Annotated in this window: 35 protein-coding genes and 3 pseudogenes; 28 read left to right on the forward strand and 10 right to left on the reverse strand. The window is 38.5% G+C overall.

Translation table 11 applies throughout. The features are described from left to right. Nucleotides 1-101: 101 nt before the first annotated feature. Nucleotides 102-1,421, reverse strand: coding sequence for a hypothetical protein (locus ACHFIZ_RS16720; protein ID WP_410887921.1), 1,320 nt, complete (start codon nucleotides 1,419-1,421; stop codon nucleotides 102-104). 62 nt (nucleotides 1,422-1,483) lie between these two features. Here ACHFIZ_RS16720 and ACHFIZ_RS16725 point away from each other — a divergent pair, with 62 nt between their 5' ends. Then, nucleotides 1,484-3,283 carry a hypothetical protein gene (locus tag ACHFIZ_RS16725; RefSeq protein ID WP_410887923.1) on the forward strand — a complete coding sequence of 600 codons (1,800 nt, stop codon included), beginning with the start codon at nucleotides 1,484-1,486 and terminating at the stop codon, nucleotides 3,281-3,283. Between the two features lie 178 nt (nucleotides 3,284-3,461). On the opposite strand, the gene ACHFIZ_RS16730 is transcribed toward ACHFIZ_RS16725, so the two are convergent. Beyond that, entirely contained in the window at nucleotides 3,462-4,244 is a 783-nt protein-coding gene (locus ACHFIZ_RS16730; protein WP_410887925.1) for a hypothetical protein, read from the reverse strand. Nucleotides 4,245-4,476: 232 nt separating this feature from the next. On the opposite strand from ACHFIZ_RS16730, the gene ACHFIZ_RS16735 reads away from it, so the two are divergent. Continuing rightward, nucleotides 4,477-4,803, forward strand: coding sequence for a hypothetical protein (locus tag ACHFIZ_RS16735; RefSeq protein ID WP_410887927.1), 327 nt, complete (start codon nucleotides 4,477-4,479; stop codon nucleotides 4,801-4,803). A 303-nt stretch (nucleotides 4,804-5,106) separates the two neighbouring features. Here the strand turns inward: ACHFIZ_RS16735 and ACHFIZ_RS16740 are convergent, their stop codons facing one another. Beyond that, nucleotides 5,107-5,646 carry an ORF6N domain-containing protein gene (locus ACHFIZ_RS16740; protein ID WP_410887929.1) on the reverse strand — a complete coding sequence of 180 codons (540 nt, stop codon included), beginning with the start codon at nucleotides 5,644-5,646 and terminating at the stop codon, nucleotides 5,107-5,109. Nucleotides 5,647-5,700: 54 nt separating this feature from the next. Continuing rightward, nucleotides 5,701-6,921, reverse strand: a complete 1,221-nt coding sequence (locus tag ACHFIZ_RS16745; RefSeq protein WP_410887931.1) for a site-specific integrase — start codon at nucleotides 6,919-6,921, stop codon at nucleotides 5,701-5,703. 724 nt (nucleotides 6,922-7,645) lie between these two features. Here ACHFIZ_RS16745 and ACHFIZ_RS16750 point away from each other — a divergent pair. From ACHFIZ_RS16750 to ACHFIZ_RS16830, 17 genes and pseudogenes are all read left to right on the forward strand, one after another. Then, entirely contained in the window at nucleotides 7,646-8,062 is a 417-nt protein-coding gene (locus ACHFIZ_RS16750) for a hypothetical protein (protein ID WP_410887932.1), read from the forward strand. Between the two features lie 106 nt (nucleotides 8,063-8,168). After that, entirely contained in the window at nucleotides 8,169-8,657 is a 489-nt protein-coding gene (locus tag ACHFIZ_RS16755; RefSeq protein WP_410887934.1) for a DUF3347 domain-containing protein, read from the forward strand. A gap of 247 nt (nucleotides 8,658-8,904) precedes the next feature. Further along, nucleotides 8,905-9,390 (forward strand): annotated as a pseudogene (locus tag ACHFIZ_RS16760) (DUF3347 domain-containing protein). A 5-nt stretch (nucleotides 9,391-9,395) separates the two neighbouring features. Then, the gene (locus ACHFIZ_RS16765) at nucleotides 9,396-9,863 is read left to right on the forward strand and encodes a heme-binding domain-containing protein (RefSeq protein ID WP_410887936.1); all 468 of its coding nucleotides are present in this window, start codon (nucleotides 9,396-9,398) and stop codon (nucleotides 9,861-9,863) included. A 21-nt stretch (nucleotides 9,864-9,884) separates the two neighbouring features. Continuing rightward, nucleotides 9,885-11,429, forward strand: coding sequence for a multicopper oxidase domain-containing protein (locus ACHFIZ_RS16770; RefSeq protein WP_410887938.1), 1,545 nt, complete (start codon nucleotides 9,885-9,887; stop codon nucleotides 11,427-11,429). A 7-nt stretch (nucleotides 11,430-11,436) separates the two neighbouring features. Beyond that, on the forward strand, nucleotides 11,437-12,504 hold the full coding sequence (locus ACHFIZ_RS16775; protein ID WP_410887940.1) for a multicopper oxidase domain-containing protein: 1,068 nt from the start codon (nucleotides 11,437-11,439) through the stop codon (nucleotides 12,502-12,504). A gap of 751 nt (nucleotides 12,505-13,255) precedes the next feature. Further along, the gene (locus tag ACHFIZ_RS16780) at nucleotides 13,256-13,468 is read left to right on the forward strand and encodes an SHOCT domain-containing protein (RefSeq protein ID WP_410887942.1); all 213 of its coding nucleotides are present in this window, start codon (nucleotides 13,256-13,258) and stop codon (nucleotides 13,466-13,468) included. A gap of 113 nt (nucleotides 13,469-13,581) precedes the next feature. Next, nucleotides 13,582-14,043: a hypothetical protein gene (locus tag ACHFIZ_RS16785; RefSeq protein WP_410887944.1), complete on the forward strand. Its 462-nt coding sequence runs from the start codon at nucleotides 13,582-13,584 to the stop codon at nucleotides 14,041-14,043. Nucleotides 14,044-14,483: 440 nt separating this feature from the next. Continuing rightward, on the forward strand, nucleotides 14,484-14,780 hold the full coding sequence (locus tag ACHFIZ_RS16790) for a heavy-metal-associated domain-containing protein (RefSeq protein ID WP_410887945.1): 297 nt from the start codon (nucleotides 14,484-14,486) through the stop codon (nucleotides 14,778-14,780). Nucleotides 14,781-15,011: 231 nt separating this feature from the next. Then, nucleotides 15,012-15,278, forward strand: a complete 267-nt coding sequence (locus ACHFIZ_RS16795; protein ID WP_410887947.1) for a hypothetical protein — start codon at nucleotides 15,012-15,014, stop codon at nucleotides 15,276-15,278. Beyond that, on the forward strand, nucleotides 15,251-15,997 hold the full coding sequence (locus tag ACHFIZ_RS16800) for a hypothetical protein (protein ID WP_410887949.1): 747 nt from the start codon (nucleotides 15,251-15,253) through the stop codon (nucleotides 15,995-15,997). Before ACHFIZ_RS16795 ends, ACHFIZ_RS16800 begins: the two co-directional genes overlap by 28 nt. 78 nt (nucleotides 15,998-16,075) lie before the next feature. Continuing rightward, on the forward strand, nucleotides 16,076-16,282 hold the full coding sequence (locus ACHFIZ_RS16805) for a hypothetical protein (protein ID WP_410887951.1): 207 nt from the start codon (nucleotides 16,076-16,078) through the stop codon (nucleotides 16,280-16,282). Nucleotides 16,283-16,458: 176 nt separating this feature from the next. Then, nucleotides 16,459-17,085, forward strand: a complete 627-nt coding sequence (locus ACHFIZ_RS16810; RefSeq protein ID WP_410887953.1) for an HAD family hydrolase — start codon at nucleotides 16,459-16,461, stop codon at nucleotides 17,083-17,085. Further along, nucleotides 17,082-18,287 carry an acetate/propionate family kinase gene (locus ACHFIZ_RS16815; protein ID WP_410887955.1) on the forward strand — a complete coding sequence of 402 codons (1,206 nt, stop codon included), beginning with the start codon at nucleotides 17,082-17,084 and terminating at the stop codon, nucleotides 18,285-18,287. Before ACHFIZ_RS16810 ends, ACHFIZ_RS16815 begins: the two co-directional genes overlap by 4 nt. Before the next feature lie 30 nt (nucleotides 18,288-18,317). Further along, entirely contained in the window at nucleotides 18,318-20,699 is a 2,382-nt protein-coding gene (locus tag ACHFIZ_RS16820) for a phosphoketolase (RefSeq protein WP_410887957.1), read from the forward strand. 4 nt (nucleotides 20,700-20,703) lie between these two features. Next, nucleotides 20,704-21,738 (forward strand): annotated as a pseudogene (locus ACHFIZ_RS16825) (class I fructose-bisphosphate aldolase). Between the two features lie 127 nt (nucleotides 21,739-21,865). Next, a complete protein-coding gene (locus tag ACHFIZ_RS16830) occupies nucleotides 21,866-24,430 on the forward strand; it encodes a copper-translocating P-type ATPase (protein ID WP_410887959.1) in 2,565 nt (854 codons plus the stop codon). 508 nt (nucleotides 24,431-24,938) lie between these two features. Here ACHFIZ_RS16830 and ACHFIZ_RS16835 read toward each other — a convergent pair. Then, a pseudogene (locus ACHFIZ_RS16835) lies at nucleotides 24,939-26,101 on the reverse strand (IS4 family transposase). A gap of 162 nt (nucleotides 26,102-26,263) precedes the next feature. Here ACHFIZ_RS16835 and ACHFIZ_RS16840 point away from each other — a divergent pair. After that, the gene (locus ACHFIZ_RS16840) at nucleotides 26,264-26,758 is read left to right on the forward strand and encodes a DUF305 domain-containing protein (RefSeq protein ID WP_410887961.1); all 495 of its coding nucleotides are present in this window, start codon (nucleotides 26,264-26,266) and stop codon (nucleotides 26,756-26,758) included. A gap of 751 nt (nucleotides 26,759-27,509) precedes the next feature. Continuing rightward, nucleotides 27,510-27,869: a hypothetical protein gene (locus tag ACHFIZ_RS16845; RefSeq protein WP_410887963.1), complete on the forward strand. Its 360-nt coding sequence runs from the start codon at nucleotides 27,510-27,512 to the stop codon at nucleotides 27,867-27,869. Nucleotides 27,870-28,007: 138 nt separating this feature from the next. On the opposite strand, the gene tnpC is transcribed toward ACHFIZ_RS16845, so the two are convergent. The 3 genes from tnpC to ACHFIZ_RS16860 form a co-directional block, all read right to left on the reverse strand. Continuing rightward, the gene (gene tnpC, locus ACHFIZ_RS16850) at nucleotides 28,008-29,312 is read right to left on the reverse strand and encodes an IS66 family transposase (protein WP_410887965.1); all 1,305 of its coding nucleotides are present in this window, start codon (nucleotides 29,310-29,312) and stop codon (nucleotides 28,008-28,010) included. 318 nt (nucleotides 29,313-29,630) lie between these two features. After that, on the reverse strand, nucleotides 29,631-30,011 hold the full coding sequence (locus ACHFIZ_RS16855; protein ID WP_410887967.1) for a hypothetical protein: 381 nt from the start codon (nucleotides 30,009-30,011) through the stop codon (nucleotides 29,631-29,633). A 119-nt stretch (nucleotides 30,012-30,130) separates the two neighbouring features. Then, nucleotides 30,131-31,072, reverse strand: a complete 942-nt coding sequence (locus ACHFIZ_RS16860) for a hypothetical protein (protein ID WP_410887969.1) — start codon at nucleotides 31,070-31,072, stop codon at nucleotides 30,131-30,133. Nucleotides 31,073-31,259: 187 nt separating this feature from the next. Between ACHFIZ_RS16860 and ACHFIZ_RS16865 the strand changes: the two genes are divergently transcribed. Further along, complete coding sequence (locus ACHFIZ_RS16865; protein WP_410887971.1) at nucleotides 31,260-31,424, forward strand: hypothetical protein; 165 nt, start codon at nucleotides 31,260-31,262, stop codon at nucleotides 31,422-31,424. 10 nt (nucleotides 31,425-31,434) lie between these two features. Here the strand turns inward: ACHFIZ_RS16865 and ACHFIZ_RS16870 are convergent, their stop codons facing one another. After that, nucleotides 31,435-32,526, reverse strand: coding sequence for an SMEK domain-containing protein (locus tag ACHFIZ_RS16870; protein WP_410887973.1), 1,092 nt, complete (start codon nucleotides 32,524-32,526; stop codon nucleotides 31,435-31,437). A gap of 223 nt (nucleotides 32,527-32,749) precedes the next feature. Here ACHFIZ_RS16870 and ACHFIZ_RS16875 point away from each other — a divergent pair, with 223 nt between their 5' ends. From ACHFIZ_RS16875 to ACHFIZ_RS16900, 6 genes are all read left to right on the forward strand, one after another. Beyond that, the gene (locus ACHFIZ_RS16875) at nucleotides 32,750-39,013 is read left to right on the forward strand and encodes a hypothetical protein (RefSeq protein WP_410887975.1); all 6,264 of its coding nucleotides are present in this window, start codon (nucleotides 32,750-32,752) and stop codon (nucleotides 39,011-39,013) included. After that, nucleotides 38,958-39,290 (forward strand): hypothetical protein, encoded by a 333-nt coding sequence (locus tag ACHFIZ_RS16880; protein WP_410887977.1) that lies wholly within the window; start codon nucleotides 38,958-38,960, stop codon nucleotides 39,288-39,290. The genes ACHFIZ_RS16875 and ACHFIZ_RS16880 overlap by 56 nt, the downstream gene beginning before the upstream one ends. Nucleotides 39,291-39,476: 186 nt before the next feature. After that, nucleotides 39,477-39,671 (forward strand): hypothetical protein, encoded by a 195-nt coding sequence (locus ACHFIZ_RS16885; protein ID WP_410887979.1) that lies wholly within the window; start codon nucleotides 39,477-39,479, stop codon nucleotides 39,669-39,671. A gap of 593 nt (nucleotides 39,672-40,264) precedes the next feature. Continuing rightward, a complete protein-coding gene (locus ACHFIZ_RS16890) occupies nucleotides 40,265-43,069 on the forward strand; it encodes a class I SAM-dependent DNA methyltransferase (RefSeq protein ID WP_410887981.1) in 2,805 nt (934 codons plus the stop codon). Beyond that, complete coding sequence (locus ACHFIZ_RS16895; RefSeq protein WP_410887983.1) at nucleotides 43,066-45,069, forward strand: DEAD/DEAH box helicase; 2,004 nt, start codon at nucleotides 43,066-43,068, stop codon at nucleotides 45,067-45,069. Before ACHFIZ_RS16890 ends, ACHFIZ_RS16895 begins: the two co-directional genes overlap by 4 nt. Continuing rightward, nucleotides 45,062-46,249 carry a GIY-YIG nuclease family protein gene (locus ACHFIZ_RS16900; protein WP_410887985.1) on the forward strand — a complete coding sequence of 396 codons (1,188 nt, stop codon included), beginning with the start codon at nucleotides 45,062-45,064 and terminating at the stop codon, nucleotides 46,247-46,249. Before ACHFIZ_RS16895 ends, ACHFIZ_RS16900 begins: the two co-directional genes overlap by 8 nt. Nucleotides 46,250-46,443: 194 nt before the next feature. On the opposite strand, the gene ACHFIZ_RS16905 is transcribed toward ACHFIZ_RS16900, so the two are convergent. After that, nucleotides 46,444-46,646, reverse strand: a 203-nt coding sequence (locus ACHFIZ_RS16905) for a hypothetical protein (protein WP_410887987.1), incomplete at its 5' end; no start/stop codon positions are given.

Raw genomic sequence — 46,646 nt, forward strand, 5'->3', positions numbered from 1 at the left:
ATCACGTTATCAGATAACAAATCATGAACACTTTCAAAAAGTCGGACTTTATTATCATTTTTCTTTTTGGTATTCTCAGCACCAACGCGATTAGATCTACTTCAGTAAAAGGAGTATAGATTAAAAAGCGCATCACCCGATGTATGCTGATATTCACTTATAATGCTTTTGGCATTCTCTCTTGTTACATCTTTATCGGTATAATTGCAAATCAATGCAACCTGTCTGATTGAAGGTTTTGGAATTTTCTTAGACCCATTTTTGGCATCAGTAGGAATTATATTCTTTTGTTTAGGTGTCCGTTGCTTCAAAAATTCTATAAAAATTTCAACTTTCAGCAGGTTTTTGTATTGTTCTTCATTCTTGTATTCCCAGCCCTTGACCATTTGTAGCCATACGTTGAATTCGTACTGGTGTGAGCTTTGCACGATTAGATAGTTTTTTTGATTTGTATATCTTTCAACAATTCCAAGTTTAGATGCCTCAGCAAAAAGATCTTCAAAACTGGTAATAACATTTAATTTTTGTTCATCAAATTCCATCGCAGCCAATATCTCATTGACATCGATACCATGATTAATTGCGGTTGTAAATGCTATGCCAAATTTCTCAAACTTATTGCGCATGGCCTGATCTGCCCTGCAATATTGTTTTTCTGGGGTTTCCTGTTCAAAACTTAAAAATTCCTTTTGTATCAACTTTAATGTTCTATTAAAATCTTCATCCAAGTTGTGAACTGGATATCCGCCAAACCATTTCAAAATAAAGCCAAAGAGTGTATGCTTACAACGACCCGTTAAAGGAAGGTTTTTGAGGTGGTCCTGTATGAGAAGGCTATTTTGATAGTTTATTTTGACATAGTTATATTGTTTATCGAGCAGATTTAGAAATTCTATTGGAGTAAACAAATCACTACCAGACCCATTCGCAAAAAAGTCGATAGTTTCATTTACCAAATCTTGATTCGGAATTATTTTTTTATCAGTATAGTAATCCAAAGGATGGTCGGATGAAATATCCGTTAAATGATTTTGAGAAAAATCATAATCATCATCTGCTAGCAATACCGCCTCGCTACGGAGTATTTTGATCAAACTTTTTAGATCGAACAACCCTTTTCTCCATTCTCTCTTTATATGTTCACGATCAGTAGTTACGATTTTTATGTTACCTATCTTCGTATCAAAATCTATATCGTTCCAGGCTCTAACATGTCTTTCGCACCCTGGAAATTTAATATTAATAAAAGCAGCGACCTCTTTTAAGATGTCATCAAGCTTTGAATAAGTATCCAAAAGTAAAGCCTTGTCTTCTTCAGTTAATTGATAACCTATCTCTGCTGCACGCAAATGTAGGATGTCCGGCAAATTTTCTGTTCTGTTATGTAGTTCGTCAAGGATTTTAATCTCTTTTTTGGTCATGATTAAGGCGATCGTAAATACAAATTTGACTTTGATAGAATTTTAAACCATAAATTTACTAAATGAAAGTAAATCACGTGACAATTTTAGAATATAAATATCTGTTTGATAGTCATATCAAGAACAGACATGCAGAGATTCTAATACTTGTTAATGATCTTGATTTTGATATCGCTTTTCCAATTATTGCACGTTTGAACCACGTTGTCCGAGAACGGTCTCTAAAAAATTATTTGGATGAAATTACTTTTTGGTTTGGCTCTAAATCACCCTTGGTTGATATATATGCGCAACTTATCGCCCAAGGTTATGACGAGAAAGAGCATAGCAGCCTTCGGATTTTGAATATTTGGTCAAACTTGACCTTGCTTCAAAGTTTTTTGGAAGTCTATAAAAATTCAACTGGGTCTAAAAATCAAAATATTAATATAAACAATACTCATGATAGGTTGCTCAAAGCCTACTTATTGATCAATGAAGAATATGTTGCCAATTTTAATTCGCAGAAAGTAATAGCAAGCATACCCAATGGAGTTGGTCTAATTATGAAAAACGGCCTGATAATGGCGACTATGCTATTGCCTTATCATGATTTGAACCATATTGATGCCGCAGATGCGATGATTGCCCAATTTATCAAAGCGGTATACTTTCTTCAATTTGCTGAAAGCAATCTACCAAAAGCACTTACCGATTTTCTAGCATCATATGGCGTTAGCACATGGCAAGACTATATGAAAGCAATATTTCCAATCGTAGGCCATGCGCTTCAAAACAACAAGGAGGGATTAGGGTATTTGACAATAAATAGTGAAAATCCTCATGCGGAGACATCTCGCAAATTTCTGTCAACTATCTCTATCGAAAGTCAAAATGGTGATTTTTCACAACATGATTTTATACTGCCACGATCTAAACCATTGATGCAGATCAATATGGACAAGTATTTAGTCATAGATAATCTTCTTATTTATAATAAGATGTACAACTCGCTTTTTTTTGAGTTTAAAAAAGTGCTCATAGATAACCCTGATATTTTGGGGAAAGTTGATTTTAAGGGGTATTTAAACGGCCATTTTTCCGAATCGTTTTTAGCCAGTAAAGTGCTCGATGCGGTATTTGAAAACTCTAAGTATTTGAAATTCTCAGGGGAAGAAATTCGGAAAGTGCATGCTCCGACGTTCAAGGCAGAACCTGATTATTATGCTAGAAATGGAACCGATCTATTTATGTTTGAATTGAAGGACACCCTTATCAATGGCACTACCAAACAATCATTCAATGTTGAGTTGATTAAAAGTGAGCTTAAATCAAAACTGTGGTTCAAATCCATCAATAAAAAAGGAGAGATAAAAGAGGAACCAAAAGCTATCAGACAATTACAAAATAATATACGTAGGGCAGCAGTTAACAAATTACCCTTTGATAGTGATTTGGAATACAAGTTCTTAAAAGTTTATCCCGTTCTGCTTTATATTGATCAAAGTCTTTCTACCCCAGGTATTAATGAGATTTTGCAGCAATGGTTTGCTGAGGAATTAGGGCATGACAAAGAGTTGGGCAAAGTACAAGATCGCTTTGATATTATGCCATTGACAATGATTGACCTAGATACGTTGATTATTTTTCAGGACGATTTCAAAAATGGGAAACTCAAATTAGAAGAACTTATTCCAAGGTTTTGGGGTTATAAGCAAGGCTTAATTGCGATTGGTCTGAACAACATCAATCAGGCAATTTTCGACAGTAATATTTCATTCGGAGCATTTTTGCGCCTAAATCGTAAAACGAGAAACACACCAAAGCTATTCACATCATTTGGAAGGCTTCTATTCGACAAGAACAATCAAAAATCTGATTAACTCTTTCCGATAGGCTAGAAACGCGACGCGATAATTATCTATTTATGAGTTTTTATTATCGTATTGATAAGAAGTTGCAAATCATTTTGGAAATTATTGGAGACTGGTACCATAGATAGTAGCATAAAAAACTCGGCAGCTTCGTATAGCTACCGAGTTTGACTTAAATGTTAATCATTCAATCAGTATTTTCCGCTTTATCATCGGCTTGAGCTGCCAACTGGATAACATATCCAACTAAGAAAGCGTCAACTAGTGACAGCGCATATTCACGATCTATGGGCAACATTTCGGGCTTTAATAATTCTTCGTCGATATAACGTTCCGCATCCCACAATGAACGGGTCAATTCAGGATTATTAGGTTCGATGCGGTAAAAAATACGCTCGAATGACCAATTTGCTGCCTCAATAAATTCCTCACGATCCTGTCCGGTTAAGGGCAGTGAGTAGATTTGTTCGGTAGAAACATTTGATATCGGCTCATCTTTTTCCCATTCAATTTCATCCTCATCATCTTTAGAAAGTCGATAATCATCATAAAAAACGTCTTGTTCGCCCTCTAAGAATCCTTCTTTAAAGATTTGTAATTTAAAATCATCGTCAAGCTTTACGTTATTTGCGGTTTCAATATCTAAGACATATTGATCCCAATCACGCACTTCAAGCCTGTCCATGTTAGTGTATAATAGAATTGATAACTCAATTTTGGCTGACGAGGCTTTTGACAAGTCTTGCCATTTATCCAATCCGCAAAGTTTAGCAATCACGTGCTGGGCATTGCCTAATTGAAATTTTTCTTCATCAATATCGAAGTCGTTGATGAGTAGGTCAATTTTGAAAAACCGTGGGTCGTAATCATACACGTTACGCTTCAGTTTGGGATCAAATGAAGAAGTTTGGGTTTTGAAATCTTTAACTAGATTTTTTGCTTGGAGTTTTAGATACTCAATAGGTGTCATAATACATTCCTGTTTATACCTACTTAATTATCCTATGTAATTGCATCCGTAATCTTGTATGGATAATAAGCAGGCAGGTTTGCATTATTAAACAATTAATTGGCTGAATAGATCTTCGCACGGACGAGCTAGCTTGCCAAAAGCATATACAATGATAAATATAAATCTCAAATTTGCCAATAGTTATGAAAAAAAAAACCTTCTGGCATGATTATGCTGGTGCGGAAAGAGCATGACAGCAGGATGGTCAAAGCGTAAAAAGAATTATTATTTGTATTACCGACGCCTAGAGCATACCAATGTAAATATACCTGGGCAGACACTTCACGAGTTGTTTGACAAGGTACTTATGGAGTTGAGCTTTCAACTGTATCAAATAAAGGTATTATTGAATAAGACAAAGGCAATGCTTGCCGAGCCGATAAAACAAAAGCAGGACAGAACTAAGGAGAACATGAAACTTTTGGATGCCGTAAACGAGAAAATCTATACGCTTGAAAGGAGGTTCATGGACAATGAAATAGAAAGTTCGACGTCTAACAGATGGTTTCAGCAGTAAAAGGAAGAGAAGGCACAACTGGAACACGCACTAAGCGGAAAAGCAAGGTCGAAGGATAGTAGCTACGAGATCATTGAGCGTATCCTGTCTTGGATGGCAAAGCTGTTTTTCATCTATCAAAAATGTAATATTTTTAAAAGCATATTATCGTTAGAGGGGTTTTCAAAGACAATTTGGCCTTTGCTGGGGGTGCGTTTAGAACACCTTTCATCGACAGGACGTTTGAGCATAACCTATTGACCCTCAAAGAAAAAAGATTGCTCTTTCGGGAGCAATCCTTTCGATATTCGGAAATAAATCCGATTAGTACGGTTCGTCGGGTTTGAACCCAATTCGTGTCCTTTTCGGCGCTGGCAGTTCCTGTTTCTCCAGCAGTTCGTCTAGGTAGCGGAAAACGATCTCCATGTTTTTGTCTTGGTTATCCAGTTTTCCTTTAATCTTTTCAATTTCCAGCCTGATCTCTGTATTGTCGGACAGCACATGGCGCATTTTGGTAAAAATGCGGATGATCTGGATGTTTACCTCAATAGCCCTTGTACTGTTTAGCACGCTGGAAAGCATTGCCACACCCTGTTCGGTAAAGGCCATGATGTTATATTTCGAGTGCGCCCCGTGTCTTAAGGTGCCAAATTGGCTCCTTAAGATTTTCTGTTCCTCCGTATTTAGCTCAAACATGAAATCTTCGGGGAAACGTTCCACATTCCTTTTTACCTGCCGCTTTAGCTGTTTGGTTTCCACTCCATATAGTTCAGCCAGATCGGAATCCAGCATCACTTTATGCCCTCTTATGATGTAAATCTGGTTCATAACCAGTTCATCAGATATTTTGATCTTTGTATCCATTATTTTATCGTGTATTTAAAAGTGGTCGGCACATGAGCTGCCGACCGGAAATGGTTAAATTGAGGCGAATATCTGTCTTAAAGGTGCCATATCACTGCTTACCTTTTCATCCAGCATTTTTGCATAAAGTTGGGTAGTACGTATATTGGTATGCCCCATCATTTTAGATACGCTTTCGATAGGTACACCGTTCAGCAGGGTAACAGTAGTGGCAAAAGTACGCTTGGCGATCCGGTTGCCCAATGTTTTGACGATGCCCGACAGGGCTGCAATCTCCACCAGATACTCGTTCATTTTTTGATTGCTGGAAATCGGCAGCGCCCTGTTCTGATTGACACAGAAAGGGTGATCTTTATACCTTTCCAGAATATCAGTGGCTATTGGAATAAGCGGGACGGCTACAGGCGTACCAGTTTTTTTACGATAGCTGAACAGCCACTTTTCCCCGTCAATCCCTATACGTATATCGGTTTGTTTGAGTTTTTGCACATCGGCATACGACAGCCCTGTATAACAGCTAAACAGGAAGAAGTCCCGAACCTGTGAAAGCCTTGCGGTACTGTATTTTTTGCCCGCAATGTTTTGCAGTTCATCCGCAGTAAGGTATTCCCTTTGTACGAGTTTTGATTTCAACTTATAACCAAAGAAGGGGTCAGCGATGATCCATTTGTTTCTAAGACATATACGGACGATTTTCCCCAGATTTTTAAGGTGCTTACTGGCAGTATTGGTATCATTATCCTTTGAGGTGTGCAGGTAGAAATCAAAACCATCAATAAACTCATGGTCTATATGACGAATGTTGAGGTCACCTGTTTGATATTTAAATAAAAGATATTCTTTAACGTGCTTTTCAAGTACCTTAAACCGTCTCAAAGTACCTTCCGCATAATCTTCCTTTTCTACAAGTGCGGCCATGTTCGTATTATGGATTTTAATGGCCTCCATAATGGTGTGTGTTTTTTCTGCCTTGCCCAGATACTTGCATTTAACGCTATCAGCGGATATCTCTGCGTCTTCTACGCATAAAGCAGTATGGGCAGCAGTAACGCCCGCTTTCATTTTGTCAAGATAGGAATTTAAGGTTTTGGCATCTTCTTTTGTGCCGATCATGTGACCCGCTTTGGTGTTCCACAATTCCGGTTCACATTTTCTACTGGCGGACATTTCCACAGGTTTTCCGTCAACGGTAATCCTTAGATAAACAGGAACAGCACCTTTAAGATAGTTTTTTGGTTTCTTCAGGTAGAAGAGCAGACTGAAATTAGTTTTCATAATCGACTGATTTAAAGTTAACAAAGTTAGCCTTGCAGTCTAATCGTATCAAGTCGTTCAATGATTGAACTTTCTGTAAGTCAATAACTTACATCGTTTCCAGTGAGTATGCCACTCTGTAAAACTACTCACCGAATCACTCACTTTTTTTATGCGATTTATTGCATATTTTGGGTTTTCCGGTAAAACAAAAAAGCTTGCAATCATTTGATTTGCAAGCTTTTACGTAGTTTTGATACTATCTTCTGTGAACCTAACTGACATTTTCTCGAACCATTTTGTATCCGATTTAAAACGTATAATTAATTTGGCTGATGAATTAGATGACAAATATTGAAAGTTCTCTAGTAGAGTTTTTTGTGTTTTCACTACTATGGTATATTGTAAAAACCAATTTAGTTGATACCGTTCTAATACTTTTTTGGCTTTTGTGACTTGACTGAAAATTGAGGTTTTATGCAGAAATTATTTTTGGTCAGATGCGGTCAGAATGCTTTGGTTTATTCAAATACGAGGAAGAAATTAGAAACCATTATTTCTGCGAAAGCATGATGACTTGTGGCGAAGTAAAAGAAACATTGAAGTAATAATAAATGATTTAAGCGCTGCTATCCTTAAATGGGTAGCAGCATAATTATATAACTTATAGCCTGAATTATATAAATTTAATTTTGCATCTTCATATAGATTTGTATAGTCATGAAAAGTAAAGCTATCTTTTCTATTGGTAATATTTTTACTCAACACCGTTGTGGGTTTTGCCTGTGCTTTGGGAATGGAGGGAAATCATGATGATGAAAATCATTCCCACTTAAAAGTTGCTGTTCATAAGCATAAAGATCATCAACACAATCATGCCGAGGGCCATGAACATCAGGTCAGCCCAACACCAGGTTTGAACTTTTCAAAAGAAGATCCCTGCTGTAAAAAACTAGTAAATGAGCTGACTATTCAAAGCAAATTAATCCCCGGAGGTGCTAAGGTGCTAGTTGTTTTGCCGGTAATATGGCTTGCCAATTATACTTATACCTTACTTGTTCCAGTAAGTAGTATTGATCTCAATCAAATTGGTTACATAGACCACCGATATCGACCCCCTAGGGAAGATATTCGAATAATTATCCAAAGTTTTCAGATATAAGATTTAATGTTTTTGCCAGTAGTTTTTTACCCCTATTGGCTTATGAGTACTTTCACATAGCTATTGCTATGTCCAAAAATTAGTATAAACATTAAATTATTACATCATGAAAAAAATATTTTTAGTAGTTGCCTTAATTGCAACTGTATATATCAAACCAGTGTTTGCACAAAACAACCAAACACAATCTTTATTAACGGCTTACTACGATATCAAAAATGCGTTGGTAAATTCCGATGCAACTTTAGCAGCATCAAAAGCAAGCGAATTTTCTAAAGTACTGGGCAGTATGGATATGAAATCGATGCCAAAGGAAGAAATGACATCTTTTATGGGGCTTCAGGATAAACTTGAATTTGATGCCAAACATATCTCAGATACAAAGGAAATTGTGCATCAAAGAGAGCATTTTGCCAACTTCTCAACTAACCTTTTTAAGTTAGCTAAAGCTGTAAAATTGACCAGAGAGCCAGTTTATTACGCCTATTGCCCAATGAAAAAAAGTTATTGGCTTTCTGATGCTGCTGCGATTAAAAATCCATACTACGGTAAACAAATGTTAACCTGTGGTGCAGTTAAGGAAACATTAAAGTAATCCTATTTGTTAATTGTACAGTTCGCCCCTTTATATAGGTGTTTAACTGTACAATTAATTTTCAAATAGTATCAAATAATGCTGCTATAGGATAATACAAATAAGCTTTGCTCCCCTAAGCAGATAATCAACCATTTTAAAAGATTTTAATTAAAATACAATGAAAACATTAATTTATAGCTCGGCTTTTTCCTTATTGTTTCTAGCAGCCTGCTCTAATGGCAGTAATAAAACTCAAACAACAGCTATGTCAGACTCTACAACAACCAAGGCTGTTGTAACAGAACCTTCAGAAAAAGGTGCTTCTACTGCGGAACTGTTAAGTACATATCTAAAATTAAAAAATGCCCTAACAGCTGACAATGATAAAGACGCGGCAACTGCTGGAAATGAAATGGTAACTGCCTTTGCAAGTTTCGACAAAAAAACCTTAACATCAGATCAGGATAAAGCTTAAACCGACATATACGATGATGGTAAAGAACATGCTGAACACATTGGTGCTAATGCTGGAAATATTGCACATCAGCGTGAACATTTCGATATGTTGAGCAAGGATATGTACGATCTTGTTAAACTACTTGGAACAGGTCAGCCCGTATATATTGACCACTGCCCAATGTACAATAAAAATAAGGGTGCAATCTGGTTGAGCGAAGTGAGGGATATTAAAAACCCTTATCTCGGAAAAGCGATGCCAACTTGCGGTACGGTTCAAGAGGAATTAAAATAGTCGCCATGAAAGGCATAAAAACAATACTTCTTGTACTATTGGTAATTCTTGTAATTATCCAGTTTATACAGCCTGGCCGCAATAAAAGTGGGCAGGCTATGCCAGATGATATTTCTAAAATGGTTAATATGCCGGCTAACGTGCAGGGCATTTTACAAAAAGCCTGCTACGATTGCCATAGCAATAACACCCAGTACCCATGGTATGCCAATGTGCAACCCTTTAACTGGTTCTTGAACAATCATATACAATCTGGTAAAGCAGAATTGAATTTTAACGAATTTGGCACCTATACTCCCAGAAGACAACAGAGCAAATTGCGCTCTATAGAGAATAGGTTAAAGGATGGTACTATGCCTTTGTCATCTTATACCCTAATCCATAGAAATGTGATTTTGAGCGAAGCGGAAAAATCGCTAATTACAAATTGGGTTCAAAAATCAAAGGATAGCCTAAACAAAAAGAGTTTTTAATCAACATCAATCACCAAAGAAATGAAAAACATATTAACGGCCTTTTTATTGATCCTCTACTCGGCGGTTTCCGCTCAGGATATGAAGGGAATGAAAATGCCAAAACAGGAAAACAATAAGCCGGTCGAGGTTATCTACACCTGTCCGATGCACCCAGAAATTCAGTCTAATAAACCTGGCAATTGCCCGAAATGTGGGATGAAGCTCGTTGTTCAAAAAGCAAAAGCTGTTAAACCGAAAGCTTCCACTCCCTATAAGAAACCGCAGCCTACAAAGATTTCAGATATGGGTGATATGAAAATGCCAATGAAGGAGATGCCTAAAAAGAATGATGGTATGGAAGATATGAGTGGTATGGATATGGGAGATAACAGCACTATGATGGATAACATCAAAAAGGCAAAAGCAAATTTGGGGCCTATTAAAACTAGAACTAGTAGTCAACCTCCTCGCACTGTTCGCTACGATCTTTACATTGCTGATACAACAGTAACTTATGGTGGTAAACCTAAACGGGCTATTGCCGTAAACGGAAGTATACCAATGCCCACTCTTACTTTCACTGAAGGCGATACCGCATTGATTTATGTGCACAACAATTTGAAGGAAGAAACATCACTGCACTGGCACGGGTTGTTTCTCCCTAACCGTTATGATGGTGTGCCCAATATGACCCAAATGCCTATTAAACCGGGAGAAACGCATGAGTTCAAATTTCCACTCATCCAGCATGGCACACATTTTTACCACAGCCATTCAGGTTTACAGGAACAGATTGGTATGTACGGTTCTTTTATTATCAATGCCCGCAAAGAATGGGACATTCCTACAATACCAATTTTGCTGAGCGATTGGACAAATATGAATCCAAAGGAAGTAAACAGAAGCTTGCATGCGGCAACAGATTGGTTCGCGATTAAAAAGGGGACTACACAAAGTTACGCAGAAGCCATAAGAACAGGACACTTAAAAACCAAAGTGAATAACGAATGGAAAAGGATGAACGCTATGGATGTGAGCGATGTTTATTATGATACTTTTTTGATCAACGGAAAAAATCAGAATGAACAACCGAAATACAAAGCTGGAGATAAAGTGAGATTGCGTATTGCGAACGGGAGTGCATCGTCTTATTTCTGGCTCAAATATGCTGGGGGTAAAATAACAGTAGTTGCTACCGACGGAAATGATGTAGAACCCGTTGAGGTTGACCGTTTGATTGTTGGTGTATCCGAAATTTACGATGTAGTGGTAACCGTTCCCGAAAATAAAAGCTACGAATTCCTAGTCACACCAGAAGACCGTACCAAATCCGCGTCTTTGTGGTTAGGAAAAGGAGAAAAGGTGGCTGCACAGAAAATGCTAAAGCTTAAATACTTTGCTGGGATGAAAATGATGAACAACATGATGGACATGAGTGGCAACATGATGGAAATGGAAGGCATGAAAATGCAGAACCAGATTATGGATATGAATACGGTGATGTACCCAGAGATTACCGGAGAGGAACCCTCAAACAAAGCAACCAAAAAAAAAGGAAATGTCGGGCATGCAGATGCCAAATAGCAGCAGTATGTCTGGGATGAATATGACAGCAGAAAGCCCAGATATTGTGACCTTAAATTACGACATGTTGCGTGATCCAAACAAAACAACTTTGCCAAAAGGGCCGACGAGGGAATTGAAATTCGATTTGACGGGCAATATGAACCGCTACGTGTGGACTTTGGATAACAAAACCGTTTCGGAGTCAGATAAGATTTTAATCAAGAAGGGCGAGAATCTTCGCATCATCTTATATAATAATAGTATGATGAGGCATCCGATGCATTTGCATGGTCATGATTTTAGGGTAATCAATGTCGAGGGAGATTACGCTCCGATGAAGAATGTTTTGGATATCATGCCGATGGAAAGAGATACCATAGAATTTGCTGCCAATGAGCAGGGCGGCGATTGGTTTTTTCACTGTCATATTCTTTATCATATGATGAGTGGGATGGGCAGGGTATTCAGTTATGAAAACTCTCCACCTAATCCTGAAATACCAGACCCAAAACTGGCGCAAAGAAAATTAAACTGGGACGATCAGATGCCCCATTTAATGGGAAGTGCTAGTTTCCAGAGCAATGGATCAGACGGGCTGTTTATGTTAGGCAGTACCAGATGGCAATTGAGTACTTTATGGCATTTAGGTACTGATGCAAAAATGGGCTACGAAAGTGAGACCATGTTGGGCAGGTATATAGGTAGAAACCAGTGGCTATTGCCATATGTCGGTTTCGATTATCATTACAAACAGTTTAACCCCGATGAGAAAAATATTTTCGGTAGTGATTACAGAAACATGTTTGGACAGATAAGTAATAAAGAACACCGTAAAACAGCTGTGATTGGTCTAGCATACACATTACCCATGTTGGTGGTTGCAGATGCCAGAATAGATGGTAATGGCAAGTTGAGATTTCAGTTAGGCAGAGAGGATATTCCTATCTCTAAGAGATTAAGAGGCAACTTTATGGTGAATACTGATAAGGAATACGCCGCCGGAATGAGGTATATTCTAACAAAATATGTTTCTCTTTCTAGCCATTACGATAGTGATATGGGCTTAGGAGGCGGGTTGACCTTTACTTATTAAGAAAGCAGACTTAACACCTATTGCCCACAAAGAAGTTCAAACTTCTTTCATTTTAAAAAGACAGTGATTGTTTTATTCCCGATGAGTTGCTTCAATTCATCAGGGATATGTTAACTTAAGACCTTTGATGTTTAGGATCACGTAATTTGATACTTCTGTTAAGTTATTTAATGGCAAAGATAAGGAGTTACAATAGTGGGCTGTTTGTTTCCGAAGTGAACGAACACATGAACATCATTTCTAACTGGGATTTACATCAACTATTCAGAAGAAATAGAAATAACTATAGATTACAGTTTATTAAAAAAATTAGAAGTGCATAATGTTCAAGCTTAAAGAAAAGCGCATCGACCCTTATCTAAATCTGTCAGGAGAGACTTCTAAAAGGTCTTTCGTTTACGCTATCTGCCTCAAAGCTATAACTAGCATTGTTTTTTTGACCAGTAATCATTTGAATTCTTTCTTTTGGTGGATGAGGGAATTGAATCCTTAAAGTCTCTACTGCCTTATTTATTACAGGTTGCATAAGAAAATAGGGATGACCGATATCGTTTAATAAAATGAATAGGAGTTAATTATAAAATGGTAATCATTTTGTAGTGTGACCGCCGTCATTCTTTAACAAGTGATTTACAGTTAGATTTATATCATTACAAAAAAGTAATGAAAAAATTATTAGTAGTATTCCTTCTCATAGCATATTCAGCTTCTGCTTCCGGAGTGATGTAAACAATTTAAAAAATTAAATAATATGATGAATTATGGAAATTTTGGAGGGATGCACCTAGTATGGTGGTTCTTCTGGGTGATTATGTTAATATGGATTTTCGCAACCCCTTATGATATTCCTGGCCAACGAACAAAAAAGGATTCACCGCTTGATATTTTGAAGAAGAGATTTGCTGCAGGAGAGATTTCAAAAGAGGAGTATGAAGACAGAAAAAAGATTCTGACAGGTGATTGACCAAGTAAATTGCCTGATTGTGCCTGCCCTCTCTCCACTTGATACTACCGATAGAGAAATTACAGGCCAATTATCCTACATAAAAATTAAACCCAATTAAAAAATCATTAATCATGAAAACACTACAAATAATTACTTTGTCGATTGCATTTATCATGCTGTTAGGATCCTGTCAGTCAACTAAACAAATTCTTTCAAAATCGAATTCAAGAAATGAGATTATCAACTTAATTGCTAATGATCCTGATATGTCAAAAGAGATGATGAAAGCATTAATGGAAAGCAATAGCGGAAAAATGATGATGCAGGGAAATGATAAGATGAAAATGATGTTGGACAATCATGGTATGATGATGAAAATGATGAAAGATAATCCCGGCATGATGAAAAACATGATGTCTAATATGATGGAAGCAGCTAAAAGTGACACCAGTATGATGTCCTCCATGTGTAAATCCATGATGGGAAATCAGCAAATGATGGATATGATGAAAAAGATGAAGGGAAAAAATATGGATATGAAGAAGATGGATAAAAAAAGTGAAAATAAAGATGAAACTAAACCACACCATTAAGAATATTTTAAAATACACTAAATGTTAAAGTTATGATGAACAATAATGGAGATTACTATTACTGGGGAATGCACATGGGTGGTTGGTTTTTTATTCTGGTAGTAGTTTTACTGGGTTTATTTTTTTATTCCCGGAAAAGAAAATAATCAGTCTGTTCTTTAATCAAATTCTTTCAATATATAAACTGTAATTATGGTATACTATTTTAACAATAGCCTTAACGAAAGTTTCGTAAAGACCATTCAAAATTAAGAAAGTCACTGTACGCTGAAGATCTTGGCATATTAACAAAGATTTAAGATTTACCGAATTACAGACATGGAAATAACCCGGATTGGGAAAAGATTCTGAACAAAGTAGGAGATATGCAAAAATTAAAAGATTAAAGACAGATTAGCGGGCAACAGCGGAACTGAAGAAATAATTTAAAGATAAGCAAGATGAAAAAGTATTATGAATTAAAAGGAATGAGCTGTGGTGGATGCGTTTCAAACGTAAAGGGATCCTTGCTTCAGCTCCCGGATGTAGAAAATGCTGAAGTACAATTGCACCCGCAAAGTGCGGTGCTTACAATGAGCAAATCCATTGGTATTGAAGAACTACAAGCCCAATTAAATAGAGCGGGGAACTATGGAATAAAAGAGGTTGATTCCAATAACGACAGCAAAGCAAAAAATGTTTTGCCGGAAACAAAGTCAGCAACGGACGGAGGAGGAAAGAATTCTTGTTGCAGTTAATTAAAGTGTAGTACAATCTAGTAAAGACGGAAATGATTTTTTAATTAAAACAGCATTGCTATTTGAATTGAGCCTATAATAAAAAAAATAAATTGCAGTTTACTGATTTCCCTGATGAGCCTATTTGTGGTAATGATGGTTAAACACTATAGTATTCTAGGCATCATCAGCTACCATTTGCTGAACCCTATGCTCTTAATAAAGTTTTAATTAGATAAAATACCTAAAAATATGGTGCACGTAGAAAAGAAAGGAATTCTATTGGCTCCTACCGAAAATAAATTTGAAACCAATGGGGTGTTGAACCCAGCGGTTTTTCAGCATGGTAATAAGGTGCATATTTTTTACAGGGCTGTAGAAGATGGAAATTATTCCTCTATAGGCTACGCCAAAGCTGATGGCCCCCTAAATATTGTAGAAAAGCTTAACCGACCCCTTATAGCCATAGAAAATAATTATGAAAACATGGGGTGGAAGATCCCAGAATTGTTAAGATAGAAGACACCTATTATTTAACCTATACGGCATATAATGGAACAAATGCCATGGGGGCTTGGGCTGTGTCTAAGGATCTTAAACATTTTGAAAAGAATGGGGTTTTTACTCCTCCCATCAATTATAAAGACTATAAATGCCATTTGGAGCACTGTAATCAGGAAAAATTAAATCCAAAGTATTATTACTACTCAAATCTTTTCGAAAGTATAGGATTGGCAGATGAAAAGCACCGACTGCTAAGAGACAAGGATGTTGTTCTATTTCCAGAAAAGATCAATGGGAAATTTGCTTTGCTGCACCGCATTTGGCCAGGTATCCAGATTGTATATTTTGAGGCATGGAAAGAACTTACCAAATCTTTTTGGGAGGATTATATAATAGACCTGACCGCCCATATCGTACTTGATCCAAAGTACGATTTTGAGGTTAATTATATAGGCGCTGGTTGCCCACCCATCAAGACCAAAGATGGGTGGCTGCTGATTTACCATGGAGTCTGTGAAACTACGATTGGAAAAACCTACTATGCCTCTGCTGCACTGTTGCAACTAGATAAACCGGAGGTCGAAATTTCACGACTTCCTTATCCGCTGTTCTCCCCAACAGAGAAATGGGAGAAACAAGGGGTGGTAAGCCATGTAGTATTCCCAACGGGCACCGCAGTTTTTGGCGACGACCTATATATTTATTATGGGTCGGCAGATCAAAATATAGCCTAGCTAAAGTAAGCTTGGAAGAATTGTTAAAAGAACTGAAAAAATATTCCTAATGCTTAAGTTATTAATCATATAGTCAAAATGGAAAATTTAAAACAAATATTTCAGGAAATAAATGATCTGACATTAAAAATGGAGCAAGAATGTCCGGATTTGTATCAGTTCCTAAACGAAAATCCAGTGACTATTCCAGATAGCGAACACCCTCAGATGAATGCTGAAATTTTTAAGGATTATTTAAATAGTTTGAAGCAATTATTTAAACACCACACGACTAAGAAAAAATAAACCATGAAGATTAAATATTTTAATTTTTATATCCTTTGGATTACTCCTTTTGCAACGCTTAGCGCACAGGGTAAAGAAATGTTTATTCAACAAAAAGAGTGATAATAAAATTTCAGATATCCATTAGTAAGAAAACACGATTTTACAAAGCGTTAATATTTTTATCACAAACTAGCATGAAAGAAGCAAAAAATATAAAAACCATGTTCTTAGATATTGGTGGCGTACTGCTAACAAACGGCTGGGGACATAAGTCCCGGAAATCAGCGACCGAGAAATTTCAACTAGATAGAGATGAAATGGAAGCCAGACATGCTATGGCATTCGAAACTTTTGAACTGGGCAAGCTTACATTGGACGAGTATCTGAATATTACTGTTTTTTATGAGCCACGGGATTTTTCAAAAGAAGAGTTCTGGAAATTCATTTGCTCTCAATCGCAACCATTTACGGAAATGATTGAATTGATTAAACGGCTTAAAAAGCGATATAAGTTAAAAATAGTTGCCGTAAGCAACGAGGCAAAGGAATTAAACACTTACAGAATTGAGGAATATTGGTTAACCGAATTTATAGACTTTTTTGTTTCCTCCACTTATGTCCATTTAAGAAAGCCCGATGTTGACATTTACAAACTGGCGCTTGATATGGCACAATCGCAACCAGACCAAGCCATCTGTATTGATGATTTAGATGTATTTGTAAAAGTTGCTGAAAGCTTAGACATTAAAGGCATTTGCCATAGTAATTATGAAACAACTTGTAAGGAATTGAACGCATTAGGATTTGAAACCGAACTATGAAATCCGTACACCAACATATCCTAATCATCAACGGTGGCTCGTCTAGCCTCAAGTTCGCTCTGTATAACACAGATAAAAAATTAGAGAACGTCCTTTTTGGTCAAATAAGTAGAATAGGATTGGATAATCCTGAATTTACAGTTACCCATAATCTCAGCAATAAAAAGGCTCAAATCACCATAAACTCAACAAATTTTAATGAAGCTGCAGAAGGATTAATTGAATGGTTAAAAGAGCAAAACTATGATGATGGGATTAAATGTGTAGGACATCGCATTGTTCATGGTATGGAGCATTCAATACCTGAAATTATTGATGAGCATCTGTTGACGGAATTGCATAAAATAATGGAATATGACCCAGATCATCTTCCGGCAGAAATTGAAATGATAGCCTTATTTAAAAAACAATTTCCGAATTTATTACAAGTTGCCTGTTTTGATACCTCTTTCCATACCACCATGCCAAAATATGCTAAGACGTTTGCTATCCCAAAAAAATATTATAACCAAGGTGTAAAACGATATGGATTTCACGGTATATCTTATAGCTATCTAATGAAAGAATTAAAAAAGCAAAATGGAGAAGAAGCTGATGGGAAAATTATTCTTGCTCATTTGGGAAACGGAGCTAGTCTTGCAGCGGTAAAGAAGGGCAAATGTATAGATACCAGCATGGGCTTTACACCAACAGGAGGTATTGTAATGAGTACAAGAAGTGGCGATTTGGATCCTGGAGTGGCTTGGTACCTCATGCAAAAGGGACTTGACGCGGAAGAATTCAATGATGTGATCAATCATCAATCTGGGTTGCTTGGCATTTCGGGCTATAGTTCTGACATGCAGGATTTACTTAAACACCAAAAAAGCAATAAAGATGCAGCTTTAGCCATTGAAATATTCTGTTACCAGATCAAAAAAACAATTGGTGCATACACCGCTACTTTGAACGGGCTTGATGTGTTGGTTTTTTCTGGCGGTATCGGAGAAAATGCACCGCTAGTACGCAAGCGTATCTGTGAAGGATTTGATTATCTGGGGATTGAGTTAGATGCTGGGAAAAATGCAAAAAGTAAAAGAATTATTTCAACAAAGACCAGCAAAGTGAAGGTGTATGTAATCCCCACAGATGAAGAAATAATGATTGCAAAGCTTACCAAAAAATTATACATCAAGTCTAACAAACCCGCTTGCTCTGTTTAAAATAAAATTGAGGTTTTAAAAAAATTAATTATGAAAACACAATCCTTAGAAACATCGAAAGAAAACCTATCAGCAGATCTGTTAAAGAAAATTGATGCGTACTGGCGAGCGGCCAATTATCTTTCTGTCGGGCAAATTTATTTACATGATAATCCGCTTTTAAAAGAACCTTTAAAGCCAGAACACATTAAAAATATGTTACTTGGGCATTGGGGTACAACGCCAGGTCAAAATTTCATCTATGTCCATCTGAACAGGATTATAAAAAAATATGATCTTGATATGATCTACGTATCAGGTCCAGGTCATGGAGGCCCTGCCATTGTTGGTAATGTTTATTTGGAGGGTACTTACAGTGAGGTATATTCGAATATCAGTGAGGATGAGGAAGGGTTAAAAAAGCTCTTCACGCAGTTTTCATTTCCTGGAGGAATACCAAGCCATGTTTCCCCTGAATGTCCCGGTTCTATTCATGAAGGTGGAGAACTCGGATATTCACTCAGTCATGCCTTTGGAGCTGCGTTTGACAATCCCGATTTAATCGTGTCTTGCGTAGTTGGCGATGGCGAGGCAGAAACGGGTCCACTTGCAACAGCATGGCATTCCAACAAATTCTTAAACCCGGTTACAGATGGGGCGGTACTCCCTATACTTCATCTTAATGGATATAAAATTGCCAATCCAACGGTGCTTGCAAGAATCGGAGACGAAGAACTGGAGAAGCTTTTCTTAGGTTATGGATGGAAGCCTTATTTTATTGAGGGCGATGACCCGATGGATATGCACCAGAAAATGGCGATTCTGCTTGATAAAGTAATCGAAGAAATACAACAGATAAAAAAGAACGCTGCCCAAAATAAAGATGCTGCTCGTCCAAAATGGCCGATGATTATTTTAAAATCGCCAAAAGGATGGACAGGGCCTAAATTTGTTGATGGTAAAAAGATTGAGGGTAATTTTTTAGCGCATCAAGTTCCTATAAAAGATCCTGCTACAAATCCAGCACACTTAAAACAATTAGAAGAATGGCTAAGAAGTTATAAGCCCGAAGAATTATTTGAGGAAAACGGTCGTTTCAAAAGCGAATTGCAGGAACTGGCGCCATCGGGCAAACACCGCATGGGCGACAATCCACATGCGAACGGGGGGCTTTTACTCCAAAACCTCCGGATGCCTGATTTTAGGGATTATGGAATTGAAATGAATCGTGGCGAAATGGGATCGGGCGATACTTTGGTGCTCGGAAAATTTATAAGGGATATTATTAAAGCGAATGCCGACCAAAGAAACTTCCGGATTTTTGGTCCCGACGAAACACTCTCAAATAAATTAGATTTTGTGTTTGAAGCTACCAACCGTCAGTGGGAAGCTCCGGTAATTGATACCGATGACTTTCTTAAAAAAGAAGGCCGTGTAATGGAAATGCTTAGCGAACATCAGTGCGAAGGCTGGCTCGAAGGATATTTACTTACTGGAAGACACGGGCTTTTTAACTGTTACGAAGCCTTTATTCATATTATTGATAGCATGTTTAACCAGCATGCAAAATGGCTAAAAGTTACTTCGCATTTACCTTGGCGCAGAAAAATCGCCTCGCTAAATATTCTTTTGGCATCACATGTATGGCGACAGGATCATAACGGTTTCACTCATCAAGATCCTGGGTTTCTTGATGTAGTGATGAACAAAAAAGCATCGGTAGTAAGGGTTTATCTTCCACCAGATGCCAACTGTCTTTTATCAGTAATGGATCATTGTTTCCGAAGCAGACAATATGTGAATGTAACAGTGGCGGGTAAACATCCTGCACCACAGTGGTTGAGTATGGATGAAGCAGTAGTACATTGTACCAAGGGTATAGGAATATGGACTTGGGCAAGTAATGATGAAGATATAGAACCGGATGTAGTTATGGCTTGTGCCGGAGATGTGCCTACACTGGAAACCTTGGCTGCCGTTTCTATCCTTCGTGAAAAATTGCCTAACCTAAAAGTGCGGATAGTTAACGTGGTTGACCTTATGAAATTACAACCCGAGACAGAACATCCTCATGGTTTAAATGATAAAGACTTTGATACCTTATTTACAAAAGATAAACCTGTAATATTTGCGTTTCATGGTTATCCTTGGCTTATTCATAGGCTCACCTATAAGCGAACTAACCATATAAACTTTCATGTACGTGGCTACAAAGAAGAAGGAACTATAACAACGCCTTTTGATATGACAGTTTTGAACGATATGGACAGGTATCATTTAGTGATGGATACCTTAGACAGGCTGCCACAGTTGAAAAACACAACAGCTCATCTTAAACAAGAGATGCAGGATAAATTGATTGCGCATAAAAACTATATCAGAAAAGAAGGTATTGATATGCCAGAAATTAGAAATTGGAAATGGAAAAACTAACCTCATGGACAAACAAATATTAAAAGATACCGTTGTGCAACTCTTTGCCGGTAGCAAAGGGTTGCTTGCAATGGATGAAAGCACGAGTACCTGTAATAAACGTTTTGCATTCGAAGGCATTCCGCAAACAGTCGAGATGCGTCGCAGATACCGTGAACTGATTGTTACAACGCCGGGCTTAAACGAAAGTATTGGCGGTGCGATCTTGTATGATGAAACTATTCGTCAGTAAACAAAAGACGGGATTCCCTTTACAGCTGTGTTAACTGAGACTGGAATTATTCCGGGGATCAAGGTTGATACGGGTGCGAAATTGATGGCCGGTTTTCCTGATGAAAAAGTGATAGAAGGACTGGACGGATTGAGGGAGCGATTACAAGAGTACAGAAAGTTGGGTGCAAGGTTTGCAAAATGGCGGGCTGTAATTTCCATAGGTTATGACACTCCAACTACGGGCTCTATTGATGCGAACATTCATACGCTAGCCAGGTATGCTACTTTATGCCAGGAGGCTGATATTGTACCAATTGTAGAACCAGAAGTAGAAGTATTGATGAACGGTAGCCATAATTTGGAGCACTGCTACGCAATAACCGCACAGGTTTTGAAAACACTCTTTTATCAATTCTCCGTTTACAAAATCTATTTGGAAGGAATGATACTAAAGCCTAATATGGTCATTGCAGGAATAGAAAGCATTGTGCAAAATAGCGTTGACGAGGTAGCGGAAGCGACGGTAAACTGTTTGCTGGAATCAGTCCCAGCTGCAGTTCCTGCCATTGCATTTTTATCGGGCGGACAGTCACCAGAAGATGCAACAGCACATTTGAATGCGATACATACAAAATTTAAAAATCGCTTGCCGTGGATTGTTACCTTTTCTTTTGGAAGGGCCATTCAGCAACCCGCGTTGGATAAGTGGAAAGGTAAGGAGGCGAATGTGGAAGAAGCACAAAGATTATTATATCACAGGGCGAAATTGAATGCCGCTGCAACCCTAGGAGAATATTATGCTGAAATGGAGAACGATATTCTTTAGAACCTACAAAAATGAAACATCCATCATTCATCTTAACAAGCCCAAGCCAATGCAAAGCATTGATTTTTTGGGACGCATGCTCCCAAACGAAACGAAGACAGACATTTTAAATTGTAAATAGAGTTTTATGAAAACAAGCAATATCAATGTACACGACATGCTATCAGTTTGGAGTGTAGAAGAAGCGGAAAAACACATTGGCGAGGTTCCAGGTGTGGAAAGTGTGACAATGAACTACGCCACTGAAATCGCCACAGTTCGCTACGATGAAACCCGTTTGGATGTGGCCGATATAAAATCAACTGTAAAACAACGCAGTTACGATTCTTTTGCAGAGCAAAATTCGCAAGACAAAACTAAAGAGGATAACGAGGAAGCCTCGATAATCCCGGCTTTAGGCAAAAGTGAGGAAGAAAATGGAAGCCCCGAAACCATAGCTGCTGCAAAGACAGAAAATCCTGAAGTTACAGAATCGGATGAGTCTGTAAGTGAACTCAAAAAAGAGAAAGAGGAAAAAACTTCATCTTCTGCAACAGAGCCTGAAGAAAATGATAAAGCTGAAAACAAACCCACAGCAAATGAGGATAAGAAAGCCGAGGATAGTGAAGTTATTGATCACTCAAAAATGGATCATTCTGAAATGGAAGACCCAAAATCCGACGACCATAGTAATATGGATCACAGTAAAATGGATCACTCCAAGATGGACCATGATGCTATCCCAATGGGAATGGCAGGTCATGACCATCATAAAATGATGATTGCCGACTTTAAAAAGCGATTTTGGCTGACTTTGGTTCTTACAGGGCCGATCCTACTTATCTCGCCCATGATACAGGGTTTTTTTAACTACAAATTTTTACTCCCTGGCAATCCTTATATTCTTTTTGGTCTCTCCAGCATCGTTTATTTTTATGGTGGATGGCCTTTCTTAAAAGGTCTGTGGTCCGAGGTTAAAAAAGCAACACCGGGGATGATGACCTTAATTGCCATGGCTATCAGCATTGCCTATTTTTATAGTTCGGCAACTGTTTTCGGTTTACCCGGAGTAGATTTTTTCTGGGAATTGGCCACGCTGATTGCGATTATGCTTTTGGGGCATTGGATAGAAATGAAAAGCGTGCTGGGTGCTTCAAGAGCTTTGCAACTGTTAGTGAGTATGATGCCTGCAGAGGCTCATCGGGTAAATGGAGAAAAGGTAGAAGATATTAAGCTGGAAGATTTGCTAAAAGATGATGTCATTTTGGTGAAACCCGGCGAAAAAGTACCAGCAGATGGTATCATTATAGAAGGGAGTAGCTATCTGAACGAATCCATGCTTACTGGCGAATCTAAACCGGTAAAGAAAGAATTGGATGAAAAAGTTATCGGCGGATCGGTAAACGGTAACGGTGTATTAAGGATCAAAGTAGAACACACCGGAAAAGACAGTTATCTCAACAAGGTGATTAAATTGGTTGAGGATGCACAAAAAACTAAATCTAAAATGCAGAATCTTTCGGATAGGGCAGCAAAATGGCTTACTTATGTTGCCTTAGCCGTGGGTTTTGGTACGTTGGCAGTATGGCTGCTGATGGGGTTTCCTTTTGTGTATGCGTTAGAAAGAATGGTTACGGTAATGGTTATCGCCTGTCCACATGCCTTAGGCTTAGCAATTCCATTGGTAGTCGCAATTTCTACTGCAGTATCTGCCCAAAATGGATTATTGATTCGCAATAGAACAGCTTTCGAAGAATCTCGAAAAATATCTGTATTGTTGTTTGATAAGACTGGAACACTTACAAAAGGAGATTTTGGGGTAACACGAATACAATCGGTGGATAAAACTTATCCTGACCAAGAAATCCTTCGCTTGGCCAGTGCTTTGGAACAAAGCTCTGAACATCCAATCGCTGTCGGAATTTTGAAGAAAGTAAAAGAAGAAAAGATTGCTATACCACAGCTTCAAAAGTTTAATGCAATTACCGGTAAAGGGGTTGAAGCCAATGTAGAGGGAAAGGACATAAAAGTAGTAAGTCCAGGTTATTTAAGAGACGAGAAAATCAGCATTCCAGAAGACGCTTTTAATGATGCGGCTGAAACGGTGGTATTTGTTTTAATTGCGGGAAAGCTTGCCGGATATATAGCTTTAGCAGATGAAATCAGACCTGAATCCGCGGAAGCAATTAAAATATTTAAAAAGAACAATATTAAGGTGTTGATGGCGACAGGCGACAATGAAAAAACTGCAAAGGCTGTTAGTGATAAACTTGGATTAGATGGCTACTATGCGGAGGTACTTCCACACAGAAAAGTGGAAATTGTAAAAGAACTGCAAAGCAAAGGAGAATTTGTCGCAATGACAGGAGACGGCGTAAATGATGCCCCAGCCTTGGCGCAGTCTAATGTTGGTATTGCTGTGGGCTCTGGAACGGATATAGCCGCCGAAACAGCAGACATTATTTTGGTAAACAGTAATCCGCAGGACATCGCAAACCTAATTCTTTTCGGGAAAGCGACCTATAAAAAAATGATTCAGAATTTGATATGGGCAACGGGCTATAATCTGATCGCTATTCCGCTTGCAGCAGGTGCACTTTATTCTTTTGGGTTTGTTTTAGGCCCTGCGGTAGGTGCAGTATTCATGAGCTTAAGTACAATTATAGTTGCGATCAATGCACAATTGCTTAGAAAGAAAATTGGGGGTAAATAAATGCAGGAGAACCAGTTCTTTAGATGGACGAAAAATAAGTTTATTGAATGTAATTGATGATTTTAACAGAGAAATACTGATGATAGAAACGGACACATCATTACCGACCTTACGGTTAATAAGTTGCCAAGATGAAATTGCACCTTATAGAGAAGGATAAAAGACTATAATTACAACAAACCCCATAGAGCACTGAAAAGCAAAACACCAATAAAAAACAAATTACAAACAATGAATTCTATTTTTTTTTAGCTAGCACCGAAACAAGGGAAGCGCAAAATTGTTAAGTAATAAGGTTATGCGAAATATTAAGGGAAGTCTGTTTTTTCGACCTTATATAATGCTTAAGAAATACCCATTACTACAGGGATGCTGCATGTCTGCTTTGTAATTTTGTGTCTCCTATCATAGCAGCACTCGCTATTAGTTTTAGTTCAGTCTCTGTTATTTTGAACTCTTTAAGACTGAGAAGGCCAAACCTTTAATAAAAATTAACATAACTGTCCACTTAAAACAAGCTGAGTGACAGTTGGTTACAATTCAGTTCTTTAACATCTTTGTAATCTATATTTTTAAGTAGCTCATTTACAGGGGTTTTATCCAGTAGCGAGATGCCGATCACCTGTAATATTTCGTAGGTTGAGCGGTCTGATTTGAGTTCTTTGGCAACTATTGCTACCAGACAGTATGTGATAATTGCCGAATACACCTGGATACGAACCGCATTTTCAGAAGTACCCCAAAAGGACTTTATCTTCAAATGTTGTTTGATCCATTTGAAGAAGAGCTCAATCTGCCAGCGGTTTTATAAAGAAGCGATACCTGGGATGCTGTTATTTCCATATTGTTGGTCAGGAAAACAAATGTTCTCTCGCTTTCCTGGTCGTAGTACTTTACCCTTCTCAGTTTTTCCGGATAATCTTTGAGGGTATAAAGCCCTGTCAGCAGACCACTCTGATCACACAATACCCCTGTCGACTTATCCACTTTTCGGGAATATATCCTGCGATATTTCAAGCTTGACTTAGCTCGTATGACGAAGAAAGCTTTCCTTTGGGTGATAGTATAAAGCCTGGAAAAATCCACATATCCCCGGTCGAAAACATAGTAGGCAGCTTCTTCATAAATGAGATGGTCCATGGCGTTCATGTCGTTTACGGCCGCTGGTGTGATATGTATAAAAGCAGGAATTTGTGTGGTAATATCAAAAAGGGTATGGAGTTTTATTCCACCCTTAGTTTTACGAAACTTTGCCCACCAGAAAACACTCAGACAGAGATCTATGGTAGAGGAATCAAATGCATACACCTTGCCTTTTATCTCAAAATCTTCATTGGCCCGCTTATTCCGGGCGATACTGATCAGGTGATAAGCGAACTCTTCGAATATTTTGCTGTTGCGGCCCTGATTAGCTTTGGCCAGATTGCTCCGGGTTACGCTTTTGCCGAGTCCCAAATGGTATGATTTCTTACTATGGGCTTCCAAAGCAATGATCAGATCCCGTAAACTATCCCGGTTGGTAAGCTGACCGAATAACATGCAAAGTAATTGGTTCCAACAGGAAAAATGCCTCACATATTTATCACCGTCATACTTTTTTACAATTCCATCGAATACACGCTGTGGAAGAAACTCCGCCAGTTGTGCGAAAACATATTTGCCCTGATTCATGATAAGCCTATTATTCCGCCTAACGTAATCAATCCAAATCGTCACGCATTAATTCAGCACATAACTAATAGACTATCAATGATTTCAAAGAACAATTTTTATCTTTTAATGGACACTAATGAAAAATTAAACTAAATCATTCAAATATTAAATCATAAAATCATGGAAAAGGCCGATCAAAAAACAAATCACAAAAAAATGGAACACGATGGTAGCCCATACAAAAAATTTCTTTTTATGCTGGCCATATCCTTCATAATTATGTATGGTATAATGTTTTTAAATGTTGATGAAGCTGACCATATTTATTTGAGCACTACAAGAGCTTATATGTCTATTTTGATGGTTTCGACGATGGCAATTACCATGTTATCAATGATGGGTAAAATGTATCAAAATAAGATATTAAACAGGGTGATTTTCGGCTCGTCCATCTTAGTGTTTGTTTTAGTTTTGACTTTTTTAAGACAACAAATATTTGTAGGAGATGTTCAATATATGAAGGCAATGATACCTCACCATTCTTCGGCAATCATGACAAGCAAGCATGCAAATATCAAAGATCCCGAAGTAAAGAAACTTTCTGAACAAATCATTAAATCACAAGAAGAAGAAATTGCACTGATGAAAGCCAAATTAATAGAATTAAGTAAGTAGGTGTGAGCCAATTTATTTAATCCTGTTGCACCAATTTTTAATTATTTGTAAGTGGATTGAAAAATAAAGTGTTATAATAAAATTATTCTTGGCGAGAATGAGTCAATTGACAGCTGTTATCCAGTGATAACACCTTTAAATCCGAAATAATATAGTTTTGGTAGAAATAGTTTTAACAACTATACGGCATCAGAGGACATTGGTGTTTTTTAATAGAATGACAAAGCTATTTTTTAACCTCTCCTCCACAACTTTTGGAATTGATCCTGTAATTGGTGATAGTGAGGTAACCAATCTCTTTAAAATTAAATAATCGGAAAATTTATCCCTAGTAGAGATATACTCTCCGATTATTTTTTATGTGAACCTCACTGACATTTTCTCGAACCACTTTGTGTCAGATTTAAAACGTATAATTAATTTGGCTGATGAATTAGATGACGAGGAATGAAAGTTCTCTAGTAGAGTTTCTTGCAATTTCACTACTAGGGTATACAAATTGTGATTATTGGATTTTGCCTAGTTAATTGAATATTCTTGATTTTTATATTTTAGTTCTTAATGTGGATAAACCAATAAATTTGACCCTATTCCACCAATTTCAGAATTACACAAAACAAACTGGTCATCAAAAGGTTATCAATAATTTATTTTTGGTGAACTGGGGTCAATAGGTTATGGTTTATCCACTTCTATTACTCCAACCGGTTCGCAAGCGTTAATTGAAGAGGGCGCTACCTTATTATACACCTTGAACGATGATGGCTTTATATCTGTAATGCTTTACCCAGCCAAAGCAGAAAATTTAAGCTTAAAAGAAGATTTCATCTTTTTAGAGCAACGTATTGATCCTAAAAAGTTACTATTGAAAAGCACTTTGAAATACCATTGGAGATGTTTTATGGCTTATATGGAATATTCTAGTTTGGATGGTAACCCTAATTTAATACAGAGAATAAGAGTTACCTACTTACACATTTTTAAAAGTATGGTTACTAATAAAATATGGGACAAAGCATTATATAAAACGTATTCAAATTCACTCTTCAAGTTTATTATGACAGTGGGATTTAGTGGGTTTATATTTTTTGCCATTAACTATTTTGTTTAGCAAAACAAAGTTGATAATACTGAAAAAGCAGTGATAGAAATTAAAAAAGAGGTGAAACAAATAAGAAATATATTAGAATTGAAGTAAAATCGATAATTATCTAATTTTACATATTGCACCTCAAAAAAAACCTTGTAACTATTCAGCAGTAAAGTTAGCGATTAGGTTTAGCGCATGAAAGACGTCATTTCTGGATTTTATAGTCGTATCAATAACCGATCGGATTACAGCAAAACCATCGGCACCATCAATAGACCGAAAGCCTCCGGATACCTTTTGTTTAACTTTAATTGTTCTAATAGCCCTTTCGGAACCGTTATTGTCGGGCGGAACATTATTGTAATGTAAAAAGCAAAGTATATGGTGACTGATCTTACGCAATTTTTTTTGTAGCCTGATCGCTAATTTATCTTTTTCTGGCAAAGCATGCTGTAGTAAATCCATAAGAGACCACTCGAGGTCACTTCTTGCCGGACTGGCCGCCAAACCGTTATAATCAGGCTGGTTGTTTAGTGCGATGGCCTCCTTAAGCACTGATTTTAACGATTGCGCCCAATTGCTCCCGTGTACTTGCGTGATATAATTCAAGTCCCTAAACAAATGAGCCAGACAGACCTGGTGGTGGTCAACTTCACATTTGAAATGTGCGGCCCACCGGTCATGTACCAGCACGACATCAGGCAAGCCATCGGGGAATGTTTCCTGAATGGTTTTATATCCCCTGCTTGGGGATTGAACAATAAAAGTCAATGCTTCATTCTGCCATGTCCAGAACCAATGGGTTTTGCCATTTATTTTTGCACCCGTTTCGTCTGTTCCCAAACAAGCGGCTTTTTCAATCCTGTTTTTGATTTCCTGATACATCGGCAAAGCCTTGCCTGTAAAGCGCTGCAATAAACCAACAATTCCACCCTGACTTATTTCCAATCCCATGATCTTGCTGTAAAACTCCTGGATGCGCCCAAATGGCATATATTGACGAACGTTCAGATAAGCGGTTAATGCTTCGATATGGCTGCCATACTGAACATTGGCGTTTACATTGGTAGGAAATTTGCCTTTATTAACATGTCCGCAGGAACAGGTTTTAGTGAATGTCCGGTGTTCGGTGCAAATAGCTGCGGGTATGGGAACGTCTATTACCTGCCGCCTAGTTAATGGGGTAGCCACGATCTGTTCCAGATCATCGCCACAAAGTTGGCAATAATCGGGACTATGGGTAATGATCCGGTCAGGCGTAGCGGAAAATTTTAAGGTTGACCCCTCATGTCCCTGCTGTCCACCTGCTTTTTTACCGCTTTTCTCTCTTAAACTTTGATTGCCTTTGATCAGATCAGATGGCGGCATATGTGAATTACCGCTATTTTTCCGGCTCTTGTAAAAAGATAGCTCCTGTTCTAAAACCTCAATATGCACCTGCTGCTTTACAGCTAATAATTCCATGTTTTCAATACGAACCGTTAAGGCTGTTATTTGAACGACCTGTTCTTGGACAAGTTCAGTGAGGGCTTTTATCGTGCTGCTTTTGGACAATGTATTGATTCTTACGCTTCGTAAAAATCCGGATAATCCAGCGTTATTCGTACATTATACAGCAAAAGGATAAGATTGGGGATTTCGGAGTCTTTGACCACCAAATTCCGTGGCAAACTGACCAGTAAGGGTACATTCTGTTTGATTGAGTAAATATTTGATTATCAATTGATCTAGGTGGTCAATCCGTTTCGAAATAAGTTGTACAGGTTTTCCGAAATTGTATGGTCAATCTACCCGAAATATCCACTCCAGTTGCGGGAAGTCTACTTCGATCTGGTCAAAGACAGTCTCCAGGGGATCCTGCTGATGCTTGCCTTCTATGAATGCACTTGCGCTATAACTCGTTAGCGGTACGGCATAAGTGGTAACGGTACAGGAACCGTAACACTCATAAAGGGAGATTTTTTTACCGGTACTTGTGACCCCGTAAATTACCCCGTGCTTGCTGCCATCAAAATATGCAATGAAATCGGTGCGCTGCATCAAATCGCCGATCAATTCAAGCTGGATTACCTTTCCGGGCTCGTATGTCAGAATTCCCCCTACTTCAATCTCTGGTGAACTTGGGAGAAACCAAATTCCCTTTATTTCGCGTTTTTCATTCATTTTTTGAGAAATGAGGTGTTCATTTTAATGCGTTTAAAATCTGGACGGAAAACCCTGGCTCGTAAGAACAATATTTACTTCAAATCACTACCTGCTCTGTAATGAGGGCTGGGGAACGTTTAGCTCAATAATGCCTTTAATTTTTCCCTGAAATCTGCCGCAGAACCCACCTGGATGAGTTTACATGATCTCGATGAACCGAAAAGCTCATTAAGTTCCTCAAACCTGTTCTGTGACATCTTGGTCAGTTCGCTGTTGTGGACGAACCAGAATTCGCCCTGTCTCCCTTTTTGTTTGTGAAAGAACTTCTGTATCGAGGACAGGCCGACCTTGCTGCTGGTGAGGTATTTGATCTCTACAAATATCGTTCTCTGCTTGTAAGTGAATTCAATGTCAAATCCCCAATCCATTGGTTGATTTTGCCAGACCATTTCAATACCGGGATAGTTTTGCAGGGCTTTGACGATTTCGCTTTCAAAAGTATATCCGTTGCGTTGGCCAATAAATTCTGCCTCGACCTGGCTGACCTGGTTGCTGATTTCTTCCTGGGTTTCCTTTTCCTTGAGGTATCTGAGGTAATAGCCGTAAACGGCAGCACCTGTTGCAGCCAGGGTAAAGATCACCGATAACCAGCCCAGTAAGGGGAGGGAACTTTTCTTTTTTTCCGCTTTGTTTAAATTCGGTGGGATGGTCTTTCTGATCAGCTGGGATTCGGCGATCAGTTGCCTTCTTTTTTCTAGCGGTAAGAATTTATCGTCCATGAAAGAGGCCTCCACTTTGATCATGATCTGATCTGCAGTGAGGGGATAGCTTTTATTGAGAATGATTTCTTTTGCCTTGACTAGCGACTGTACCTCTGGATAGGTGCAGTTGGAATCGCTAAAGATCAGTTCTTTGATCGATTGCTCCAGGCTCGCCTGGGCATTATAAAATTTCTGTTTTTCTGCATCTTCGAGCCATGCGGGGACGTAGTACACTCCGAAGTAAATGGACAGAATGATCCCGATCAAACTCATTATGTTCGACAGGTTTTTAACGAAGATGTTCCAGAGCGCTTTCATGATATTTATTTTCAGTTTTAAAGATAGGCATTTGAGTGATATAGTGGATAAACCACTACAAAATGACCCCCTCAATTAATTGATTTTTTTGCATTAACCTGATTCCCCCTTTGGATATTCGTGTGAGCCTTACTTCAAATCTGGTCATCGAACATAAAAAGAAACAGTAAACGACCAAATTGACATTATGCGCCTGTCCACAGGTTTACCTGCCTCCGATCTGCTTTTTACAGATAAACAGCGTAAATTTGAATTGCTGCAGACTGGTCTGGCCGAGAAATACCAGACAGAAGTTTTTACCGGAACACATTCAGATCTTGAACTTTTTTATAGCCGGTTGGAACAAATCTAAGGACTTGATATCAGGGGTTTGGTTTAACTTCCCAGCCTGATTTCCTTCTCATGGCATTGTCGAATATATAAGTCCAACGCTCCTCTTTTACCGATCCGGCATGACCATAGAGGATTTCAGAGAAAGGATGTTCTCTGTCTGGAAAAAAGGTACAATAGATCGTCGGTGAACTGTAATAGGGATCGGATTCCAGATCATAGGTTGCGATATTGAGGTATTCGAGCCTAGTGAAAACATTATAGGGGCGAACCTCGTATTTTGGGTTATCTTTCCTGGGATCGTTATATTCCAGGATGTCCCAATACCCCAGCTCATCAAAAACCGCATCGCCCCCGTGGGACATAAATTCTAATCCCCTATCATAAAAGTTCCAGGATTCCACTTTAAGCCATGTGCAGTTTTCTGGGTCAACTTCCGGAAAAAGCGTGTCATCGGGATCCCGAAGGATGAAATTATGGTAGACGAATTTTATCCAAGGTTCGTAGTGCGAATGCGTCCACTGCTCCCTGGGAAGTTCAAGTTGGATGTCTTTTTTTAGCCGCGATTTCAGCTCCATGCTTTTTTGGATGTCCAGGACCGATTTGGATTCAGTAGTAGTATGGTGGCCTTTGTTGTCCTTAAAAATAGCGCAGATTTTTAAAATCGATTGTGTGGAGAGTACGTTAATGGTTTTCACCAAATCATCAAAATCAATGATGTCTGCCTTAACACTGAATTTTACCCCGTCAGGAATCCGCAGGTTGGTGTAGGTTCTTTGTTTCTTTCCCAACACCAGTACGATCAACCGATCATAATCTTTAAACAGCAGGTTTTGGTGAAAGGCATCCAAAGTCTTTTGTATTTTCGATGCAGTCTTTGTGGATGAAACCTGGGCGGCGGTCCGGTTCTTCTTGTCTACCAGGTCAACAGCCGCATGGTTTGCCTGGATGCCATTGGCACTAATAAACTCATGATTAAAAATAAGATTCAAAAGTTCTTTGCTGTAATGTTCAGAAATAAGGTGAAGATCGTGCAGGTTTACCGAGGAAAGCATGCTCAGTTTACGTTCCCATATTGCAAATTCTTCCACAATTGTTTTTATGCCAACTTCTCTATCATCCATAGCCTATAATTTAACGGCAAAATACAAATCCTTAACCAAAACGAATATAAAATGATTCGAAAAGAGGGCGATGGTACTTTACCGCTTTTCTTTGATACTTTAAAACTTGGGTATTGCCAAGGTTTTTGCCTAATTTTAGGATGACCAAAAATGCTCATGAAATTAAACAATCATATTTTTTATTACCATTTTAAATCCCTAACTGAACTAAATTTCAATCGCGATGGCAGATAATTTAGTAGGATATTCCCGGGCTGGGGACGACTTTCATTACCGCTGGGCGGCAAGAAGGTGTTTGAGGATGCTATTTCCAAATAGCAAATTGACCAGTATGGTCGTTGAAGGATCAAAGGAGGTAAATGCCGCTGGAGAATACGTCATCGATGTGACCGAATATGCTATTGATCAGGGACGGGAAAGCATCGATTACTATCAGCTAAAGCATACCACCGTCCGTAAGGACAAGCCAGTTCAGCTTAGCGACCTGCAAGATACCGTTTCGGGATTTTCGGCAAGGTTTCTCGACCATGATTCAAAGTCGGAAACCGGTAGTAAAAATATCTCATTCGTGCTGGTGACCAATAGACCGCTCGAATCCAAGTTTATAAAAAACCTAAGGGCAATTGCCCAGGGAACGGTGGTGGAAAAACGGTTTTTATCCACCATCAAAAAATACACAGGTCTGGACGATGGAAAATTGCAGACTTTCTGTTCTTTGATCAGGATAGAGGATGGACATGGAGATTATCAGCAGCAGAAAGCGGAGCTCCGGATAGAACTTTCACGGATTCTGCTTGACGTAAATCCGAACATACAAGTCGAAAACATTACGGCAATGGTAAAGGATAGGGCTTTGCCCAATTCCAAAGGTAAAATCTTTAGGGAAGATATCCTGCAGCGCCTAGGTATAAGTTCCGAAAGGGAACTTTATCCGGCCGAGGCTGTATGGGAAACGCTTGACAAAACGATCAAACGAACCCAGCATGAAGAACTGATCAGGGAAATCCATTCCTCTGCAACTTCGGTTATCATTTATGCACAGGGCGGAGTCGGCAAATCTGTATTCACAAGGCAGTTCATCGATAGCGTACCAGAGGGTTCGGTCGGGATAGGTTATGACTGTTTTGGTGCTGGAAAGTACCGGAATCCCAGCGAAACTAGGCACCGGCATCGGGAAGCGATGGTGCAAATTTCTAATGAACTGGCGACCCTTGGCCTTTGTGAACCGTTGATTGTTACCAGTAGTGCCTCAGCTGATCGCGAGCTGACCAGGATGTTTTTGTACCGCCTTGAAGAAGCAGTCAAAAAGCTGCGCCAGGCTTATCCCGAGGCTATTTTGACCATACTTATTGATGCGGCAGACAACGCGGAAATGGCCGCTAAGGAATTTAACCAAAGCTGCTTTGCGCATGAACTTTTGAGGGAGACTATGCCGGAAGGATGTAAGCTGGTTTATTTATGCAGGCCAGAAAGGATTGGGCTATTGCAACCTCAGAGTTATATCACGAAATTGGAATTAAAGCCCTTTTCACAGGGCGAATCTCTGGCGCATTTGAGAAACCATTATTCCAAGGCAACCCAGGTCGAAGGGGTAGAGTTCCACAGGCTGACCACTGGCAATCCCCGTGTGCAGTCGAATGCCCTTGACACTAAATCAGCCTCAGTTTCAGCTTTACTTGCTGGTTTGGGTCCCAAACCAACATCAGTGGAAGATCAGATCCAAGTCCAACTGGAAACAGCTGTGGCCAGGCTTAAAGACTTGCTTCCCGTGGAATATCAGGTTGATATAGAGGCAATCTGCACTGGGCTTGCAAGTCTTTCGCCAAACATACCCATCGATGTGCTTGCCCAGGCTTCGGGAGTTCCCCAGGAGAGCGTAAAAAGTTTTGTGGCCGACATTGGGCGTCCCTTATGGCTTACGGACTCATCGGTCCAGTTCCGGGATGAACCGACCGAGACTTGGTTTAGGAACAAATACTGTGGAAACCCCTCGGACTTTGAACAGTACATCATCAAACTGGAGCCTTTGGCAGAGCAGTCCGCTTATATTTCGGAAATCCTGCCTCAGTTGTACCTGCAGGCAGGCCAATATGAAAAGCTGATCCGGCTGGCATTGTCCGATGAGTTATTGCCACATGAAAATCCGATTGACGCCAGAAATGTAAAGGTCTACCGGTTGCAATTTGCCTTTAAGGCCGCCCTAAAGGCAAATAAAATAAGCGACTCGGTGAAACTGGCCATGAGGGCTGGGGAAGAAGTGGCCGGGGATGAACGGCAGATCGGACTTTTGCGGCAAAATATTGATTTGCTGGGAGAGTTGCAGAGCAAAGAAAAAATTCAGCATATTGCTTTTAGAAGGTTGTTGTCGGGAGCTTGGATGGGATCAGAAAATATCTATTCTGCCTCGTTGCTATCGAATTTTTACGAATATCAGGGAGAGGCGAGAGGATATCTTCGTTCTTCGCTGAATTGGCTGACGATTTATTTTGAGGCCGCTAAAAAACGCAATGACTACGACAGGGAGGATAGGCTTGAGGATGGCGATATTTTAGAAATTGCTATTACTAAACTTAATCTGGACGGTGTGAATGCCTGTGCAGATTTTCTAAATGGCTTAAAACCAAAGGAAAGTGTGTTCAGGATCGTTAGCGATCTTGCCAGAAACCTGGTAGCCAAAGGATCGTTCGAAATTCTGTCCCAGCTTCTTTTACTGTGGAAGAAAGAACCTTATTTTATAGTTGCCATTACAAATGAACTGCACTGTGCTGGTCACGTTCCTGAGGCTGAAATGATTGCCGATTGTCTGGCTGAGCTAACTAAGCCAAAAACAAGAATCAAATTACCTGACCATATTGGTCAGCCTATTAAAGTTGCAGTGATTGCTTTTCTGGAGTGCTGTGTTTACCGTATACTCCCTCCAGCACAGATTTTGGTTGCTTTAAACCACTATTATCCCATCAGGGCAACACGGATGGTGATGGATGATCATTTTTCCAACACCCGTACCGCATTTATGCGCGTGCTTGCCTTAAGGTGCATTCTGGAAGGGAACAGATTGGTAGATATCGATTCTATTCTGCCTGAGGAACTGATTAAAGAAAAGAGCGATCATACCACTTCCCAAAAGAAGACCGACTTTACCCATATCATTGAAGGATTGCTTCCCTGGTATTTATGCCGGATGGATATATTCTCTTCTGCTGGCCAAATGGGGGTGGCAGGGCTAGACGATGTAGCAGCTATGTCTCAAAAGGCGCGATCGGGACGCTACAAGGGCCACGATACCCTTCCCCAAGAGATTGTGCAGGTACAGCTGGAGATTTTGATTTTTTCTTCTAAAATCACTATGGAGCAGAGCCGCCAGTTTTTCGAGAAATATATTTATCGGTCGCAATCGCTGAAAATTTCGGACTGGTTGAAAGCGGTCAATGCAGCCTACCGGTTGCCGCATTTAAAAGCTCATAGCAGCGACATTGAGCACTTTACATATGGCCTAATTAAGGATTTTACCGATCAGGGGCCAGAGGAACTGGCTGAGAAATACATTAGCCTGGCAAGGGCCGTGATGATCCATTCCAAAGCAGATGCGAGTGCTTATTTTGATGACGCCATTGGTATTGTGTCCAAATTTGGAGACGAGCTGGGTTATCGATGGGAGGCAGTCGCTGCCCTTGCAGAGCGAACTTGCGAACAACCTAATGAGCCTTTAGATGGACTGGCTTACCGGTTTATCCGGATTGCTGAAGTTGTAGGAGAACAGAAAAGGGAAAAGCACTGGGACAGAAGCGAAGCCGTCCAGATTGCGGTCAGGCTTTCCACAAACGCAGGCCTTTCGGCTTTGAGCCGATGGCGAGACCGGGACATCGGCCGCTTTGAATGGATGCATATTCATATGCTGCTTGAGTTAATGCGTGCCGAGCCTTCAGCAGCGTTACGGACATGGGCGCTGGTTCCTTTTGTGAATCTTGAACAACTGGAAGCATTGGTCGAGCATTGTTTGGCAATCGAAACGGTATCCCATGCAGACAGACAGCTTATCCTGGCTGATACCGTATCGCAATTTAGCAAACAGAATGTGAGTGAACACTATTGGCGTGAGCTAGCCAGGTATGCCAAGGAGAATGGGCTTAGCAATATATTACTTGAGCAGGTCATTAAAAGCCTGCCTTCCATTGCCGCAAAAGAGCATGAAGAAATATCACTTTCAGATTTCAGTGCGGAATTGCCATGGGCGAAGTTTTTCAAGGATGTCGATCTTATGACCCCAGGAGGCTTGGCCAAAGCAAAAGCGCGTTTTGATGCCTATGAAAAGAAAAATAAAAAGCACTTCGGTCGTGCAACTTTCTGGGAGGGCGCGATCGGTCAGCTTGAGGGTGACCAGGTGCTCAAATTCATAACGGCAATGGAACTCTGCGATTTTACGGAATACTACGACTTCCAGACGTTTTTCGAACACTTGCCAAAAACTTGGTTGATTTCAGCTGGTTTTAAGCGAAATTTTCCATCGGTTATCAAGGGTCTTGGCAGAAAGTATTGCGAGAAATTCACAAGTTTATATAGCTTTGACACTTTTTTAAAATCGCTTCCAGAAAGTGCAGATAACGCACTGAACTTAAACCTGGGGATATTGGAAGGCCTTGCCGCTGGCGCAGAGTTCGCCTCGGCGGAGGTATTCTTTGGCTTTGTGCGGATAGCCTCTTCATTGATTACCCCAGCAGAAGCAAAAAGTGTACTGGACTATTCGATGTTGAGGTTTGAGCTGCACATTGATTCTGATTTCGGTGATGGCAACTGGGCAGATTGGCTGGAAACAAAGCGCGGAACAGATCATGGTATTGCAGGTTATATCTGGTCGGCGCTGGGATCGCCTTTTAGGGAAACCAGATGGCGGGCAGCGAATGCTGTGCTCAAAATGTCTGAATTCAATTACCCCCAAATCTTCAAACACCTGGCTGAATGGCTTGGCTCGGGCGAAGTCGGCGCATTTGGAAGTCACCAGTACCCGTTCTACCGTTTACATGCCAAGCAATACCTCCTTATCGCATTTTCTAGAATTTCTCTAACTTCCCCTGAGCATCTTAAAGAATACCGTGACCTATTTTTTAATTTTGCAGTGAAACAAAAGCATATCATTATCCAGATTGCTGCGGCAAGAACAGCCAGGAACATTGAAGCCGCCTTCCCAGGAACTTATTCCGAGGAAGAATTAAAAGAGGTCAATAAGATAGGGGTACCGATTGGTGTGCTTCACGAAAAATACAATTTTGCCACTGATAGTTATTGGCATGTGCGCGGGGAGGTACCTACTGGCATTGATTTTCATTTTGGCTGGGATTTCGATAGGTATTGGTTTGCCCCACTGGGCAGGATATTTGGTGTGCCTGAAAACCAAGTGCAAGACCTTGTAGCCAATGTAGTTGTCAATGACTGGAAAATAACGGACGGTGGTTATCAAAAGGATCCAAGGGTAGGCCTTTGGAACAGGCATTCCAACGACAATGGTACCCACCATAGCCACGGGGGTTTTCCAAAAGCCGATAATCTTGATTTCTATAATTCTTATCATGGGATGATGGTTGTTGCGGGAATGCTCGTTGAGCAGATGCCGGTCGTTGATACTTCCGATGGAGCTGATGAGCGTTGGGACGACTGGATCGCAGAACAGTTTTTAACCGTCCCGAATGCAAAATGGCTGTCCGAATACAAAGATGCGCTGCCGTTAAACAGGCCTGACTGGATACGACAGGAGATACAAAAAGAGTGGATAGAGCAAACTACTGACCTTGATTTTCAGAATGGTGTAGTTATGGAACTGGACGGGCAGGTATGGGTCAATGTCAAGGGCTGGTGGACAGAACGCCACAACAGTTATAAAGAAGGCTATCATATTACCTCTGCTCTGGTTTCTACTGCAACCGCAGATTCGCTTTTGAATGCTTTGGACACCTGTAATGATCCCTATGATTTTAAACTTCCTTCCTACCAGGAGGAGGGAATGGAAGTGAATTCCAGTTCATTTATGCTCCAGGGATGGCTTTATCAAGGGGAGGTAACCAAAGGGCTCGATCAATATGATCCACTAGCCAACGAGATGATGTTTCCCCCAATTGCTATCGGCAGGGAAGTCACTGAGCGAATGGGAATTGAAGTTTCCGGTGATTTTAAAACTTACCGGACTGCTGAAACGGGAAATGTTCAGGCATTATCAGAAACCTGGGTAAGTGAAATCCTTGAGCGTGAAGAACAGGCCAATCAATCGGGGATGCGTCTGCGCTGTTCGCTTGAATTCATTCAGTCGCTGTGTGAAATTTATCAATCTGCCTTAATTGTCAAGGTAGAATTGGAAAGAAGTTTTTATAGCAGGTACGGTGGTTCATCCGATTATTCGGGATATAAACCGCCTAAACACAAAATATTTTTAATTACAAAAGATGGGAAAATCAAATTTGCCGGAGGCAGTACGCAGCTTGGGGCAACAGTTCGTTAATCAACTTGGACTGGATCCCGGAGTGGATACGTTTGGAAGATGGATGTGCCATTATATTGCTGAGCAAATGGCAAAGGCAGAGCATGCCGCGGGGAGGGAAAAAGAAGATGCTGAAGAAAAATGCTTTGATACAATACTCAGATTCTGGCAGCATAGGTGGCAGCTTCCTTCTGGGCTTCGTCCCTTTGGGAGTTTTGAAAGAATTTTTTCTCTTTTAGAAAGTATTGACCCAGAACGCCATAGGAATTTTTACTATCATCAGATTCCGCATAACTAAGGTGATGCGCTATCGCTAAATGATAGCCAATCTAAATGGATAAAATTTGCCCAGCAAGCTGACAAGACCGCTAGGGTCATTATTGAACTTGCAATCGAGAAATGCACGGAAGAGGCTAAAGATTCGGAAACGGAAAATTGGCTGAAGTATGGAGCTGCAGCTGAATCAGGAGTGGACATGGAAATCATGGGTAAGCTTACCGATTTTGATCTATCGCATTTCCTTGAAGAGTACGAGGATGATGATGTAAGCGCCAAGAAAACTACTGATGAAGTTTATGAAAAATATGATGCTGAAAAAATCAAAAGTAGAATTACACATTTAGAGGAATTTTCTAAAATGAATCGTTTAGCCCTAAAGTGGATAAACCAATTTGATTGACCCCATTCCACCAATTTCAGAATTACACAAAACAAACTGGTCATCAAAAGGTTACCAATAATTTATTTTTGGTGAACTGGGGTCAATAGTTTATGGTTTATCCACTTGAACTATCAAAACCACATTATATTTTTGAAGGAGACGTGTTGGATATGTTTTCTAATCCCAATTTAATTGGAGGTATGGTCGAGCTAAAACTTTCTAGGGTATTTGGTATTCATAGTACAATGGCCAAAATTGTTGGATTAAGAAATATTTTAGAATGAGTTTTTCATAATATAATAGCTTATTAAGCTTCAGTCGGTTTTATAATCCGTAATTAAAAAATCTTAAATTAGCTTTAATTCGGAAGATTGCTGGACAAAACAATTATTTGACTGCGTTCCAATACTTTTATTGCTTTTGCGATTTCAGTGGAAATTAAAGTTTTATACTGAAATTATTTTTGGCGAGCTAGGTTCAACACTTTGGTTTATCCAACCTACCTATAAAAAGATGAGTATTCAGAGTTTTCTGAAGTCATTCTAAAGGCTATTTCCACAATTAAGGTAAATGGTCATATCGCTTTTGCTTAAAAACATTACTTTTGAGTTATGACCTCTAAAGAAATTGAAGCTAATCTCGAAAAACTGATAGCAAATCTTAATAATGAAGAATTTATTTATGATTTGCTCTTAGCTTATGGAATTTCGAAAACATCGGTCAACAGATTAAAGAAAGGAGACTTCAATTTTTCTAAAATTGCTGGCGAAGTTTTATATAAAAACAAATTGTTTTTTGCTTACGCCGAACGGGATTTACATTTAAAAGTTGATGAGTTTGCTATTGACGAACGATTACTTAAACAAAATCCAAGATTTGTTATTGTAACAGATTACAAAACTTTAGTAGCCAAAGATTTAAAAACAAAATTAAATAGAGATTTTCCACTCAAGGATTTACCAAAATATTTTGATTTTTTTCTGCCGTTAACTGGTGCTGAGGTTTATAAATCTTCAAATGACAACAAAGCTGATAGGGACGCCGCCTACAAGATGGCACAGCTTTATGATATTTTAGTTCAAGATAACCCTGATTACAAAGATGATAGTCATAAACTAAACATTTTCCTTTCAAGACTACTATTCTGCTTTTTTGCAGAGGACACAGGTATATTTGAGAAATCAAGCATTTTTACGGAGACTTTATCACAACACACAAATATTAATGGTAAAGATGTTGATGAGTTTTTGAATTCATTTTTTAACCGATTAAATACTGAAAATGGTTCTTTTCCCGACTATCTACAAAATCAGTTCCCATATGTAAATGGAGGGTTATTTAGAGATAATATAAAATCACCTAAATTTTCCTCAAAAGCTAGAGCTTTACTTTTAAGCTGTGGAGATTTAGATTGGAGTGAAATTAATCCAGATATTTTTGGCTCAATGATACAGGCTGTAGCCGACCCCGAGGAGCGTAGCGATTTAGGTATGCACTACACATCTGTTCCTAATATCAAAAAATTAATAGACCCACTTTTTTTAGACTCCTTAAAGGAAGAATTTGAAAAAAATATTGACAACGCAAAGGCTTTAGATAAATTATTGGTTAAATTATCAAAAATCAAGTTTTTCGATCCTGCATGCGGAAGCGGAAATTTTCTAATTATAACCTATAAAGAAATACGACTTTTAGAAATAGAAATAATTCAGCAAATAATTTCTTTAACTAATCAACCAACTTCTATAGCTGATGGAAGTCAGTCAAAAATTCATTTTACTACTAATGGTCATCAAGTTGTGATACCTGCAAAGCAGTCTAAAATGAATTTTAGTGGTTCACAAACAAAGATATGGTTTACTGAGATTTCTCTTTCTCAGTTCTATGGTATAGAGATAAAAGATTTTGCGCATGAAATGGCGATACTTTCTCTTTGGTTAGCTGAACATCAAATGAATAAGATATTTGATGAGCGTTTGGAGGGATATGGACAAAGTAAACCAATACTGCCACTTAAACAAGCTGGGAATATTACTTGCGGAAATGCCACTAGAATAGATTGGAAAATAGTTTGCCCCATTAAAAAAGATGATGAAGTATACATTTTGGGTAATCCTCCTTACTATGGTGCTCGGAAACAAAATGAGGAGCAAAAAGGCGATATTGCATTTAATTTAAATTCTTTTAGCGGGGCAAATAATCTAGATTATATTGCAATATGGTTTTATAAGGCAAGAAAATATATTGAAAATTTAAATGCTAAGTTTGCATTCGTTAGTACTAATTCAATTTGCCAAGGTGAGCAAGTTTCAGCATTATGGCCTTCACTATTAGATGACAAGTTTGAGATTGAATTTGCGTATCTATCTTTCAAATGGACTAATAACGCGATTGGGAATGCAGGAGTTAGCGTAATTATTATTGGCCTTCGAAATATTTCGACACAGCCAAAGTATTTATTTTTAGATCGAGTGAAAAAACAGGTGTCTAATATAAATGCTTATTTATTTGCATCACACAATGTTTATGTTTATCCCAGAAAAAACAATCTATCCAAGTTTCCTGAAATGATATACGGAAGTATGCCAAACGATGGTGGTTATCTATTACTTGATAAACATGAAAAAGAAGAAATTATTACTTTAGGTAAAACCAATCAAACTTTTTTTAAAAAATTTCTTGGTGCATATGAATTTATGCATAATATAGAAAAGTATTGTCTTTGGATTACAGAAAAAAATCTAGAATTGGCTCTGAAGAATCCAGTTATTGCTAAACGGATAAATCAAGTTAAGGTTTTTAGGGAAAAAAGTAAAAGAACAGCCACTAAAGTTCTTGCTAGTAAGCCATATTCTTTTGGTGAGAATAGATTTACAGATAGTGAAGTTATATTAATTCCTCAAACGGGGTCTGATAGAAGAGAATATCTACCTATAGGATATTTTAATGAGAATTATATAATTTCAAATGCTTGTCGTCTAATACCCAACGCTGAGCCATATATTTTTGGGATTTTATCCTCAAGGATGCATATAACTTGGATTAAGGCTGTTTCTGGTCGTCTAAAAATGGATGTGCAGTATTCAGTGTCAATGAGCTATAATACCTTTCCGCTACCGGAAATAAGTCTTAAACAAAAAGAACTTATCACTCAATATGTTTTTGATATTTTAGACGAGAGAGCGAAGCATCCAGAAAAAACTATGGCTTGGATGTATGATCCTGATACAATGCCTACTGGCTTAAGGCAAGCACACACGTCCTTAGATGAGGCTATTGAAAGGATTTATCGGTTAGCACCGTTTGCATTGGATGCCGAGAGACTAACTCATTTATTTAAGCTTTATGAGGAAATGACCAAAAAAGATACATTATTTGGAAAAGTAAAAACCATCAAAAAATTAAAAAGCAAGTGAACGAAGAAAAGATAGATACCACAACTTATTCAAAGCCAATTAACTTGGTAAAAGTTAATTATGCCCAAACTGGTCAAAGCAAGCAAATAAATAGCCTTGGTATGCGTGAAATGCAAGCTAAAGCTTTTGAGGCAAGAACAGCAAAATATCTTTTATTAAAATCCCCACCTGCGTCAGGTAAATCTAGGGCATTGATGTTTCTTGCCTTAGATAAATTGAAAAATCAAGGTATTAGCAAAGTTATTGTTGCAGTTCCTGAACGCTCAATAGGTAGTTCATTTAGTCCTATTCAATTAACCAAGTTTGGATTTTTTGCTGATTGGGAACTAAACCCAAAATACAATCTATGTACAGTTGGTAATGATGGTAGTAAAGTAAAAGCATTTTTATCTTTTCTAGAGAGTGATGAAAACATACTTATTTGTACACATGCAACACTTCGTTTCGCTTTTGAGGGAATGACTGATACGTCTTTAAATGATTGTCTTTTAGCAATAGATGAATTCCACCATGTTTCTGCTGACGGTCAAAATCGTTTAGGAGAAGTGCTACGCAAGGTAATGGAAAAATCTACTGCTCATATAATTGCTATGACTGGTTCATACTTTAGAGGGGATAGCATTCCAGTTCTTTTGCCTGAGGATGAAGCAAAGTTCACAAAGGTTACCTATAATTACTATGAGCAATTAAACGGTTACGAACACTTAAAATCGCTTGGTATAGGCTATCATTTTTATCAAGGTAGGTATTATAAAAAACAAGATGATAGTGGGCTATCTGCACTTGAAGAAATACTAGATGAAAATCTAAAAACAATCATCCATATACCAAGTGTAAATTCGGCAGAATCCTCGAAAGAAAAACTTGAAGAAGTTAGTCATGTAATTGATTGTATTGGAGAGTTAGAATATCAAGATGATGAAACAGGAATTCTTTACGTAAAAAGTAAACGAAGTGGACGCATTTTGAAAATAGCCGATTTAGTAAATGACAACCAAAAAGAGCGTGATAAAGCTGTAGCATACTTAAGAGGTGTTAGTAGTGCTGATGATATTGATATAATAGTAGCTTTAGGAATGGCAAAAGAGGGCTTTGATTGGCCTTTCTGTCAGCACGCGTTAACCATTGGCTATCGAGGCTCGTTAACAGAAATTATTCAGATAATTGGTAGAGCAACCAGAGACAGTAATAATAAAACGCATGCACAGTTTACAAATCTAATTGCGCAACCAGATGCTGTAGATGATGATGTAAAACTAGCTGTAAACAATATGTTAAAAGCAATTACAGCATCGTTGTTAATGGAGCAGGTATTAGCACCAAACTTTAATTTCAGGCCAAAATATGATGACGAGATTGACGATGAGGAAAATGAGGATGATGGAAAGACAATAAAAGTTAGGGGTTTTAAATTACCAACATCACAAAGAGCTAAGGATATTATAGAAAGTGATTTAAATGATTTAAAAGCAAGAATATTACAAGATGATACAATGCTTAAGGCTATGCCTGGCAATATAGAACCAGAAGTAATTAACACAATCATTATTCCTAAAATAATCAGGGAAATATATCCAGATTTAAGTCCAGAAGATGTAGAGGCGGTTAGGCAATATGTTGTTGTAGATGCTGTTATTAAAAACAGTACAATAGAAGAGCAAGGAAGTAAAAAGTTTATTAGAATGGCTGGAAGTTTTGTTGATATAGACGATATCCATATTGATTTAATAGACACGATTAATCCTTTCCAAAAAGCGTTTGAAATATTGTCTAAATCTGTTACTACATCAGTTCTTAAGGCAATACAAGACACGATAAATGTGTCTAAGATAGAAATGACACAAGAAGAAGCTATTTTATTGTGGGATAAGATTAAAGAATGGGTGGCGAAGACTGGGGAACAGCCAAATATTCAATCTTTCGACCAAAAAGAGCAACGAATGGCGCAAGCTTTAATATTTTTAAGAGAGGCAAAAAGAAAGCGAGAACAAAATGGCTAAAACACTCGACGATATATTTGATGATGATGCTTCTGGGCTGCTTAACCAAAAAGAAAAATCTACTAACCTCAATACTGATGAAGATAGGCTTATAGACTCTTTTGAAGAAATTAATGCGTTCTATGAAAAAAATAATAGTGAACCATCAACAGGCAGTATGTCTGAATATAGTTTATCCGCAAGGCTGAGAGGATTTAGAAGTAATGACAGCAAAAAGAAAATATTAAAACCTTTTGACCGTTTTAATTTACTTGGTGAAGTGGAAATGGAAAAAAGGACCCTTGATGATATACTAGCGGAGGATGATTTAGGATTGTTAAATCCAGAGGGAGACTTATCCATTTTTGAGTTTAGACATACACCTAAAATTGATAAAAGAGCGGATGCTGATTTTGTGGCTCAAAGAACTTCTATTAAAGAGAAAAATTTTGAGAAGTATGAAGTTATGTTCAAGCAGGTACATCAGGATTTAAAGAGTGGTAAACGTAAATTATTGCCTGCAGAAAATGTTTACAAAAATATCCAAGTAGAACATTTTTATTTGCTGGATGGTCTATTGCTATATCTTGAATCGGCAGTATTAACTGAAGAAGAAATTGGTGGTCGAAAAAGATTAGATGGCCGTACAGTGACCATTTTTGAGAATGCCACTATGTCCAATATGCTTTATCGTTCACTTGGCAAAGTGATACAAAAGAACGGTAAGGTAATCACTGATACAGATGAGAATGTGCAGTATCAACTAAATAGGAGTACTGGATTCGTTGAGGAAGAGGATTTGCAAAGTGGTTGGGTTTATGTTTTAAAATCAAAGTCTAAAAGAGCGGAAATAATTAGCTTGGATGATCTATTCAAGATTGGCTTCTCTACCACAAAAGTAATTGACAGAATAAAAAATGCTTCGAAAGAGGCTACTTATTTGTACAGTGATGTGGAAATCATTGCAACTTACTCTTGTTACAATTTAAACGTTCAGGCTTTTGAGAAACTAATTCATCGTTTTTTTGCAGAGAATTGTTTAAATATTGATATCTATGATGCGGAGGGGCGGAGATTAGTTCCTAGAGAATGGTTTGTTGTGCCTTTGCCAATAATTGATGAAGCTATAAATCTTTTGATAAAGGGAACAATAGTGAATTACAGATATGACAGGGTTGCTCGAAAAATAGTATTAAAATAGTATTTTATCACTATTTGTTTAATTTTTTGGATAAACCAATTCAATTGACCCGCCTTCTTCTTATTGTGGTAAGGTTCTCAAAAATGCTCATGATCAAGATCTTATGAAGATGCCTAAATAAAAATCTATTAAAAGTATAATAATGACATATCATGCCCGTAAGGGCCGAGCCAGAATTTTAAGGTTTTTAGAGGCTAATGCATTATAATTATTGCAATCAACCCTAAGACAATACAAAGCATCCCAAAAAAATTAAGCAGTTTTTCTATAGTCACAATTATCAATCCCTTTAAATAGCTAGTATATATTTGCAGTCCTGCGATGTTTCTACGGTTAAACCTACGTTTACCTATTTGATAACGAATAAATACACCGATTAGCAAAAATATAATACCAT

This window comes from Pedobacter sp. JCM 36344 (assembly GCF_046546555.1).
In the GTDB taxonomy this organism is placed as follows: domain Bacteria; phylum Bacteroidota; class Bacteroidia; order Sphingobacteriales; family Sphingobacteriaceae; genus Pedobacter.

Bases quoted from the DNA above. Each gene is read 5' to 3' on its own strand.
- ACHFIZ_RS16720 (WP_410887921.1), bottom strand. From the start codon at position 1,421: ATGACCAAAAAAGAGATTAAAATCCTTGACGAACTACATAACAGAACA.
- ACHFIZ_RS16725 (WP_410887923.1), top strand. From the start codon at position 1,484: ATGAAAGTAAATCACGTGACAATTTTAGAATATAAATATCTGTTTGAT.
- ACHFIZ_RS16730 (WP_410887925.1), bottom strand. From the start codon at position 4,244: ATGACACCTATTGAGTATCTAAAACTCCAAGCAAAAAATCTAGTTAAA.
- ACHFIZ_RS16735 (WP_410887927.1), top strand. From the start codon at position 4,477: ATGACAGCAGGATGGTCAAAGCGTAAAAAGAATTATTATTTGTATTAC.
- ACHFIZ_RS16740 (WP_410887929.1), bottom strand. From the start codon at position 5,646: ATGGATACAAAGATCAAAATATCTGATGAACTGGTTATGAACCAGATT.
- ACHFIZ_RS16745 (WP_410887931.1), bottom strand. From the start codon at position 6,921: ATGAAAACTAATTTCAGTCTGCTCTTCTACCTGAAGAAACCAAAAAAC.
- ACHFIZ_RS16755 (WP_410887934.1), top strand. From the start codon at position 8,169: ATGAAAAAAATATTTTTAGTAGTTGCCTTAATTGCAACTGTATATATC.
- ACHFIZ_RS16765 (WP_410887936.1), top strand. From the start codon at position 9,396: ATGAAAGGCATAAAAACAATACTTCTTGTACTATTGGTAATTCTTGTA.
- ACHFIZ_RS16770 (WP_410887938.1), top strand. From the start codon at position 9,885: ATGAAAAACATATTAACGGCCTTTTTATTGATCCTCTACTCGGCGGTT.
- ACHFIZ_RS16775 (WP_410887940.1), top strand. From the start codon at position 11,437: ATGTCTGGGATGAATATGACAGCAGAAAGCCCAGATATTGTGACCTTA.
- ACHFIZ_RS16780 (WP_410887942.1), top strand. From the start codon at position 13,256: ATGATGAATTATGGAAATTTTGGAGGGATGCACCTAGTATGGTGGTTC.
- ACHFIZ_RS16785 (WP_410887944.1), top strand. From the start codon at position 13,582: ATGAAAACACTACAAATAATTACTTTGTCGATTGCATTTATCATGCTG.
- ACHFIZ_RS16790 (WP_410887945.1), top strand. From the start codon at position 14,484: ATGAAAAAGTATTATGAATTAAAAGGAATGAGCTGTGGTGGATGCGTT.
- ACHFIZ_RS16795 (WP_410887947.1), top strand. From the start codon at position 15,012: ATGGTGCACGTAGAAAAGAAAGGAATTCTATTGGCTCCTACCGAAAAT.
- ACHFIZ_RS16805 (WP_410887951.1), top strand. From the start codon at position 16,076: ATGGAAAATTTAAAACAAATATTTCAGGAAATAAATGATCTGACATTA.
- ACHFIZ_RS16810 (WP_410887953.1), top strand. From the start codon at position 16,459: ATGAAAGAAGCAAAAAATATAAAAACCATGTTCTTAGATATTGGTGGC.
- ACHFIZ_RS16815 (WP_410887955.1), top strand. From the start codon at position 17,082: ATGAAATCCGTACACCAACATATCCTAATCATCAACGGTGGCTCGTCT.
- ACHFIZ_RS16820 (WP_410887957.1), top strand. From the start codon at position 18,318: ATGAAAACACAATCCTTAGAAACATCGAAAGAAAACCTATCAGCAGAT.
- ACHFIZ_RS16830 (WP_410887959.1), top strand. From the start codon at position 21,866: ATGAAAACAAGCAATATCAATGTACACGACATGCTATCAGTTTGGAGT.
- ACHFIZ_RS16840 (WP_410887961.1), top strand. From the start codon at position 26,264: ATGGAAAAGGCCGATCAAAAAACAAATCACAAAAAAATGGAACACGAT.
- tnpC (WP_410887965.1), bottom strand. From the start codon at position 29,312: ATGGAATTATTAGCTGTAAAGCAGCAGGTGCATATTGAGGTTTTAGAA.
- ACHFIZ_RS16855 (WP_410887967.1), bottom strand. From the start codon at position 30,011: ATGAATGAAAAACGCGAAATAAAGGGAATTTGGTTTCTCCCAAGTTCA.
- ACHFIZ_RS16860 (WP_410887969.1), bottom strand. From the start codon at position 31,072: ATGAAAGCGCTCTGGAACATCTTCGTTAAAAACCTGTCGAACATAATG.
- ACHFIZ_RS16865 (WP_410887971.1), top strand. From the start codon at position 31,260: ATGCGCCTGTCCACAGGTTTACCTGCCTCCGATCTGCTTTTTACAGAT.
- ACHFIZ_RS16870 (WP_410887973.1), bottom strand. From the start codon at position 32,526: ATGGATGATAGAGAAGTTGGCATAAAAACAATTGTGGAAGAATTTGCA.
- ACHFIZ_RS16875 (WP_410887975.1), top strand. From the start codon at position 32,750: ATGGCAGATAATTTAGTAGGATATTCCCGGGCTGGGGACGACTTTCAT.
- ACHFIZ_RS16880 (WP_410887977.1), top strand. From the start codon at position 38,958: ATGGGAAAATCAAATTTGCCGGAGGCAGTACGCAGCTTGGGGCAACAG.
- ACHFIZ_RS16885 (WP_410887979.1), top strand. From the start codon at position 39,477: ATGGGTAAGCTTACCGATTTTGATCTATCGCATTTCCTTGAAGAGTAC.
- ACHFIZ_RS16890 (WP_410887981.1), top strand. From the start codon at position 40,265: ATGACCTCTAAAGAAATTGAAGCTAATCTCGAAAAACTGATAGCAAAT.
- ACHFIZ_RS16900 (WP_410887985.1), top strand. From the start codon at position 45,062: ATGGCTAAAACACTCGACGATATATTTGATGATGATGCTTCTGGGCTG.